This is a genomic window from Seonamhaeicola sp. NFXS20 (genome assembly GCF_049132085.1).
GTDB lineage: Bacteria > Bacteroidota > Bacteroidia > Flavobacteriales > Flavobacteriaceae > Seonamhaeicola.
On record NZ_JAFMPU010000009.1, the window covers coordinates 115,344 to 158,091 of the forward strand.

Genomic DNA, 42,748 nt, shown 5'->3' on the forward strand with positions numbered 1-42,748 from the left:
TACTAAAGTTGCGGCTACACATGTAATGCCATCAACCCAAAACAACCCTACGTAACCCAAACTAGTAATAATTAGACCTCCAATGGCAGGACCTGCCGAAAATCCTAAATTTATTGCTAACCTGATTAGTGTAACAGACCGAGTCTTGTTTTCTGGTTTGCTATAAGCGCTTAATGCTACAAACATGGCAGGCCTAAAAGTATCTGCCACCAGCATAACTAAAAATATTCCAATACAGAATGTTAAAAAGGTACTTAAAAATTGTAGAGCAACAAATAAAATGCCTGTGCTAATTAAGCTATAACACATTACTTTGTAGTAACCAATTTTATCGGTTAACTTACCACCTAACCATGATCCCACTACCGAACCTAAACCAAAAGCACTCATAATCCACGCCACATCAGTAACCGAAAACTTTAAACTTTTGGTTAGGTATAATGATAAGAATGGAATGACCATGGTACCAGCTCTATTAATTAATGTAATAAGTGCTAGCCACCATACTTCAGTTGAGAGTCCTTTAAATGTGTTTACGTAATTGTTCATTAGTGTTTTCATGAGTTCTAATTTTCTAAGTCATAAATAATAGGTTTAATTAAATAGCTGATAATCAACTAAAAATAAAAAGTCCGACTGAGAAGTCGGACTTTTTAATATTGTAATATTTTATGTCAATATCACCACAATATATAATAAGCCCAACATGATCTTCCGGTTAGGGAAGTCATCCACTGCTTCTTACAAATCATGACAATACGTCTCATTTTTTATTCTTTTGAAGCACCAAAGCTAAAAAAAATATTTGTAAGTTGTATTTTTGAATTAAAAATAATTTAAATTGATGAGAAACTTAGTCCTATTTTTGTTGTTAATTACTGCTGTTTGTTGTGCTCAAGATAAAAAGCCAATACAAGGTAAAACAGAATTTCAAAGAGAAATAAATTCACAGTTTAAAGATGCAACAGAATCTCCCTTAACAGAAGAAGATCGTAAACATTTCACAGGTTTAGATTTTTTTAAGTTTGATTCTGCGTATGTAGTAACAGCCCAATTTAAAAGAACTCCGAATGAAAAGCCTTTTAAAATGAAGACTACTACCAATAGAAGACCTATATATGTGAAATATGGAGAGGTTTACTTTACGTTGAAAGGAAAAGATTTAAAGCTAAATGTTTATCAAAACTTAGGTTTAATTGAAGAAGAAGGTTATGAAGATTATCTGTTTTTACCTTTTTTAGATGAAACAAATGGAGAGGAAAGTTACGGAGGGGGTAGGTATGTTGATGCTAGAATACCAACAGGTGATACCATGATAATTAATTTTAATGAAGCCTATAACCCTTACTGTGCTTATAATGCTAAATATTCTTGCCCTGTTGTACCTAGAGAAAACTATTTAAGAGTAAAGGTAGAGGCTGGTGTTAAAGCTTTTAAAAAGCACTAGTTTTTTTGTAAAGAAACTATTATTTACAAGTTTTGCGCAGTTTTTTTTCTATGGTTGAATTTTCTTTTAGTTTTTATTAATTGATATCTCAAATCGTCATAAAATAAACTTATTAGCAAAATTAAGGCTCCAAAAATCAAATTATTTAATTTAAAATCGAGCTCAGAATAAAAAAATCCGCCAATTAAACCACCAGAAAAAAAGAAGAGTATAATATAAATTCTCAGTTTTATATTAGCTTTTAGTTTTTCTCTGTTTGGATGTAATTTAGGAAAGAACATTTGAGAAATATCAATTCCTAAATCTGTAAAAAGTCCTGTTAGGTGTGTTGTCCTTACTACAGCATTTGAAATTTTAGTTACAAAAGAGTTTTGAAGCCCCATAGCAAAGAGTAATAAACAAATAATTAAGTTAGGAAAATCTACTTCTATAACTTTACTTAAGAGACCTATTGAGGTTAAAATAAAACATTCAATTAATGTGGGTATAACAAAAACATTAAGTTTTTTGTTCTCTTTAAACATTTCAATTAAAAGACTTGAAGTAAATGAACCAAGAAGAAATGAAAAAATATAAAGAAAATAAATTGTGCCTTTCCAAAACTCAAAATTAGCCACATCATTTATGAATTGAGCAAAATGACCTGTAACATTTGTGGTTAATTGTTTAAATGATAAAAATCCAGTAACATTTACAACTCCAGCAACAAAAGATAGAATAGTTGCAATTCGCAGATTATGTTTTAAAGTTCTGCTTTTACCTTGATGTCTAAACATTTATTTTCATTTGGTTAGTTTTTTCAATTTTACTTATAACCGAAGATAAACGGAGGTAATTGAAAATTTTTATATTAAAGTCTCTACTTCACTAAAAACATACCTAAAAATACTGCCAAAAAACCAATAACAAAGCTACCTATAGTATAAAGAGCAAAACTTGTAAAGTCGCCTGCTTTTAAAAATATATGGTTTTCATAAGCAAAAGTTGAAAAGGTTGTAAAACCACCACAAAACCCGGTGGCTAATAGTAATGTTTGACTTTGGCTTAATGAATTATTTTTAGCAGCTAAACTCAGAATAATACCAATAAGCAAACTGCCTAAAATGTTAGCAGCAAAAGTACCGTAAGGAATTCCTGTTTGGGAGCTATTTAAATATTTACCAATAACGTAACGTAGTACGCTACCAAATCCGCCGCCAACAAAAACTAATAACAAATGTTTCATAGGCTATTTAAGAGGGATGTAGATTTCTGTAACCCAATCAGCCGGATTTGGAAAATTTCCGGGGTCATTCATATAAATTTCAAAAGGTTTAATGTTAGACATTTCTAAACCATTTTCAGAGATATGTTTCATAGTTGCCTCCCAAGCTTTTGGTAGGTTGGTGTAATTTCCTTTTAAAGTCGTTTTTAAAGCTTTTGTTTTTGGTATGTAGCCACAAAGTATTTCACTACCGTTTTCAACAGTAACTTTACTCATAATGGGTATAGCGTTACTCATAATAATATTTCCGTTTTCGGTATTCATTTCATTATAAATAGTAAAAGGCATACCGTTGGCAACTATATTGTTTTTTGCCATATAACTTTTAATTTCACCATACTGTTTTCCCATTATTTGGCTAATATTAGTGCCTGTAGCAGATGTGGTTTTGTACATATAAAAACCACCACCATATTCTGTAATACCATCAATATTAATAGAAAAAGCTTTTAGGCGCAACTGTACAATACTGTCTAATTTTTCTAAACTACGTTCATAATGTGGACCTATTTGTTTGTCCATACCACCGGTAAAAGTCGCAAAAGCTTTAAAACCAAAAGGAAGGTCTTTTCCAGAAATTTTCCAAGTAACATTGGTAGCACCATCATTAGTACGTTTAAACTCCCAAGATACATCAGATTTTGGAAACTCTGCAAATTGCATTTCTTGTGTAATAGTTGTGTTGGGTATGGTTTCAATAGTGCTCATAGTACCAATTCCATCTTTGTCTTCCCAAGAATAAGAACCACCTACACCTCTAGTTTTTTCACCATAAGTGAGTTTCATTTCAGGATTTGCCTCAACCCAAGAAGACCATTTTTCCCAATTCTTAAAATCTATTACATTAGAGTAAATAACTGGTGCAGGAGCTTTAATAGTTCTAGTTCTACTAACTTCAAAAGAGTTTGGCTGTACTGCAATATATATAGCTGTTCCAATAATGATAATGAGCAAAAGGAATAAAATGTATTTAAAGGCTTTCATTCTTAAGGATTGTTTTGGTGAGTTTGATAAATCAAAGATAATCATTTTTCATTTCGGTTAATAAATTATTACATTTGCTAATCTTCAAATTAGGATTTTGCATTAAATTAAGATTTATCATTTTAAATAATAATCAAAATCTTGTGTTTAGTAGATTATTAAAAGAATTATAAAACAATTAAACTTTCAAAATGAAACTAAAATTTTTTCTAAGTGTAGTGTTAATTTCTGTTGTTTTATTTGGTTGTGTTGATGGCAAATCTGAAAAAACCAATGAAACCTCTGAAATTGTGGAAACTGAAAAGTTCAATTATAACGTTGAGCAATTTGCAGATTTAAAGATTTTAAGATATCAAATTCCGGGTTGGGATAAACTAACTTTAAAAGAGCAAAAGTTGGTGTATTATTTAACCCAAGCAGGATTATCTGGTAGAGATATTATTTGGGATCAAAACTATCGTCATAATTTAACTATTAGAAAAGCGCTTGAAAACATTTATACTAATTACAAAGGCGATAAAACTTCTGATAATTGGAAAGCTTTTGAGGTATATTTAAAACGTGTTTGGTTTAGTAATGGCATTCATCATCATTATTCAAATGATAAGATTAAACCAGAGTTTTCTGCAGATTATTTAAAAGAACTATTAACACAAACCAATACCGTTTTAGAAGGAGAGCCTTTTGATGTTATTTTTAATGATGCAGATTCTAAAAAAGTAAACAAGAAAAAAGGTATAGATAACATAGCAGAATCTGCGGTTAATTTTTACGGACCCAACGTTACTAATAAAGATGTTCAAAACTTTTATAAAACTAAAGTGTCTCCAGACCCAAATAAACCTTTGTCTTTTGGGTTAAACTCGCAGTTAGTAAAAGAAAATGGCGTGGTAAAAGAACGCGTTTATAAATCTGGAGGCCTTTATGGAAGTGCTATTGATGAAATAGTTAAATGGTTAGAACTAGCCAAAGGTGTTGCTGAAAATGAAGCGCAAGCTAATGCTCTAGGGGTATTAATTGAATATTATAAAACAGGTGATTTACAAACTTGGGATGATTATAATGTAGCTTGGACAAAAGCTACAGAAGGTAATATTGATTATATAAACAGTTTTATTGAAGTTTATAATGATCCATTAGGTTACAGAGGCTCTTATGAAACTATAGTGCAAATAAATGATTTTGATATGTCTCAAAAAATGAAGGTGTTATCAGATAATGCACAATGGTTTGAAGATAATTCATCTATCATGGATGAACATAAAAAAGAAAATGTTGTAGGGGTAACCTATAAAGTAGTTAATGTTGCAGGTGAAGCCGGTGATGCATCACCAAGTACACCAATAGGCGTTAATTTACCTAATGCCAACTGGATTCGTGCAAATGTTGGTAGTAAATCTGTTTCTTTAGGAAACATTGTTCATGCTTATAACAATTCAGGAAGTACAGGTCGTTTAAAAGAATTTGTTCATGATGAAGAAGAATTGCAGTTAGAAGAAAAGTATGGTGAATTAGCAGATAAGTTACATACAGCATTACATGAAGTAATAGGTCACGCTTCAGGAAAAATAAACCCAGGCGTTGGTACCGTAAATGAAACACTAAAAAATTATAGATCTACTTTAGAAGAAGGTAGAGCAGATTTAGTAGCATTATATTATTTATATGACAGTAAACTACAAGAACTAGGATTGGTTGATGATTGGAAATCTGTAGGAAAAGCAGCTTATGATGGTTATATAAGAAACGGTTTAATGATGCAATTAATTCGTTTAAATATAGGCGATGATGTTGAAGAAGCACACATGCGTAACAGGCAATGGGTTAGTGCTTGGGTTTATGAGAAAGGAAAAGCAGACAACGTTATTGAAAAAGTAACACGCAATGGTAAAACCTATTTTAATATAACCAATTATGAAAAACTGCATGAACTTTTTGGCGATTTATTACGTGAAACACAACGTATAAAATCTGAAGGAGATTATGCTGCTGTAGAAGCTTTAGTAGAAGGCTATGGAGTAAAAGTAGACCAAGCTATTCATGCCGAAGTTTTAGAACGTAATAAACAATTTACTTCGGCTCCATATTCTGGTTTTGTTAACCCTGTATTAGTTGCAGAAAAAAATGACCAAGGAGAAATAACAGAAATTAAGGTAACACAGCCAAATACATTTGCAGAACAAATGTTGTATTATAGTAAAAATTATAATTTTTTACCAGAGGTAAATTAAACACTAAAACACTTTTTTAAGTTAAAACAGAATCTTGTTTTCAAGGTTCTGTTTTTTTGTTTACACTAAAAATTAAAAGTAAAATGTTAATTACTAGTAAGATAGAGATAATTAATAGCGTCTTCATTATGTTCAGTTTTATTTAGTTATTAAATAGATGCTTGGGGTTAAAAAAGGTTGCGTTAATTAACACAATTTATTTATATAACAGTTTTAACTAAAAATTTCCTAGTGAGTTAAAGTAATTATTTAAAAAAGAATTTAATAGCTGCAATAAAAGCGATAAAAGCAATAAAGGCAATTAACACCCAAATGCTACCAGCATAAAACCGTTTATGAAGTTTTAAATCTTTACGGTAAGTAAAACCAATAATAATAGCGAAGACTATAAAAAATAAAACTCCAAAAATGATTTGACCTTTACTGAACATATAATTACTTTTATGCAAAAGTAAAAGAATTTTTTCTTTTAAAAATTCAGATTTACAGAAGAAATTAAATAAAATTAGATTAAAGAAAAACAATTTATGCAAGACAAAATAAACGCAGTTAAGGCATTTCATACAGCATTTAAAATAGGTCACAGAGAAACTCCAAAAGCAAACTTAGGCATTGATAAAAATACGTTACGCTACAAGTTAATGCGTGAAGAAAATGAAGAATATCTAGATGCCGCAAATGATGGTGATTTAGTTGAGGTGGCTGATGCCTTAGGCGATATGCTTTATATTTTATGCGGTACTATAATAGAACATGGTTTACAATATAAAATAGAAGAAGTGTTTGAAGAAATTCAGCGTAGTAATATGAGTAAGTTAGGAGCAGATGGAGAACCTATTTATAGAGAAGACGGGAAAGTGCTTAAAGGACCTAATTATTTTAAACCCAATATTCAATCAATTTTAGATAAATAAAAAAAGAGAAGCTATAAATTATAGCTTCTCTTTTTTTATTTGTGGTTTAGAATGTTTTTAATCAACTTTAAAACGCCATCCAAAAGGATCTTCAGATTTGTTTGTTTGAATATCTGTTATTTGTTTTTTAAAGAAATCTGCATAAGATTCATCTAATTTAGGTAGGTTATAATCTACATCTTTATACCCAAAAGCTGCAATAGGAGAAACAACAGCAGCTGTACCTGCTCCAAACATTTCTTTAAGCGTGCCATTTTTAGCAGCTTCTATCACTTCAGAAACCGATAGTTTTCTAACTTCAACATTAATTCTTTCAGCTTTAGCTAATTCAATAATGCTTTTTCTAGTTATACCATCTAAAATTCTATCACTTGTTGGTGCTGTAATTAATGTGTCGTTTATTCTAACAAAAATATTCATAGCACCAGCTTCTTCTATATACTCATGGGTATTATCATCAGTCCAAATAACTTGGTGATATCCTTTTTCTTTTGCTAATTGGGTAGGGTAAAATTGTCCTGCATAATTACCTCCAGCTTTTGCAAAACCAACACCTCCGTTGGCAGAACGAGAATATTTTTCTTCTATTAAAACTTTTACATCTCCAGAAAAATAAGAACCAGAAGGTGCCGTACAAATTATAAATTTATACTCATCGGCAGGAGAGGCATGAAACCCATTTCCCGAAGCAAATACAAACGGACGAATATATAAAGAGCTGCCTTCATTTTTAGGAATCCAGTCTTTATCAAGTTCTAATAAAGCCTTCAAACCTTCCATAAAATAAGCTTCAGGTAATTCTGGTATAGCTAATCGTTTAGATGAAATATTTAAACGTTTAAAATTATCTAAAGGACGAAATAACCAAACACTATCATTTTCATCCTTATAAGCTTTCATACCTTCAAAAACAGATTGGCCGTAATGAAAAATCTTTGCAGCAGGATCTAAAGTAATGGGTTGGTATGGTGTAATTTTTGGTTCCTGCCATTTACCATCTTTATAATCACACACTAGCATGTGGTCTGAAAATACACTTCCAAATTTCAAATCATCAAAGTCTACTTCATTAATTTTAGAAGACTTTGTTTTTATAATCTCAATATTATTGATTATTGTACTCATAATCTAGTAGTTTTACTTGACAAAGTTAAATAAAAAGGTTTTTAAAAAAGAGGTATATTTACATAAATAGTTTAAAATTGAAATTTTCAGAATATGAAACCAGTAATTATTGCTCTTATCTTTGTTTTAATGTTTAATGCTTGTAAAAATAAAGCAGATGAAACCCCAAAAGAACCTATTAAAATTGAGTATGCCTCTTTTGGTAAAGAAATTATTGCAGATGATGCTATAGCTTCATCATCAATGTTGTCTCATTACAAAGAAATGAATGTAGGAGACAGTATAAATTCAAAAATGACTGCCAAAGTACTTAAAGTTTGTCAAGCTAAAGGGTGTTGGATGACTTTAGATTTGGGTGATGGTAATGAGGCTATGGTAAAATTTAAAGATTACGGTTTTTTTGTACCCAAAGATATAGCAGGAAAAGACGTTGTTGTAAACGGAAAAGCTTATGTGAAGGAGGTTCCTGTAGATGAATTACAGCACTATGCTGAAGACGCAGGAAAATCGGCCGAAGAAATTGCAGCTATAACAAAACCTAAAAAAACCTTTTCTTTTGAAGCTGATGGGGTTTTGATTGCTCAATAAAAACAGCCAATTGAAAAGAGAAATCATCATTACAGCAGATGGTTCTGCAACTATTCATATTCCTGAATGGAATGAGCAGTACCACTCAAAACACGGAGCCATTCAAGAAGCATACCATGTGTTTATAAAACATGGATTACAGCATATATGTTTAAAACCCAATCAATCTTTATCTATATTAGAAATAGGTTTTGGTACAGGGTTAAATGCTTTAATCACGTTACTTGAGGCAGAGAAACTTCAAATTAAAATAAATTATGTTGGGGTAGAGGGATATCCTGTTAATTCTCAAGAAGTTGAAAAATTAAACTATGCTTCACAACTAAAATCTAATATTAATTTATTTAGGGAACTCCATAATATTGCTTGGGAAGAGGCGCATCAACTAACACCTTATTTCTCATTACAAAAACAGAATAAATTTTTTAAAGAAATAAAAGATAAAGATAGTTTTAATCTTATTTATTTTGATGCTTTTGGGGCACGTGTTCAACCAGAATTGTGGACAGAATCAATTTTTAAAAAAATGCACCATGCCTTAAAAAATGAAGGTGTTCTAGTAACCTATTCTGCAAAAGGTAGTGTGCGTAGAGCAATGCAAGCAGTAGGTTTTTCTGTAGAAAAATTGCCAGGGCCACCAGGTAAAAGAGAAATGCTTAGAGCCACAAAACTTTAATTATTTTAGTAATTGTTAAAGCTAATATAAAGTTTAGTAAATAGGAGCTTGATTTTGTATATTTAATATATGAGGATATTAATAACAGGAGCTACAGGACTTGTGGGACAACAAATTGTAAAAAGTTGCCATAGAGACAATATTGCTGTAAATTATCTTACCACTAGTAAATTAAAAATTAAAAATGAAGATAATTATAAAGGGTTTTATTGGAATATTAAAACCCAAGAAATTGATAGTAATTGTTTTAAAAACGTAGATGCCATTATTCACTTAGCTGGTGCTACAGTTTCTAAGCGGTGGACACCAGAGTATAAAGAAAAAATTATATCTAGCAGGGTAAAAAGCGCTCAGTTACTTATTAATGCTTTAAAAGGAGAGTCTCATAGCATTAAGCAAATAGTATCTGCAAGTGGTATTAGTATTTATCCGGATTCACTAGTTAATTATTATGGCGAAAGTTTTAAAGATTTAAACAAGTCATTTTTAGGAGATGTAGTTAAAGCTTGGGAGAATTCCGTTGAAGCATTTAAAACAGTGAATGTAGCTGTTTCTAAAATTAGAATAGGTTTGGTGTTAGCTAAAGATGGAGGTGCATTACCGCAAATGGTAAAACCCATTAAGTATGGTGTTGGGGCTGCTTTTGGTAGTGGTAAACAATGGCAATCATGGATTCATATTCAAGATTTAGCAGATATGTTTTTATATATTTTAAAAAACGGGTTAATTGGTGTGTATAATGGCGTTGCTCCCAACCCAGTAACTAATAAAGAGTTAACCAAAACCATTGCTAAAGTTGTAAAGAGACCTTTAATTTTGCCAAATATCCCAAAATTTTTAATGAAAATAATGATGGGAGAAATGCATGCACTTTTATTTGATAGTCAACGTGTTAGTTCAAAGAAAATTGAAGATAAAGGGTTTTATTTTAAATATCATCATTTAAAACCTACTTTAGAAGATATATTACTTAGCTAATTGCTTAAGGCCATCGTAAACCACAATACTCACGGCATTTGAAAGATTTAAGCTTCTAACATGTTTGTTGTAAATAGGTATTTTATAAAGTTGGTCTTGATGTTTTTTAGTAATTGATTTTGGTAGACCAACAGATTCTTTTCCAAAAATTAAAAATATATCATCCTCAAAAGGAATATCCTCATAAGTTTTATTGCCATGGCTAGAAAGAAAAGCCATTTTTTTGTTACTATTTTTTTTGAAAAAATCTTTTACATTATCATAATAAACAACGTCAAGATACTGCCAATAATCTAATCCTGCACGTTTTAATCTAGAGTCATTAATCTCAAAACCAAAAGGTTTTACTAAGTGTAATTTAGAGCCTGATGCTAAAGCTAATCGTCCAATATTACCAGTGTTGTTAGGTATTTCAGGCTCTATTAAAACAATATTTAAAGGCATTTAGTTTATTACAGATTTAACAAAATTACCAATAGAATTCACTCCCTCATTAGTAAGATGTTTTACAAAAGCACTGCCAATAATAGCCCCTTTAGCATACTTGGTAGCGGCCATAAACGTGTCGTTATTACTAATACCAAAACCAACTATTTGCGGATTTTTAAGGTTAAGACTATTAATACGCTCAAAATAATGCGTTTGTTCGTCGCCAAAACCAGATTTAGCACCAGTTGTACTAGCACTACTCACCATATAAATAAATCCGTTTGATACCGAATCAATAAATCGAATACGTTCATCGCTAGTTTGCGGTGTAATTAAAAACACGTTTATTAATCCGTATTTTTCAAAAGTAGTTTGGTATTCTTCATGATATACATCTACAGGTAAATCAGGAATAATCAACCCATCAATACCAATGTCTGCACATTTTTTACAAAATGCATCTACACCGTACTGCAACATTGGGTTAAAATACCCCATAATAATTAACGGAATATTTACAGTTTCTCTAATATCTTTTAATTGCTTAAAAAGTACCTCTGTAGTCATCCCGTTTTTAAGTGCTTGCGTAGAGCTTTCCTGTATAGTTGGGCCATCAGCAAGTGGGTCGCTAAACGGTAAACCAATTTCAATTAAATCTACACCATTCTTTTCTAAATCCTGAATAATTTTAACGGTGTCATCTAAATTAGGATACCCTGCGGTAAAATATATAGACAATAATTTTTTGTCTTCCTGTAGCTTTTCTTTAATTCGATTCATGTTATATCTTTTTGGGCGTTACCCACAAGGGGTCGGGCTTTCACGAGTCGCTCTCTACGAGGAGCTCCAACAATCGTTCAATCCCTAACGCGTCATATCGTCTTTAATTTATATTTTAAAATAATCAATATAATTCTGTAAATCTTTGTCGCCTCTACCCGATAAACTCATTACAATTACGTCATCTGGCTTAAACTGTTTTTGTTTAAAAATAGCAAGCGCATGAGAACTTTCAATGGCAGGAATAATACCTTCCAATTCACATAATTCTAAGCCCGCTTTCATAGCTTCATCATCTGTAATTGATAAAAATTCTGCTCTACCAGTTTTTGCTAAATGGGCATGCATAGGGCCAACACCAGGATAATCTAAACCAGCCGAAATAGAGTAGGGCTCCGTTATTTGTCCATCTGCGGTTTGCATCAACAAGGTTTTACAACCATGAATAATACCTTCTTTACCTAATACCGATGTAGCGGCACTTTCACCAGAATCTACACCTAAACCAGCAGCTTCAACCGCAATAATTTTTACATCATCTTCATGTAAATAGTGGTAATATGTTCCTGCGGCATTGCTTCCACCACCAATACAAGCAGCTACGTAATCTGGGTTTTCTCTACCTTCATGTTCTTTAAGTTGCCATTTTATTTCTTCTGAAATTACAGATTGAAATCGTGTTACCATATCTGGGTATGGGTGCGGACCAATAGCAGAACCAATAATGTAATGCGTGTTTACGGGGTTGTTAATCCAATCGCGAATGGCTTCGTTGGTGGCATCTTTTAAGGTACGACTTCCTGAGAGCGCAGGTACTACAGTAGCACCTAGCATTTTCATTCTAGCCACGTTTGGTGCTTGTCGTGCAATATCAATTTCGCCCATGTAAACAATACATTCTAACCCCATAAGCGCACAAACAGTTGCTGTAGCTACACCGTGTTGTCCGGCACCAGTTTCGGCAATTATTCGGGTTTTACCAAGACGTTTTGCCATTAAAATTTGCCCTATGGTATTGTTTATTTTATGAGCACCTGTATGGTTTAAATCTTCTCGTTTTAAGTAGATTTTAGTGTTATATTTTTTAGATAGGCGTTTGGCAAAATATAATGGCGAAGGACGTCCAACATAGTCTTTTAACAGTTGGTTAAACTCCTTTTGAAAGTCTGGCTCTGCCATAACCTTCAAATAATTTTGGCGTAATTCTTCTACATTAGGGTACAACATCTCGGGAATAAACGCCCCACCAAAATTACCATAATAACCTTTTTCATCTACATTATAATTCATTGTTTTTTTATCATTAAGTTTATTAATGAATTCTCTTAAGTTTGAAGTGCTTTTTAAGCCTGGTTCTAATTCAAACTTACTGTTTACATCAATTGCGTAACAATATTTTGAAACTTCATTTTCTTTGAATTTTTTAATATCGGTTACATTATTTAAACCAATGCCTCCACTTAAAAAAAATGGTTTTGTAGAAGGGTAATCTTTTAAAAGATTCCAATCAAATTTGTAACCATTTCCACCAGGAAGTTTTCCTTTTGTATCAAATAAAAAGTAATCGCATACCTTTTCATAAGGTTCTAAAACTTCAAAGTTAAATTCGTCTTTTATTGAAAATACTTTTATAATTTCAATGGGTTTAGCCAACATGGTTGTAGAGCGCAGTATACTGCAATAATATGATGTTTCTTCGCCATGTAGTTGTACGGCATCTAATTTAAACTCATTAACTTTTTCAATTACTGTAGTAACATTTTCATCTACAAATACACCTACTTTTTTAATGTTTTTAGAAATTTCTGGAATTTTGGTGTTAAAGTGTCTTGGTGTTTCTTCATAAAAAATAAATCCAAGATAATCAGGTTGCAATGCAGCAACTTGTTCTATATTATCTTGATATTTCATTCCGCATATTTTTAATTTCATCCTTCTAATGCTTTTATAAATTGTGTTGCGCTGGCGCCAGGGTTCTCAGTTTTCATAAAATTTTCACCAATTAAAAATCCTTGGTAGCCATAGGATTGAAGTTCATTTATAGCTTCAATATTACTAATACCACTTTCTGAAACTTTTACAAAATCATCGGGTATTAAGCTACTTAATGATTTGCTTGTTTCTAAACTAACGTTAAACGTTTTTAAATTTCTGTTGTTAACCCCTAGCATGTCTAAACTAGGCATGATGGATTTATGTAATTCTTCTTCATTATGAACTTCTAAAAGCACATTAAGATTTAAGCTTTTTGCAAACTCTGAAAACTGTTTAATTTCATCTCTAGTTAAAATGGCAGCAATGAGTAAAATAACATCAGCACCATAGGCTTTGGCTTCAAGTATTTGGTATTCATCTATTATGAACTCTTTTCTTAAAAGTGGTAAATTACAACTTGCTCTAGCTGTTAATAAATCGTCTAAAGAACCACCAAAATATTTACCATCTGTTAAAACTGACATGCCACAAACACCAGCGTTCTCATATCCTAAGGCTACATCATGCACGTTTAAATTGTTATTAATAACAGATTTTGAAGGTGAACGACGTTTATGTTCTGCAATAATGCCCGATTTGCTGTTACGTAAGTTGTTTGCTAATGAAACAGTTGCTCGTGTGAATAAAACCGATTGTTCTAGTTGTGAAGTTGGAATTAATACTTTTCTTAAACTAACTTCTTTATGTTTATCTATTACTATTTTATCTAAAATGTTCATTTGCCTAGTTCAATTAAAGCGTCTAAACTCTGTTTTGCTTTTCCAGAAAACAACGATTCTTTGGCTAATTCAAAACCTTCTTGGTGTGTTATGTGTTTGGTAGTAGCAATAGCTAAACCTGCATTTGCACAAACTACATTATTTTGCGCTTCGGTTCCGTTACCACTAATGATATCTACAAATATTTTTGCAGCTTCATCAATACTATTGCCACCAAAAATGTCTTCTTGTTTTACTGCAGATATACCTAAATCTTCTGGTGAAAATAATTTTTCTGAATAATTTGAAACAATTTTTGCTTTACCTGTTAGTGAAATTTCATCGTATCCGTCTAGTGCATAAATTATGTTATAATTTTTATCAGTATTTTGATATAAGAAACTGTAAAGACGTAATATTTCTAAATTGAAAACCCCAAGTATTTGGTTTTTGGGGAATGACGGATTTACCATTGGTCCTAGCATGTTAAAAAATGTTTTTACACCCAATTGTTTTCTAATGGGAGCCACATTTTTCATAGCTGGATGGAATAAAGGCGCGTGTAAAATACAGATGCCAGCTTTATCTAAACAACGTTTTAGAAAATCTTCATCATTTGAAAATTTTACACCTAAAGATTCCATAACATTTGATGACCCTGATGTTGAAGAAACCCCATAATTACCATGTTTAGTAACATGAACTCCTGCTCCTGCAGTAATAAAAGAGGATAGCGTAGAGATGTTAAAGGTGTTTTTACCATCACCACCTGTACCTACAATATCAATGGTATTAAAATCTTTTAAATTTATAGGAATACATAGCTCTAAAAGTGCATCTCTAAAGCCTTGTAATTCTTCTAGGGTTATGCTGCGCATCATGAAAACCGATAAGAAACAGGCTATTTGGCTTGGGTTGTACATATCTTTTGATATGTTTACTATAACCTGTTTTGCCTCTTCTGATGAGATGGTTTCATGGTTTATTAATCTGTTTAAAATATCTTTCATTTTTAGTGACTTTTGGCTGTTTGCTTTTATCTAAAAGCTAAAGGCAAAGAGCAAATTGCTAGTTGTTTACCCAATTTTCTAGTATTTGTTTTCCTTGAGGGGTTAAAACAGATTCTGGATGATATTGCACACCTTTTACATCATATTCTTTATGTCTTAAAGACATGACTTGTCCGTTAGCATCATAAGATGTTGCTTCTAAACTCTCTGGTAAATTAGCGTTAACTACCCAAGAGTGATATCTACCAACTTCAATTTCTTTATTTAAGCCTTTAAATATAGGTTCATCATTTACACAGATTTCAACTTTAGTAGCAACACCGTGATAAACTTCATCTAAATTTATTAGTGAGCCACCAAAAACTTCACCGATGGCTTGTTGCCCTAAACATACTCCTAAAATACTTTTCGTAGAGGCATATTTTTTAATGATTGCTTTTAACAAACCAGCTTCGTCTGGGATTCCTGGACCTGGTGATAGTACAATTTTATCAAAAGGCTCTACGTCTTCTAATGCTAATTTATCATTTCTATAAACTGTTACGTCACAGTTTAAATCTTCTAAATAATGAACTAGATTATAGGTAAAACTGTCGTAGTTGTCTATTACTAATACTTTTTTCATTTTAAACTTTCTAACTTCTAACTTGCGTTAGGGATTGAACGATTGTTGGAGCTCCTTGTAGAGAGCGACTCGTGAAAGCCCGCCCCTTTGGGGAACGCCCAAATAATACTAAATATCTTTAGCTAAGTGAATAGCTTTATTTAACGCTCCTAATTTATTGAACACTTCTTGTTTTTCGCTCTCTGGATTAGATTTTGAAACTATGCCTGCGCCTGCTTGCCAGTTCAGTTTATAATCTTTACTTAAAAATGTTCTAATCATTATGGCATGGTTAAAATTGCCATCAAAATCCATAAACCCAATGGCGCCTCCATAAAACCCTCTACTTGTTTTTTCATATTTTTCAATAAGTTGCATAGCCATGTGTTTTGGCGCACCGCTTAAGGTTCCTGCAGGAAATGTATCTGCAACTACTTGCATGGTAGAAGTGGTGTTGTGTTTATGCCCTGTAACTTTACTTACCAAATGAATGACGTGTGAGAAGAATTGAACTTCTCTGTAAGTTTCAACTTTTACATTGCTTCCGTGACGACTTAAATCGTTTCTAGCTAAATCTACTAGCATAACGTGTTCTGCATTTTCTTTATCGTCTGTTTTTAATTTTTGGGCAAGAATTTCGTCTTGTTCATCATTACCAGTTCTTTTAAAAGTTCCGGCAATGGGGTGTATTTCTGCTAATCCATCGGTTACAATTAATTGAGCTTCTGGTGAGCTACCAAATATTTTAAAATCACCATAATCAAAATAAAATAAATATGGAGAAGGATTTATGCTTCTTAAGGCTCTGTATACATTAAAATCATCGCCCGTGAATTCTTGCGAAAAACTTCTAGATAAAACTAATTGAAAAACATCGCCTCTGTGACAGTGTTTTTTTGCATAATCTACATGTTGCAAAAATTCATCATCGGTTAAATTAGATACAATATCTCCTTTTATGTTAAAATTGAATGATGCAAAATTTTGAACGTTAATAAGTTTGTCTATAGCATCAATATTGTTTTCAATGCCATCAGGACAATGCGCAAAAATATAAGCTTCGTTTTTAAAATGATTTATAGCTATAATGTTTTGGTACACCGCATAATAAACATCTGGTATTGAAACAGAGTTTTCTTTTTTGCTAATTTTTATATCTTCAAAATATCTTACTGCATCATAAGCTGTGTACCCAAAAATACCGTTGTTAATGAATTTGAAATCTTCTTTTGAAGCAATATTAAATCGTTTTGTGAAATTGTAAATTTCATCAACTACATTCACCTCGTTGGTAATGGGTAGGTTTTTTGTAGTTCCATCAGGAAATGTTTCAGTAACAATTTCATTTTCAACCTTAATAGAAGCTATAGGGTTAAAACAAATGTATGAGAAGTTTTTGTGGTTTCTGTGATAATCGCCACTTTCTAACAAAATACTGTTTGGGTATTTGTCTCTAATTTTATAATAAACGGTAACAGGTGTTATAGTGTCTGTTAATATACGCTTATGATGTGTTGTTAAATTAAATGTTTTCATTTATTTGAAATTGATATCATATAAAAAAAGCCTGTCGTGAATGACAAGCCTTATTGATATTTTAAAATTAAATATACTAAGTTTCTACTTCACGAACGTTGAGTTTCTGAAGCACCACCACCAAGTATTATTTAATTGTGTATTCATTTATTTTTTTTCTGTGAGTCAAATATAGAAATGAAAAAAGTATTTTACAAAAGAATAAACTTTTTTTTATTTAAAAGTTTGTTAAACTGCATATAATTTAAAGAGCCAATCTTTATTTTTACGTTTATGAAAACAAAACTATTATTTGTTGCTATTTTAATAATGGCAAGCTGTAACAATAACAATAAAGACAGTAAAACTAGTTTAACTGTAAAGGAAATTACAGAAAAAGAAGCTGTAAATAAAGGAGGAGACGATTTAGAAATTTATGATTTTAATGGTTTGCAACCGTTATTAAGCAAAACAGATGATACTGTTTATGTAATAAACTTTTGGGCTACTTGGTGTGCTCCATGTGTAAAAGAGTTGCCTTATTTTGAAGACTTGTATGCAAATTATAAAGATGAAAATGTAGAAGTTATATTGGTTAGTTTAGATTTTCCACATCAATTTGAAACTAAGTTAAAACCATTTATAAAAAAGAATAAGTTACAAGCCAAAGTAGTTGTTTTAGATGATGTAGATTCTAACAGCTGGATACCCAAAGTAAATAAAGATTGGTCTGGATCTATACCAGCAACTATTATTTACAAAAATGATAAACGAAGTTTCTTTGAAAAATCGTTTACATACAATGAATTAGAAAACGAACTTAAAAAATTTTTAAACTAAAAAAAAGATGAGCAAAACACTTAAATTTTTCACTGTAGCCTTTATGGCTTTAGTAGCATTAGCTTTTACTGTACCTAACAGAAATGTTGGTGATGGCTATAAAATTGGAGATATAGCCGAAGATTTTTCATTAAAAAATATTGATGGAAAAATGGTGTCTCTTTCAGATTACAAAGATGCTAAGGGCTTCATTATTACTTTTACTTGTAATACTTGCCCATATGCAGTTATGTATGAAGATCGTATTATTGAATTAGATAAAAAATATGCGCCACAGGGGTATCCGGTTATTGCAATTATGCCCAACAATACCGCTGTTAAACCAGGAGATGATATAGAAGCCATGAAAAAGCGAGCAGCAAGCAAGGGTTTTACATTCCCATATTTAATAGATGCTAAGCAAGAGGTTTTTCCAAAATTTGGGGCAACTAAAACACCACATATTTTTGTTTTAGATAAAAAAGAAAGTGGTTTAGTTGTTGAGTATATTGGAGCTATTGATGATAATTATAAAGATCCATCAGCAGTTAAAACGAAATATGTAGAAGATGCTGTAGATGCATTAATTAATGGTAAAGAAGTTCCTCAAAAAGAAACTAGAGCCATTGGTTGTTCTATAAAGGTTTAAAATAATATTCAATTAGATAAATGTAAAATCTGAGGTGTAATGCTTCAGATTTTTTTCGTCTATAATGATTAGAAGTACTAATTTTGCCAAATCAATAATAAAAAATAAAAAATGGAAGATTTAACACAAGAAGAATGGGCAGAACAATTAGCAAATGATGAGAACGCTGTTGTATTAGATGTAAGAACAAATGCCGAAGTAGCTGAAGGAATTATTCCTAATGCCATACATATAGATTTTTATTTAGGCGATGAGTTTGTAGATAAAGTAGATCAATTAGATAAAAGCAAAAACTACTACGTGTATTGTCGTTCAGGTAATAGAAGCGGACAAGCTTGTGCTATTATGGAAGAATTAGGTTTTGAGAATGCCTATAACCTTGAAGGCGGTATGTTAGATTGGACAGGAGATGTAGTTGATAAGGAATAAACAATGAGAAAGTTTATCATACTCAGTGGCACTATTTTTTTTATGTCTTTCTTTAGTTGTAAAGACAGTACAGATAAAAATAGTGCTATTAATATTTCTCCCAACGATTTGTTTGAAGCCCTTCAAAAAGATAGTATTCAACTGGTTGATGTTAGAACTCCTAAAGAATATCTAGCTGGTTTTATAAAAACAGCACAAAATATGGATTATAAATCATCAAATTTCAGTACTAATTTAAAGGCTTTAAATAGACAAAAACCGGTATATATTTATTGTAGGTCTGGTAAAAGAAGCGAAAAAAGTATTAAAATATTTCAGGAAGCTGGATTCGAAAAAATATATAATCTTGAAGGAGGAATTCTTAATTGGAAACAAAAAGGATTAGACACCTTTAAGTAATTACATTATTATGTAAATACCCTGTAACTTATCTAGGTTTTAACTTTCACCTTTTTTTTAAGTACTTCATCTTTTTAATTTTAAAGTACTTATCTCTTTTTTTATCTTTATATAAAGTTTAGCTTTTTCTTAAAAAATTAAGATTAAAGTAGGTTTAAATTTTGTTGAATTAATAGCACAAAAAAGTTATGGATAACGGTTATATTATTTTGGGGATAATAGCATTACTGTTTTTAAGTATGTATGGATTTGCTTATTTTTCTGTTGCAATGGAAAAAATTAAGCAAAGGAAAGCTCAGAAAAAACAGCTAGAATTAGAAGAAATTAGAAAAAAACAGCGCGCTGAGAACCAAAAAATTAGAGAAGAGAAACTTCGAAAGTTTAATGAGCGAAAAGAAGAAATTCAAAGAGAACTTATGCTTCTAGAAAAAATGAAGCTAAAACAAAAAGTTAGTTAACTAACTATTTTTGCTTAAAAAATATTGCCCATATATTATTATATGGGTTTTTTGTATAAAAATATAGTGATTTAAAAACTACTATTACTTAGTATATTTTATAATTTTATTGCCCCAAAATTCTATTAAATAAACTAACTAAAATACGTTTGAGAGCTATCAAATGGGTTTTATATTATGGTTAAAAATCTTTCCTTTTTTATAATTGTATTTGTTTTTTGCTCAAAACTATTTGCGCAACAGGTAAGTATTTCTACACGCTTTTCTCAAGACGGAACCTTATACAAAAACGTCAACAAGAGTATAAATGAACTCATTCAGCCCGTAATAAGTTTTAAAGAAGGTCAGAAATGTATTGTTCTAAGTTACCTAGGAAACGATAATTATAAGGTGCTATTTAAAGATAATATTGGTCTTGTAACTATAGAGGATCTTGTGGTAAATAATGAAATTGAAGATCTATATTTTGAGTTTCAAGAAAAAGAAAGAGAGTTAAGAAGAAAGGAGGAGGAAGCAAGGAAGAAAAGAATCTATGAGATAGTAAACAAAGAAAAGATTGAAAAAGAAAAGGCAGAACAACGAAGATTAGATTCTATAGCCAAAGCTGAAGAAGCAGCAAGATTAGAAAAGCAAAGATTAGAAGCAGAGGCACGCAAACGAGAAGCTGCTTTACGTGAACAGAGAAGATTAGATTCTATAGCCAAAGCTGAAGAAGCAGCAAGATTAGAAAAGCAAAGATTAGAAGCAGAGGCACGCAAACGAGAAGCTGCTTTACGTGAACAGAGAAGATTAGATTCCATAGCCAAAGCTGAAGAAGCAGCAAGATTAGAAAAGCAAAGATTAGAAGCAGAGGCACGCAAACGAGAAGCAGTTATACGCGAACAACGAAGATTAGATTCCATAGCCAAAGCTGAAGAATTAGCTAGATTAGAAAAGCAAAGATTAGAAGCAGAAGCTCGCCAACGGGAAGCTGCTTTACGTGAACAGAGAAGATTAGATTCTATAGCCAAAGCCGAAGAAGCAGCAAGATTAGAAAAGCAAAGATTAGAAGCAGAAGCAGAAGCTCGCCAACGGGAAGCGGCTATACGCGAACAACAAAAATTAGATTCCATAGCCCAAGCCGAAGAATTAGCTAGATTAGAAAAGCAAAGATTAGAAGCAGAAGCACGTAAACGAGAAGCTGCTATACGTGAACAGAGAAGATTAGATTCTATAGCACAAGTCGAAGAAACAGCGAGATTAGAAAAACAAAGATTAGAAGCAGAAGCTCGCCAACGGGAAGCGGCTATACGCGAACAACAAAAATTAGATTCCATAGCCCAAGCCGAAGAATTAGCTAGATTAGAAAAGCAAAGATTAGAAGCAGAGGCACGCCAACGGGAAGCAGCTTTACGTGAACAGAGAAGATTAGATTCCATAGCCAAAGCTGAAGAAGCAGCAAGATTAGAAAAGCAAAGATTAGAAGCAGAGGCACGCAAACGAGAAGCTGCTTTACGTGAACAGAGAAGGTTAGATTCTATAGCCAAAGCTGAAGAATTAGCTAGATTAGAAAAACAAAGATTAGAAGCAGAAGCGCGTAAACGAGAGGAGGTATTAAAAGAGCGACGTAGACTTGAGGCAGCAGCTAAAGCTAAAGAAGCGGAACAAAAGCGTATTGCGTTAGAAAAAAAGCAACCTGCAGAGAAGAAAAAGTTTGATATAAAGGCTTTAGAAAGACAAAAATTTAGAAGAACTTGTCATTATGCAATGAATGAGTTTGATTATATATCTCAAGAAAAAATCATTTTAACTAAAAAATATAACTTAAGTAAAAACTTATCGGTAGAGCTTTATAAAAAAGGAGGGAAGGTAGATGTGTTTTTCAGTTCTAGTTTAAATTTGGGATGCGTTAGTGGCTATTCAAGTAAAAAGTCTTACGTTAAAGTACAATTAACAAATAATAAGGTTGTTACTTTTTATCATACTTATGGTACAAATTGTAGTGATTTTGAGTTTAAAGGAAGTTTGTCTAAAGAGCAAATGACAGTTTTAAAAAGTGCTCCTATTAAATCTGTTCTTTTAAAAGGTACTGAGGGATCAAAAGAAATATTAGATATTGATTATAAAGAATTCTTTTTAGATAAATTAAAATGTGTGGAATAAAAAATCTACTTGTTTTTTTATGATTTTTCCATAGTAGTTTTGTGTGAGTTCAAAATAAAAAACTCTGGAAAATTTATTAAATCTTCCAGAGTGAATTTATAATAATTGTTAGTGTATTAAGTGTTAATTATAGAAAAAATGTTTAAGGATATATTAAATATTTTTTTCTTGTATTTTTAAACTTAGTTAAACCGTCTTCCCAAGTTGCTTTAATTTCTTCAAAGCTTAAGCCATTTTCAATTTGCTTTTTTAATTTATCTGTGCCAGCTAAAATATTAAAAGATCTTTCTCTAAAGAATTTGTCTTTGTTTGCAGTTGCATTATAAGCGTTAATAAGCCATTCAAAATTTAACGCGCTTAACCTGTTGGTTTTAGATAAATCTAATCCAAAACATTCTTGGTTTATATTTTTAGGGTTTTTAGATCCAAAATTTGGCTGAGGGGTAAAACTGAAGTTGTATTCATTGCTAGGTAAATCTGGTGATCCAAAAATTTGGAACTGCATATCTGTACCTCTACCGCAATTAACGTTAGTGCCTTCAAATAAACATAGGCTTGGATATAAATTGATAGATTTATCATTAGGAAGGTTAGGAGATGGTCTTAAAGTTAAGCTATAAGTAGAACTATGAGTGTAATTTTTTAAAGGAATAACTGTTAGGTTACATTTAACACCATTTTTTAGCCATTTTTCACCATTTATCATTTTAGCATATTCACCTATAGTCATACCGTATACAATAGGTACAGGGTGAAGGCCTACAAAACTTTTAAAATTTTCTTCCACTATTGGGCCATCTATATAATGTCCGTTAGGGTTAGGTCTATCTAATACAATTACGGGGATTTGTTTTTCAGCACAAGCTTCCATGATGTAGTGTAATGTAGATAAATAGGTGTAAAAACGAGCACCAACATCTTGAATGTCAAAAACAACTACATCTAAATCATTTAAATGCTTTTCAGAGGGTTTAAATTTCTCTTCAGAATTACTATTATCATTAGTTCCGTATAAAGAGACAACAGGAATTCCTGTCTGTTCATCAATTTCACTTTTTATAACTTCACCAGCATCTATTTTACCTCTTAAACCGTGTTCGGGAGCAAATATTTTTACAATATTTATATTTAGTGATTTTAGCGAATCTGCAAGGTGAGTGTATGTTTTATGGTCGTTACTTTTAAAAATAACTGAGGTGTTATTAGCAGCTAAAGCAATTCTTTTACCTTTTAATAAATCTAAATATTTTTCTGTTTGATTAGCTCCAACAATAATGTGTTTTGTTGTAGATTCTGCGGTCTCTTTTAATGGTACTTGCTTTTTACTTTTATTTTGACAATTAGTTAAACATAAAAATAAAACTAACAGTTGTAAAATAATTCTTGAAATTTGTTTTTGCATAATTTAAAATTTAAAAAGGAGCTATTAATTGTTGTATAATGGTTATTATAAAAGATTGATACCTGCAGATATGTAGCTTTTTAGCTTAGGGTTGTTTATTTCAAGATCTGTTACTACTGTGTCTATTTCTTTTAATTCGCATACATTATAATTATGTATTAAATTTAATTTATTTGTTGTGGCTAAATAAACAACTCGTTCTGAGGCTTTTATCATAGCTTTTTTTATTAATGAAACTTCATAACCTTCATCTGTAATACCTTGTTTAACATCTAAAGCACTAACACCCATAAAACAAATATTGGCTCTTAGGTTAGATAAATATTGTATAACATCAATACCTGTAGTAACCATTGAACTTCTATGAATTTTACCACCAATAAATATGGTTTCAATTAAAGGGTGTTCTGTTAATTGCATAGCAATTGGCAAACTATAAGTGTACACGGTGGCTTTTAGGTTTTTGGGGAGTAATTTGGCTAGCATTAGGTTTGTTGTTCCTCCACTAATTATAATTACCATGCCATCTTCTAATAAAGAAATTGCTTTTTGCGCAATACGAACTTTTCCTTCTCTATTGTATATAACATCTTCATTATAATGATAAAGTTTTTGTATGTTAGAAATAGCTCCGCCGTGTACTTTTGTAATCAAGCCCTTATCATGCAACTCTTTAATGTCTCTTCTAATGGTGTCTTCAGAAACCTTCAATCTCTCAGATAAAAAACTAGAACTTACTTTTCTGTTTATACTTACCTCATCTATTATTTTCTGTTGTCTCTCCTTTTTTTTCATTTAATTGGCTTTCTTCAAAAATAAGATATAATTATTTTAAAATGCAAATTTATATTTAAAAAACGCATTTTTTTGCATTTTTTAGCTTTAAAAAATGCATTTATTTGTTTTTTTATACATTTGAATATATCTAAAAATATAAAAATATGATTGTTTCAAAAAGATTAGTCTCGTTAGATGTTTTAAGAGGGATGACAATTTCTTTTATGATATTGGTAAATACTCCAGGTAGTTGGAAGTATGTGTATCCACCTTTAAGGCATGCTGAGTGGAATGGTTGTACACCAACAGATTTGGTGTTTCCTTTTTTTCTGTTTATAGTAGGTGTGTCTATATTTTTTTCTTTTAAAAAGTATCAGGTTAAAATTTCTAAAACGAGTCTTTTAAAAATTTTAAAACGAACTATTATAATTTTCTTTTTAGGTTTTTTATTAAATCTTTTTCCGCATTTTAATTTTGAAAATGTGCGTGTTATGGGAGTTTTACAAAGAATAGCAATTGCTTATGGTTTAGGTTCTGTACTTTGTTTAAGTTTAAAACAAAATCAATTACTGTTTGTTTTAATAGGTTTGTTATTGGGGTATTGGGCATTATTGTATTTTACATCTGGGGCTGAGTTGTATTCTTTAGAAAATAATATTGTTAGAAAGTTAGATTTGTTTTTACTGGGAGAAAAACATGTTTATAAAGGTTTTGGTATTCCTTTTGATCCTGAAGGGTTATTATCAACTATATTATCTGTAGGTACAGTAATTATTGGTTTTTTAACAGGTAAATTAGTAGGAACTAAAACATCGGTTGTAGATAAAATGAAAGTGTTGCTACTATATGGTGTTGCAATGGTTGTTTTGGGTGCTCTTTGGGGGATTGTTTTTCCTATCAATAAGGCTTTATGGACAAGTTCATATGTTTTGTACGCAGGTGGTTGGGCAATGTTATTTTTAGCTATCTTAATTTATACTATAGATTACAAAGGTTATTCAAAGTGGGCAAGACCTTTTGTTCATTTTGGAACCAATCCTTTATTTATTTTTGTTTTTTCAGGTGTGTATGTAAAAACAATTAGTTATTTAATAAAAATACCAATACAAGAAAGTGCAAATAAAATATCGGGTTATAAATATCTTTTTGATTATGTGTTTTCTCCTATTGCAGGTAATATGAATGGTTCTTTGTTATTTGCATTAAGTCATATTGTAATCTTCTGGTTAATTTGTTTTGTTCTTTTTAAAAATAAAATATTCATTAAAATTTAGCATTTTTCTTACTTTAAGATTAATATTCATTAATAAAATCCTGTTTAAATGTTAAAACACGCATTTTTTTGCATAAAAAATGCGTGTTTTAATTTTTTTTTATACTTTTAACCTATAACTTAAATTCTAACTAATATGAAAAATTATTGTTTTCAATTAACCCTTGTGGTATTATTGTTTTTTTCGCATAGTTCTTTTGCGCAAACCGCAACTATATCTGGTGTTGTTACGGAAAAAGGAACGGACATGCCATTAATAGGGGTAAATGTTGCTGTTGAAGGCACTTCTAAAGGAGCTGTAACAGATTTTGATGGGAGGTATTCTATTCAAGTAGATGCTGTTAAAGGCAAATCTCTTGTGTTTAGCTTTATTGGTTTTAAAACTGTTTCAGTTGCGTTGACTGGTGGTAGTCAAACCGTTGATGTTACTATGGAAGAAGATGCTACTAGTCTTGATGCTGTAGTAGTAACGGCTTTAGGTATTAAAAGAGAAGCTAAAGCGCTAGGGTATTCTTTAACAGAAGTTAAAGGAGATGATATGACACAGGTAAAAACAACAAGTGCTGTTAATTCTTTACAAGGTAGGGTTGCTGGTGTAAATATTTCAACAGGTAGTAGTGGTGCGTCTGGCTCAAGTAGGGTAATTATTCGTGGAGCTAGTTCATTAACAGGAAATAACCAGCCTCTGTATGTGGTTGATGGTATTCCTATTATTAACAATACCAACGGTTCGGTTGTTGGGGCAACAAATGATGGAACCGGTGACGGTGGAGATGATATATCTTCAATTAATCCAGATGACATCGAGTCTGTTTCTGTTTTAAAAGGTAGTTCGGCAGCGGCTCTTTATGGGTCTTTGGCTTCTAATGGAGTTATAATGATTACTACAAAATCAGGAAAAGGACAGCAAGGTTTAGGAGTAGAATACTCTTCTTCTTATACTTTTGAGAGAATTAATACAGATCTTTTAAGTCTCCAAACTACTTACGGACAAGGTAACCAAGGGTTAAAACCAGGTTATGAGTATGATATAAATAATAATCCCGTAGAGATTTCGGATACAGATTTAGCTATTGATGACGCATTTACTTATGCGCTATATTCTTGGGGGGCTAAAATGGATGGTTCTATGGTTTATAATTGGGATGGTGTTCAAAGACCATATTCTTATACTGGAAATAATTTAGATAAATTTTATCAAACAGGAACTACAGCGGTTAATACACTGGCTCTAACTAAAGGTGGTGAAGATTATAATTACCGTTTCTCTTTTTCTAACTTAGAAAATAAAGATATTTTTCCAAGTTCAACTTTAAACAGAAAATCACTTTCTTTTAATGGGTCTGCCAATATTAATCCAAAATTAACATCAACCGTTAGTGCTAAGTATGTTATGGAAAAAGTGCATAACCGTGTAAACCTTGGTGATACACCTGGTAATGCTAATACTGTGGCTTATGTGCTACCAAGTAGTTTAGATATTTACGATTTAAAACCTGGTTCTAACAGTGAAGGTACAGAGCTTTTGTTTCAGCCAAGTCAATTTATTACAAATCCATATTGGGTTGTTAATAATTTTAATAATGACGACAAGAAAAACAGATTAACAGCGTCTACAACTTTAAGGTATGACATAACAGATTGGTTGTACGCAACAGGTCGTGCTGGTATAGATACTTATGAGTTGTCTAGAAGTAGGGTAACGCCTTATGGAACGGCTTATAGGCCTACAGGAGAAATGACAGAATCTAAATCTACTTATGCCCTTTTTAATGCAGACTTTATGATTGGGGTTGAAAAACCAATAACAGAAAAGGTTTCAATCAACACAATTATTGGTGCCAATACAAGAACGTCAACTTTCGATGCGTTAAGTGCAACGGGTAGAGAGTTCATTGTAGTTGGTCTAGAAGATATTAATAATACTACCTTGCCAGAGCCAGAATACAGTTATTATAAAACCAAAACAAATTCATTATATGGGTCTTTTGAGGTAGATTACGATGAGTTTGCATATTTAACTTTTACAGGAAGAAATGATTGGTTCTCAACTTTATCATTCCCAGGAAAAACAAGTCCGAATAATGATTTTTATTGGTCATTAAGTGGAAGTTTATTACTCTCTGAAGCGTTAGAGTTGCCAGAAGCAATTAACTACGCTAAAGTTAGAGCAAGTTATGCACAGGTAGCAGGAGGAGCTACTGATGCTTATGCATTAAATTTAGATTATGCTATTACAGGTTCTTTCCAGGGGCAGTCATTTGGAGAACTAAACGGAAGCTATATTCCAAACCCTAATTTAGTGCCTTTTCAAAAAACAGAATATGAGTTAGGTTTTGAAGGCAGATTTTTTAATAATCGTTTAAACCTTGATGTAGCATATTATTCAAATAAAACAACTAATGATATTGTAGAGGCAGCAGCGTCGTTGTCTTCAGGTTTTAACTCTGCTGTTTTAAATATAGGTGAGTTACAGAATAGAGGTATTGAGTTATTAATAGGTGGTACCCCAATTAAAACAGATGATTTCTCATGGAACACATCATTTAATGTAGGATATAATGATAGTGAAATTTTACACACCGATGATGAAGACACTCCAATTAATGTAGATGGTAGTCAAACGAGGTCATATACAGCTATTATTTCTCATATAGTAGGAGAGCATTATGGTGTTATCTACGGTTCATCATACGAGCGAGATGATGATGGTAATATTATATATGATATGAGTGGTTCTATACCAACACCAGTTCAAGGAGAATATAAAGTGTTGGGGCAAGGTGTTGCACCGTATACCTTTGGTTTTTCAAACACGTTTAGATATAAAGATATTTCATTAGGTTTTTTAATTGATGCAAAATTTGGAGGAAGTGTACACTCTGGTACTAATAGAGAGTTAATGTTAAGAGGTTTGCATGAAAAAACATTAGAAGGAAGAGAAACTGGTCTTGAAGTATCTGGAATTGATAGCAGTACAGGAGAAGCATTTACTACCATTGTAGCTCCAGAAAATTTAAGAACTTATTATGGTTTAATAGGAGAGGAAAACTCTGGTATTTCAGAAGAGTTTGTTTACAGTACAGATTTTATAAAATTTAGAGAGTTAAGTTTGTCATATAACTTACCAAAGAGTCTGCTTAAGGATTTGTTTATTAGAGATGTAAGGTTCTCTCTAATTGGGAGAAATTTATTCTTTATTAAAAGAGATATAGAAAATGTAGATCCAGAAGCTTCTTTAAATAACTTAAACTCACAAGGTATAGAAAGATTTGGTGTGCCATCTACCAGAAGCTTAGGTTTTTCTGTAAATGTTAAATTTTAAAAACTATGAAAATGAAAAAAATATTAATATTATTAGCAGTAATTATAACCTTTGGGTCTTGTGATAAAGATTTTGAGGAAATTAACGTGAACCCAACTAAGGCTACGTCATTAGCACCAGCAACTCAATTTACATATGTGCAACTGTATACAGGAGGTAGTAGTTATGTGGCAAATTTATTTTGGAATGTTATTCATTTAATGCAAAACATACAACACCTTAATCTTACCTCTTATGTGTCTTTCTTATACAAAGAAGGTAGTACAAATTGGTTGTTTGAAGAGCAATATGATACTACGGTTAAGAATATAGTAGATTTAGAAGCTCAATTGGAAGCGAGTGATGAGCCTACAGCAGAGGCAGATTTAGCTATAACAAGAATACAAAAGGTTTTAATATTTAGTAGGTTAACAGATGCTTATGGCGATATCCCTTATAGTGAGGCTGGTAAAGGGTTTTTAGAAGGTATCCGCTTTCCAAAATATGATAAACAAAGTGATATTTATGCTGATATGTTGGCTACTTTAGAAGAATCGGTAGCAACATTAAGCACAAGTGGAGAAAGCTCTTATGGCTCTGCAGATTTGTTTTTTGCTGGAGATAAATCTAAATGGATAAAATTTGGTAACTCTCTAATGTTGCGTTTAGCAATGCGTATGGTTAATGTTGATGAAACAGCTGCGGAAGAATGGGCAACAAAAGCTATTGCAGGTGGTGTTATGGAAAGTAATGACGATATTGCTTATCTTCAATATGAAAACCATGCTAATGATGGAGGGCCTAATGTAAATCCTTTAACAAAAACGTTTACTTCAAGAGCATCAACTCAGGTTAAAATCTCTAAAACGTTTATGGATTTCATGAAAGATAGAAATGACCCACGTGTTTCTGTTTTATGTTCAACTATTGATGGAGATACCACATTCGATTTACAATTTGGTCAAGATATTAATGATCCAACAAGGGGTGAAGCAAATTCAAAACCCAATATCAATATTTTTGGAGGCTCGGGTGTAGTGGTATATGATGCACCGCTTTTCTTTCAAACTTATGCAGAAGTTGAGTTTATGATAGCCGAAGCAGCAGAGCGTTGGGGATTGGCTGGAGGCGATGTAGAAGCGCATTATAATGCAGGGGTAACAGCTGCAATGGAATATTTATCTATGTATGGAGATGGTGCTAGTATTTCGGCAGATCAAATTAGCGATTATTTGGCAGAAAATCCTTTTGTGCCCTCTGAAGCTCTAAAAATGATAAATGAACAATACTGGGTAGCTACATTTGGTAATGGGTTAGAAACGTTTTCAAACTGGAAACGCTCTGGTTACCCAGAATTAGTGGCAGCCGATGTGGCCGAAACACTTACTGGTGGCGAAATTCCTAGAAGATTTGTATATCCTTCTTCAGAAGAACTTAATAACCCAGAAAATGTTGCATTAGCCGCAGAGCAACAAGGTGGAGATGAATTATTAACTAGAATGTGGTGGGATACAAAATAAAGCTTTGAAATAAAAACTTTAATAGACTGTTTTAGAGTAATAGTTAAGTTTTTAGATAATAAGTTTTTAATTATGTTTTTTTTAGTTTTGAGTTAGTAATTGAGGTGAGAGAACTTTTAGTTTATCTCTCACCTTGATGCTTGCTCTCACCTTATTTCTTAATCATCATCTATTTAATTCATTATTTTGAAAAAAGTTAAAACAGGTCTTGATGCATTGGTAAATAGTGCAAACCTGCAAAATTCATTTAAAGGTAATGTGGCTTTATTATGTCATAATGCATCTGTAGATTCTACTTGTACTCATGCTTCAATAAGGTTTAAAGAATTGTTTGGTAATAGGTTTGTGAAATTGTTTGGGCCTCAACATGGTTTTAATACCGATGCACAAGACAATATGATTGAAACGAATCATTGTGTACATTCCTATTTTAATATACCTGTTTATTCTCTTTATTCGGAAACCCGCATTCCTACCGACGAAATGTTAGAAGGGATTAATTATTTGTTTGTTGATTTACAAGATGTTGGGTGTAGGATGTACACCTATATTTACACCTTAACGCTTTTACTTGAAAAGTGTAGTAAAAAAGATATTGAAATTGTAGTGTTAGATAGGCCTAATCCTATAAACGGACTTGATATTGAGGGGAATATATTGGATTTGGAATTTGAATCGTTTATAGGCAGACACCCCATTCCTGTAAGGCATGGGATGACTATTGGAGAAGTAGCCTTAATGCATCAAAAATTCTGGGCTAAAGAAAAAACTAAACTTAAAATAATAAAAATGCAGAATTGGGAGCGAGGCATGTATTTTGAAGATACCCAATTACCATGGCTGTTGCCTTCTCCTAACATCGCTAGAGCAGAAAGTGCCTTAACATTCCCCGCAATTGTTTTGTTTGAAGGAACTTTGTTGAGCGAAGGGCGTGGTACTACACAGCCTCTAGAAATTGTTGGACACCCCAAAATAGAACCATTTTCTCTAGCAAACAACTTAAAAAATAGCCTTAAAACTTCCAATTTAGAAGGTTTTGTGCTAAGACCCATAACATTTACGCCAACTTTTGATAAGCATCAAGAGAAAACCTGTGGAGGCATTCAAGTACACGTTACCAATAGAAAAACGTATAAACCTTGGCGTGTTGGTCAATTTCTTCTTCGTGAATTGTACCACTATTTAGGATGCGAATTTAAATGGAGGCAACCTCCCTTTGAATATAATTATATAAAACAACCAATAGATATTATTAATGGCACCGATAGGCTAAGACATTGGGTAGAAAACAAAGAACCAATAGAGGCTTTAAATGGTTTTGAAAACCTAGAAGAATACCAATGGCAGCTTAATGAAATTAAACTTTACTAAAAACAAATTAAACTAAAAAAACAACTATAAATATTGTTTTCTGGTTTAAGATAAATTAAACACATAGATGGGAGCAACACTTATTTTAATAATCATAGCATCGTATTTTGGGGTATTGATGTTAATATCGCATATAGTTTCAAAAAACACCAGCGACGAGTCTTTTTACACAGGCGATAGGAAATCGCCCTGGCAAGTTGTTGCTTTTGGAATGATTGGAGCTGTTTTGTCAGGAGTTACTTTTGTATCAATACCAGGAATGGTTGGTAATAACTATTTTTATTACTTGCAATTTGTTTTAGGTAATGTGGTGGGCTATGTGTTTATAACCTACGTGCTTCTCCCTATTTATTTCGATTTAAAACTAGTGTCTATATACACCTATTTAAAATCGCGCTTTGGAGCTAACACCTATAAAACAGGATCCTTATTTTTTTTAATATCCCAGTCGTTTGGAGCCGCATTGCGTTTGCTACTGGCTGCTAAAATATTGCAATATGCTGTTTTTGATGCGTTTAATGTGCCTTTTTATGTTACGGTTATTTTAATATTGGTCCTTATTTGGTTTTATACCAACAAATCTGGTATTAAAACCATTGTATGGACAGATACCCTTCAAACATTTTTCTTAATATCGGCAGCAATAGTGTCTATATACGTTATTAAAAATGCTCTGGGGCTTAGTTTCTCAAAAACTATTTCATCTATAACTACTCATGAGTATTTTAAAGTTTTTGATTGGAACTTTCATGCCGGAAGTAACTTCTTTAAGCAATTTATTTCTGGGATGTTAATTGCTATTGCTATGGTAGGATTAGACCAAAACATGATGCAAAAAACGCTTACTTGTAAAAACAAAAAAGAGGCGCAGCGTAATATTTTATCCTTTAGTTTAATTTTAGCGGTTACTCAATTCTTGTTTTTGGGTCTTGGTGTAATGCTGTATTTATACGCAACAAAATATGGCATTGATTTAGAATTTGAAAACGGTAAGTTTGTTAATACCGACAATTTATTTCCTATGCTTTCCCTAAATCATTTTGGAACCATAGCTAGTATAAGTTTTATATTAGGAATAACAGCAGCATCATTTTCTAGTGCAGACTCTGCATTAACGGCCTTAACAACGTCTTTTACACACGACTTCTTAGATATTCAACATAAAAATCCAAAAGAAAAAAAACGATTAAAAAATTACGTTTTGTTTGGTTTCTCTGTAGTGGTTTTTACTATTATAATGGCATTTTCACAAAGTAAAGGCGATGTAATTTCTACAATATTCAAAGTCGCCGGATACACTTACGGGCCTTTATTAGGCCTTTATATGTTTGGGATTTTCACAAAAATAAAAGTTAAAGATAAGGCGGTGCCTTTTATATGCATACTTATGCCAATACTTACCTATGCTTTAAACTACTATTTTATTATATGGCTAAATTTCGATTTTGGCTTTATGAACATATTTGTTAATGGACTTTTAACGGTTGTTTGTCTTGTTCTTTTTAAAGAAAAAAGCAATAAAACAAGCAATGCATTGTAATTAATCTTAAATAAATAACTAAGATGAAAATAAATAAAAAAATATTACATGCCATAGTGTACACTTATGTTTTGCTTTGCTGTTTAACTGGATGTAAGAATGCTGAAATAGAACAAGATGTTGTTCTACGAAACGGTAAAATAGAACTTGGTTTTAGTACAAAAACAGGTGGTTTTAAAACCTTTAAAAACATTAATAATTCATTTAGTTTTTTAGAGGCTAACCCATCAAAAAAATCGCTTTGGAAAATTAATTTTTTAAAACCATCTGGTATTGGAAGTATTGAAATGACTAATGCTTCCAACTTTCAATATTTAAAAGAAGATAACAATACGTTAACTTTGGTTTGGAGTAATTTTAATGTCTTGGAAAATAAAGACTTTAAAGTTGTGGCCAAGATTAAGCTTAAGGAAGATAAGCCTTTGTCTGATTGGAATATTGCTGTAGAAGGTATTGATGATGAAAAAATAAGTAGCGTTGTATTTCCTATAATTTCAGGAATAAAAGATTTGGGAAATGAAAATCTTGCGGTACCATATTGGCTTGGAGAAAAAATGAAAGACCCTCGTAGGCATCTTTCAAAAATTGAAGGAAAAGAAAAAAAATACCAATGGCAATATCCTGGTAGAATGTCATTACAATGTATTGCCCTGTATAACGATTCCGAAAAGTTTGGACTTTATACCGCTTGCAACGATTCGTTGGCTTACAGAAAAGATTTTTCTTACGAAATTGATAGTTTAAACTATCTTACATATAAGATAAGTAATTACCCTGCAATAAATTTAAAATCACATACCTATTCTCCAAAATACAATGCTGTAATAGGGACTTTTGAAGGCGATTGGATTAGTGCAGCACAACAGTATAGAGCATGGGGAACCAAACAAAAATGGGCTTATGAAAGTAGATTAAAAAAAGGAGTAACGCCTAAAAGTTTAGAACAAACAGCTTTGTGGGAATGGAATAGAGGAAAATCAAACAATGTATTAAAACCCGCAAAAGACCTTAAACAAAAATTAAAATTACCTGTAAATGTGTTTTGGCATTGGTGGCATGGGTGTTCTTATGATGATGGATTCCCAGAGTATTTCCCACCCAGAGAAGGTAAATCGTCTTTTATTAACACGGTTAAATCTTCACAGGAAGATAATATAAAATCCATTGTTTATATGAACCAAATGCAATGGGGAACAGATACAGAAAGTTGGAAAAAAGAAAATGCTTCGGTATATGCCGTTAAAGATATCAATGGAAACCTTAATACTCATACGTATAATGTGTTTACAGGCAAATCTTTAACAACCATGTGTATGGCAACGCAGTTTTGGAAAGATAAATATACTGCTCTATCAAACGAAGCTGTTAATACATATCATACCAATGGCGTTTACATGGATCAAGCATGTTTTAGTTTTTTGTGCTATGATGAAAACCATAATCATCCGCAAGGAGGAGGTAATTATTGGCTTAAAAATTTCGCAAAACTTACAGAGCAAATCCGCTCTACATTCCCAAAAAACAAAGATGTTTTTCTGGCAGGAGAAGGTGTAAGCGAAGCTTGGTTGCCTTATTTAGATGCGTTTCTTACCCTGCAGGTTAGTATGGAAAGATATGCCGGTGATAATGGTTGGGAACCCATTCCGTTTTTCCAAGCGGTTTATCATCAGTATGCCATTTCTTATGGAAATTACTCGTCTTTAATTGTACCGCCTTATGATGAGTTATGGCCTAAAAAATATGCGCCAAAAGAGCCGTTAGCACTTTTAGACGAAAAATACAGTAAACAATTTTTAATGGAACAAGCAAGGTCTTTTGTTTGGGGCTTGCAGCCAACAATATCTAATTATCAAAGTTTTTTGTCTTCCGAAAGAAAAAAAGAAATCGATTATTTGTTAAACTTGGCTAGGGTTAGGAATAATGGGTTAGAATACCTATTGTACGGAAAATTTTTACGCTCTCCTAAAATAAGTATACCAAAAGAAACCATAGAAATGTCCAGATTATCTATATATGCAGGCAAAACAGGTAATACCGTTACGGCATTTCAAAAAAAGGCCGATTTACTGTATTCAGGAACATGGAAATCTAATGATAATAAATTGGGTATAGCATTGGCCAGTATTAGCGATAGCCCTCTTCCTGTTAACATGAATTTCAATTCTAAAGATTATGGTATGGCACCCTCGGGTGGGGTTAGTATTATAGATGCCCAGGGTAAAAAGTCCATAACAACATACAGTAATGGTGAAATACAAATAAACCTAACACTTAAGCCTAGGCAAGTGTGTATTATAGAAATAAAAAATAATATTGAAAATGAAAAATAAACTCATAACCGAACAATCTTCAGCTTATAATGATTTAGACAAAATGAGCACATTCGATTTGCTGTCAAATATGAATGCCGAAGATAAAACAGTGCCTTTAGCTATAGAAAGGGCTATTCCTTCTATAGAAAAATTAATAGATGTAATTCATGAAAAAATGAGCAAAGGGGGGAGGTTGTTTTACATAGGAGCCGGAACTAGTGGTCGATTAGGTGTTCTTGATGCCTCAGAATGTCCACCAACCTATGGTGTTGATGATAATTTGGTTATCGGTTTGATAGCCGGAGGCGATGTGGCCCTTAGAAAAGCTGTTGAAAATGCCGAAGATGATACCGCTTTGGCATGGAAAGATCTAAAAAAATACAACATCAATGAAAAAGACGTGCTTATAGGTATTGCCGCATCTGGAACCACACCCTATGTTATTGGTGGCGTTAAAGCATGTAGGGAAAACAATATAGTTACGGGTTGTATTACTTGTAATGAAAGCTCGCCGTTATCTGCAGAAGTAGATTACCCAATAGAGCTAATTGTGGGGCCAGAATTTGTTACAGGTAGCACAAGAATGAAAGCAGGGACAGCTCAAAAACTTGCTTTAAACATGATATCTACTACGGTTATGATAAAGTTGGGCAGAGTAAAAGGAAATAAAATGGTAGACATGCAGCTCTCTAATAAAAAATTAGTAAACAGAGGGGTTAGGATGATAATGGCAGAATTACATGTAGATGAAGAAACGGCTAATAGTTTATTGCACAAACATAAAAATGTTAGAAAAGTAATAGAAGCACATAAGTAGTAGAAATATAATTTAATTAAGTAATGAAGAAGATTTTAATAGGAGGTGTTCTAGTTTTTTTTCTTATAGGAATTAGTTGTAAAAAACCAAACGAAAAAAACAATATCAATATTTATGATGCCAAAAAACATTGGGTAGATAGTGTATATAGTAGTTTGAGTACCAAAGAAAAGGTAGGGCAATTATTTATGGTTGCAACCTATTCCAATAGAGGTAAAAAGCATACAGATTCCATTCAAAAACTAATAAAAACCAATGGCATAGGAGGGTTGATATTTTTTCAAGGAGGACCTGTGCGTCAAGCTAAGTTAACAAACATATACCAATCTCTATCAAAGGTGCCATTATTAATTGGTATAGATGGTGAATGGGGCTTAAATATGAGATTAGATAGTACGCCTAGGTTTCCTTATAACATGACACTAGGCGCTATTAAAAATGATAGTTTAATTTATAAAATAGGTAGTCAAATAGGTAAACAGTGCAAGCGTTTGGGAATACACATAAACTTTGCTCCTGTAGTAGATATAAATACAAATCCCAAAAACCCAATTATAGGGGTGCGGTCTTTTGGAGAAGATAAAGAGAACGTTGCTAATAAAGCAATTGCCTTTACTCAAGGCATGCAGAGCGAAGGTGTTATGGCTTGTGCCAAACATTTTCCAGGACATGGCGATACAAGTCAAGATTCACATAAAACCTTGCCAACCGTATCGTTTAATAAGCAAAGAATAGACTCTGTAGAACTATACCCTTTTAAAAAACTTTTCGAAAAACATATAGCAGGGGTTATGGTAGCGCATTTAAATGTACCAAGTTTAGAGCCTACTGAGGGGGTGCCCTCTTCCTTATCTTACACTATTGTTACAGATATTTTAAAAGAACAGCTTAATTACAAAGGGTTAATTTTTACCGATGCTTTAAACATGAAAGGTGCTGCTAATTATAAAGAGCCAGGAGATATCGATTTAGCCGCTTTTAAGGCTGGTAACGATGTTTTATTGTTTACGGAAAATGCTCCAAAAGCCATTTCAAAAATTGTCGAGGCTTATAATAACCAAGACATAACAGAAGAAAGATTAGCTTATTCTGTTAAAAAAATTCTTAGAGCTAAGTATGATGCTAATTTACATCAGTTTAAACCTATAGATATAGTAAATTTAAAAGAAGATTTAAATAATAGTTCAAACATACTATTAAATGAAGAAGTATTTAGTAACGCCATCACTGCATTAAAAAATAGCAATCGTATTTTGCCCATAAAAGAGAATGAAAAAGAAAACATTGCTTATATAAAATTGGGTAATGGAACATACAAAACCTTCTTAACAGAGCTAAAAACAGGAATTAAAGTTCATGACCTTACGGGGCTTTCGGAGGAAAAGCTATTACAGGAACTAAAAAAATACGATAAAGTAATTATTGGGTATCATCGGTCAAATAGCAGATTAACCAAAGCAATATCTAAAAAAGATCAAGCAATTATAGAAGCCATAGCCCAAGATAAAAAGGTGGTTTTAAATGTATTTTCAAGTCAGTATGCATTAAAAAACCTTACTCTTAAAAATATTGAAGGCGTAATTGTTTCGTTTGAAAATTCAGAAATAGCACAAAAAATATCAGCCCAAATTATTTTAGGTAAAAAACAAGTTGTAGGTAAACTGCCTGCATCAATAAACAATGCATATCCTGTTAATTTTGGTATTTAATAAAATAAATTATTCTAACATGAAAAAAACATTACATTGTACAATATTATTAGCTTTAACATTTCTTTTTTCAAATATTATAATATCTCAAGAATTATACAGGAAAGGTGTTCATGAATTACAAAAAGAAGAGTTTGGAAAGCAAGTAAATATTTATAAAAATACAAAAACTAATAAGCAGCAAATTATTTCATTGCAAGAAAAACAAACAAATACATTGAATAAAACAGTATTTGGTTTTTTACCTTATTGGGAGCAAAGCAGTAATGCCCATAGCAATATACAATACAACTTGCTTTCACATATAGCTTGCTTTGATTTTTTAGTTCAGTTAGATGCGTCTATAACCCCTCCGGCCGGATGGCCTTGGACTACCGAAATAAATGCAGCACATACTGCAGGAACAAAAGTTATTATGACCGTAGTTAACTTTGGTGGTGCAGATGGTGCAGATGCCGTTGCTTGGGAGTTATTTACCAACACAACTAAACAAACCACATTTTTTGAGAACGTTAAAAGCTTAATTCAAACTTACAATTTAGATGGGGTTAACATAGATTTTGAAGGAATGACAAGTGCTCATAGAGGTGCAGAGTTAAATACTTTTATGGCTAATTTAACTACTTACATACACACTGAATTACCAGGAAAGGAAGTTTCTTTTGATGGGCCAGCGGTTAATTGGGGCGGATGGATAATTGATGACCTAGTGAATAGTGTTGATTATTTAATTGTTATGGCCTACGATTATATTGGAGCTAACGATGGGTATACTGGGCCTGTAGCACCTTTAACGCATCATACGTCATGGAAACGGTTTGTTACCAGAACTATTGAAACGGGTACCTATGCTGTACCTACCGCCAACAATCCAGAAAAATTAATTTTAGCGGTACCCTATTATGGGCAACACTGGAAAACAGATACAAATCTTTCAGAATCGGCAACAATTTCCTATGAAGGTTCTACCCGATATAGAGATACAGCTACTGAAGCAGATACCCATGGAGGCTTTATATGGAACTCAGATTTTCAATCGTCTTGGTATGTGTGGAATGATGGCACTAACTGGAATCAAGTTTGGGCAGATAATGAAACCAGTATATCAAAAAAGTTTGATTTAGCCATAGAAAACAACTTGGGAGGAGTTGGTATGTGGGCTTTAAATTATGACGGTGGCCGCCCAGAATTATGGGAGCTAATAAACACAAAATTTGGAATAACAGCAGGTTTAGACGAAGTTGTTGATAATAACTTGATTCAAATATTTCCAAATCCAGCAAAAAATGTGGTAGCAATTTCAAGTTTAAATAATTCTAAACTAAAAAAAATAGAGCTGTATAGCATTACAGGGAAATTAATAAAAGAAATACATCCTAGTAGTCAAAATATTAATGTAAGTTACCTAGAAAATGGAGTGTATTTTTTAAAAGTTGAAAATGAACAAGGACAAAAAGAATCATTTAAAATTTTAAAATCTAATTAAAAACAGATAATTAATTATTTATAACAAATGAAAATCACTAAAAATCAATCTTTAAATGAATTATCAAACATTTTAGATGGTGATGTTTTTCATGATAATTTACATAAAAGTATTTATGCAACTGACGCCTCTGTTTATAGAAAAATACCATTAGGAGTAGCCTATCCTAAACATAATCAAGATTTAAAAAAAATAATTCACTTTGCTTCAAAGAATAATATAACCCTTATTCCTAGAGCAGCAGGTACTTCTTTGGCAGGACAATGTGTAGGAGATGGGTTAGTGGTTGATATTTCTAAACACTTCAACAACATTTTAAATTTTGATGAAAAACTAAAAACGGTTACGGTTCAGCCAGGAGTAATACGAGACGAATTAAATAATTTTTTAAAACCTTACGGACTTTTTTTTGCGCCCAATACCTCTACCAGTAATAGGTGTACAATAGGCGGAATGGTTGGTAATAATTCATCGGGAACAACTTCTATTAAATATGGCGTTACTCGAGATAAAGTTATAGAGCTAAAAACCATTTTAAGCGATGGTACAGAGGCTGTTTTTAAAGAATTATCAATTGGTGATTTTCATAAAAAAAGAGAAGGAGATTTATTAGAAAATAAAATTTACAATTCAGTTTATAATGAGTTGTCTAATAAAGATATCCAACAAGAAATAAAAAAACAATTCCCCAAAAATAATATCCACCGAAGAAATAACGGTTATCCTATTGATGAGCTATTGAAGTTTAAAGAATTTGGGGGTTCAACTGAAACCATAAACTTAGCAAAACTTTTAACTGGTAGCGAAGGTACTTTAGCTTTTACGACAGAAATAACTTTACAATTAGACGAGTTGCCTCCACATAAAAATATTTTAGTAGCAGCCCATTTTAATAGTATAGAAGAAAGCATGAAAGCGGTGGTTGTAGCCATGCAACATGATTTGTACACCTGTGAGTTAATGGATAAAACTATTTTAGATTGTACCAAAAATAATAGAGAACAACTAAAAAACAGGTTTTTTGTTGAGGGTGACCCCAAGGCGATATTAATGCTTGAAATTTGTACGGATAGCGAAGAAGAAGCTGAGGCATTGGCAAACAATTTAATCTCAGATTTAAAAAACAATAACTTTGGCTATGCATTTCCTAAATTATTAGGAACCCAAATAAATCAAGCTATTGAATTAAGAAAAGCTGGTTTAGGGTTATTGGGGAATATAGTGGGTGATGATAAAGCTGTCGCCTGTATAGAAGATACAGCAGTTGATGTGAAAGATCTGCCAGATTACATTTCAGAATTTTCAAAAATGATGAAAGATTTTGGTCAAAATGCTGTTTATTATGCACATGCAGGGGCAGGAGAACTGCACCTAAGGCCAATCTTAAATTTAAAAAAGCAACAAGATGTTGTGCTATTTAGAAAGATTACCACTAAAACAGCAGAACTGGTAAAAAAATACGGCGGGTCTTTTAGTGGCGAACATGGCGATGGTATTGTAAGGGCAGAGTTTATTCCGTTAATGATTGGTGAAAAAAACTATGCGCTTGTTAAACGAATAAAAAAAACATTCGATCCCAATAATATCTTTAACCAAGGAAAAATTGTTGATGCCTTTCCTATGGATAAAAGTCTTAGGTATGAAGTGGATAGAAAAGAACCTACCATTGATACTATTCAAGATTTTTCCGATAGCTTAGGAATTCTTAGAGCAACCGAAAAATGTAACGGTTCTGGCGACTGCAGAAAGCTACCTAGTGCAGGAGGCACCATGTGTCCTAGCTACAGGGCAACACTAAATGAAAAAGATACAACACGGGCAAGGGCCAATGCCTTAAGGGAGTTTTTAACAAATTCAGAAAAGAAAAATAAGTTTAACCACAAAGAATTATATGATGTTTTTGATCTGTGTTTAAGTTGTAAAGCTTGTGCTAGTGAATGTCCTAGTAATGTAGATATTGCCACATTAAAAGCAGAGTTTTTATACCAATATTACAAAGAAAATACCATCCCTTTTAGAACAAGAATTTTTGCCAATAACGTTAAGCTAAATAAGTTGGGGAGTATGATGCCTTCTGTTTCCAATTGGGCTTTAAGTACTAAAATGGCTAAAAATATTCTAGGAGTTGCCACAGAAAGAAGCATTCCTAAATTAGCAAATACAACATGTTTAAATTGGTACAAAAAAAATAAAGACAAGCTATCTGCAAAACCTAAATCACAAGGAGAGATTTATCTGTTTGTAGATGAGTTTACCAATTACTACGACGTAAATATTGGTGTTGATTGTATAGAACTTTTAACAGATTTAGGGTATAAAGTCAATATAACAGAACATCAAGAAAGTGGCCGAGGCTTTATTTCAAAAGGAATTTTAGATAAAGCCAAAAAAATAGCAAACTTTAATATAAACTTTTTTAAAGATAAAGTTTCAAAAGAAACGCCATTAGTAGGTATAGAGCCATCGGCTATTTTAACATTTAGAGACGAGTATCCAAGGTTGGCAAACAATAAAGAAGCGGCCAATACAATAGCTAAAAACACATTCACTATTGAAGAGTTTATAAAACAAGAGTTTGATAAAAACCATATAGCTCCCGAACGTTTTACAAACCGTTCTAAAACTCTAAAAATCCATGGGCACTGTCAGCAAAAGTCATTAAGTAATATGGAGTCAACATTTAAAATGCTAACCATACCTAAAAATTATAAAGCAACCATCATTAATTCAGGATGTTGTGGTATGGCAGGTTCTTTTGGTTATGAAAAAGAGCATTATAAAATAAGCATGAAAGTAGGAGAGGATACTTTATTTCCAAAAATAAGGAATGCTAATGAAGAGGTTGTTATTGTGGCCTCAGGAACCAGTTGCAGACACCAAATTAAAGACGGAACCCAAAAACAGTCAAAACACCCAGTAAGTATATTGAGGGAAGCTCTTGTATAAAAACACAAATTATATAAAAACATGCTAAAAAGTAATATAGACAAAGCCACTGGTTTTGAAAAAAGATTTGAAAACGTAGGCACCATTGTTTTTGAAAACTCAACCGAAGCCTCAAAAGCAGTAGCCCAAGAAATAGCCGATTTAATCAAAGTAAAGC

Annotated in this window: 37 protein-coding genes and 1 pseudogene (1 of these 38 running past the window's edge); 22 read left to right on the forward strand and 16 right to left on the reverse strand. The window is 32.1% G+C overall.

Annotation, left to right across the window (positions count from 1 at the left end; all coding sequences use genetic code 11):
• Positions 1–561, reverse strand: the beginning of a protein-coding gene (locus J1D01_RS13070; protein WP_372937622.1) for an MDR family MFS transporter. 699 nt of this gene lie to the left of the window's left edge; the window shows 561 of its 1,260 coding nt (coding positions 1–561); its start codon is at positions 559–561; the stop codon falls past the left edge of the window.
• 283 nt (positions 562–844) lie between these two features.
• On the opposite strand from J1D01_RS13070, the gene J1D01_RS13075 reads away from it, so the two are divergent.
• Positions 845–1,447: a DUF1684 domain-containing protein gene (locus tag J1D01_RS13075; RefSeq protein ID WP_372937621.1), complete on the forward strand. Its 603-nt coding sequence runs from the start codon at positions 845–847 to the stop codon at positions 1,445–1,447.
• Positions 1,448–1,470: 23 nt separating this feature from the next.
• Here J1D01_RS13075 and J1D01_RS13080 read toward each other — a convergent pair whose 3' ends face one another.
• The 3 genes from J1D01_RS13080 to J1D01_RS13090 form a co-directional block, all read right to left on the reverse strand.
• Positions 1,471–2,223 (reverse strand): YoaK family protein, encoded by a 753-nt coding sequence (locus tag J1D01_RS13080; protein ID WP_372937620.1) that lies wholly within the window; start codon positions 2,221–2,223, stop codon positions 1,471–1,473.
• An 83-nt stretch (positions 2,224–2,306) separates the two neighbouring features.
• Positions 2,307–2,672 (reverse strand): fluoride efflux transporter CrcB, encoded by a 366-nt coding sequence (gene crcB, locus J1D01_RS13085; protein WP_372937619.1) that lies wholly within the window; start codon positions 2,670–2,672, stop codon positions 2,307–2,309.
• A 3-nt stretch (positions 2,673–2,675) separates the two neighbouring features.
• On the reverse strand, positions 2,676–3,740 hold the full coding sequence (locus J1D01_RS13090; protein ID WP_421151116.1) for an SRPBCC family protein: 1,065 nt from the start codon (positions 3,738–3,740) through the stop codon (positions 2,676–2,678).
• 146 nt (positions 3,741–3,886) lie between these two features.
• Here J1D01_RS13090 and J1D01_RS13095 point away from each other — a divergent pair, with 146 nt between their 5' ends.
• On the forward strand, positions 3,887–5,926 hold the full coding sequence (locus tag J1D01_RS13095) for a dipeptidyl-peptidase 3 family protein (protein ID WP_421151117.1): 2,040 nt from the start codon (positions 3,887–3,889) through the stop codon (positions 5,924–5,926).
• Between the two features lie 245 nt (positions 5,927–6,171).
• Here J1D01_RS13095 and J1D01_RS13100 read toward each other — a convergent pair whose 3' ends face one another.
• The gene (locus J1D01_RS13100; RefSeq protein ID WP_372938746.1) at positions 6,172–6,357 is read right to left on the reverse strand and encodes a hypothetical protein; all 186 of its coding nucleotides are present in this window, start codon (positions 6,355–6,357) and stop codon (positions 6,172–6,174) included.
• Positions 6,358–6,453: 96 nt separating this feature from the next.
• Here J1D01_RS13100 and J1D01_RS13105 point away from each other — a divergent pair, with 96 nt between their 5' ends.
• Positions 6,454–6,840 carry a hypothetical protein gene (locus tag J1D01_RS13105; protein WP_372938745.1) on the forward strand — a complete coding sequence of 129 codons (387 nt, stop codon included), beginning with the start codon at positions 6,454–6,456 and terminating at the stop codon, positions 6,838–6,840.
• 57 nt (positions 6,841–6,897) lie between these two features.
• On the opposite strand, the gene J1D01_RS13110 is transcribed toward J1D01_RS13105, so the two are convergent.
• Positions 6,898–7,965: a branched-chain amino acid aminotransferase gene (locus J1D01_RS13110; protein ID WP_421151118.1), complete on the reverse strand. Its 1,068-nt coding sequence runs from the start codon at positions 7,963–7,965 to the stop codon at positions 6,898–6,900.
• 93 nt (positions 7,966–8,058) lie between these two features.
• Here J1D01_RS13110 and J1D01_RS13115 point away from each other — a divergent pair, with 93 nt between their 5' ends.
• From J1D01_RS13115 to J1D01_RS13125, 3 genes are all read left to right on the forward strand, one after another.
• The gene (locus tag J1D01_RS13115; protein ID WP_421151119.1) at positions 8,059–8,553 is read left to right on the forward strand and encodes a DUF4920 domain-containing protein; all 495 of its coding nucleotides are present in this window, start codon (positions 8,059–8,061) and stop codon (positions 8,551–8,553) included.
• Between the two features lie 10 nt (positions 8,554–8,563).
• The gene (gene mnmD, locus J1D01_RS13120; protein ID WP_421151120.1) at positions 8,564–9,229 is read left to right on the forward strand and encodes a tRNA (5-methylaminomethyl-2-thiouridine)(34)-methyltransferase MnmD; all 666 of its coding nucleotides are present in this window, start codon (positions 8,564–8,566) and stop codon (positions 9,227–9,229) included.
• 69 nt (positions 9,230–9,298) lie between these two features.
• Entirely contained in the window at positions 9,299–10,207 is a 909-nt protein-coding gene (locus tag J1D01_RS13125; protein ID WP_421151121.1) for a TIGR01777 family oxidoreductase, read from the forward strand.
• On the opposite strand, the gene J1D01_RS13130 is transcribed toward J1D01_RS13125, so the two are convergent.
• The 8 genes and pseudogenes from J1D01_RS13130 to J1D01_RS13165 all read right to left on the reverse strand — a co-directional run bounded on the left by J1D01_RS13130 (position 10,196) and on the right by J1D01_RS13165 (position 17,259).
• Positions 10,196–10,651, reverse strand: coding sequence for a tRNA (cytidine(34)-2'-O)-methyltransferase (locus J1D01_RS13130; RefSeq protein WP_421151122.1), 456 nt, complete (start codon positions 10,649–10,651; stop codon positions 10,196–10,198). The two genes, J1D01_RS13125 and J1D01_RS13130, sit on opposite strands and share 12 nt — an antisense overlap.
• On the reverse strand, positions 10,652–11,416 hold the full coding sequence (gene trpA / locus J1D01_RS13135) for a tryptophan synthase subunit alpha (protein ID WP_421151123.1): 765 nt from the start codon (positions 11,414–11,416) through the stop codon (positions 10,652–10,654).
• Between the two features lie 108 nt (positions 11,417–11,524).
• A complete protein-coding gene (gene trpB / locus J1D01_RS13140; RefSeq protein WP_421151150.1) occupies positions 11,525–12,706 on the reverse strand; it encodes a tryptophan synthase subunit beta in 1,182 nt (393 codons plus the stop codon).
• A gap of 33 nt (positions 12,707–12,739) precedes the next feature.
• Positions 12,740–13,348, reverse strand: a pseudogene (locus J1D01_RS13145) (phosphoribosylanthranilate isomerase); the annotation flags it as partial.
• Positions 13,345–14,130 carry an indole-3-glycerol phosphate synthase TrpC gene (gene trpC / locus J1D01_RS13150; RefSeq protein ID WP_421151124.1) on the reverse strand — a complete coding sequence of 262 codons (786 nt, stop codon included), beginning with the start codon at positions 14,128–14,130 and terminating at the stop codon, positions 13,345–13,347. The pseudogene J1D01_RS13145 and the gene trpC, both read right to left, overlap by 4 nt.
• Entirely contained in the window at positions 14,127–15,119 is a 993-nt protein-coding gene (gene trpD / locus J1D01_RS13155; protein WP_421151125.1) for an anthranilate phosphoribosyltransferase, read from the reverse strand. Before trpD ends, trpC begins: the two co-directional genes overlap by 4 nt.
• A 58-nt stretch (positions 15,120–15,177) precedes the next feature.
• Complete coding sequence (locus J1D01_RS13160) at positions 15,178–15,744, reverse strand: anthranilate synthase component II (protein ID WP_421151126.1); 567 nt, start codon at positions 15,742–15,744, stop codon at positions 15,178–15,180.
• 108 nt (positions 15,745–15,852) lie between these two features.
• Positions 15,853–17,259, reverse strand: a complete 1,407-nt coding sequence (locus J1D01_RS13165; RefSeq protein WP_421151127.1) for an anthranilate synthase component I family protein — start codon at positions 17,257–17,259, stop codon at positions 15,853–15,855.
• Positions 17,260–17,532: 273 nt separating this feature from the next.
• Between J1D01_RS13165 and J1D01_RS13170 the strand changes: the two genes are divergently transcribed.
• The 6 genes from J1D01_RS13170 (at position 17,533) to J1D01_RS13195 (ending at position 22,134) form a co-directional block, all read left to right on the forward strand.
• A complete protein-coding gene (locus tag J1D01_RS13170) occupies positions 17,533–18,078 on the forward strand; it encodes a TlpA disulfide reductase family protein (RefSeq protein WP_421151128.1) in 546 nt (181 codons plus the stop codon).
• A 7-nt stretch (positions 18,079–18,085) separates the two neighbouring features.
• Positions 18,086–18,706 (forward strand): thioredoxin family protein, encoded by a 621-nt coding sequence (locus J1D01_RS13175; protein ID WP_421151129.1) that lies wholly within the window; start codon positions 18,086–18,088, stop codon positions 18,704–18,706.
• A gap of 111 nt (positions 18,707–18,817) precedes the next feature.
• Positions 18,818–19,135 (forward strand): rhodanese-like domain-containing protein, encoded by a 318-nt coding sequence (locus tag J1D01_RS13180; RefSeq protein WP_421151130.1) that lies wholly within the window; start codon positions 18,818–18,820, stop codon positions 19,133–19,135.
• A gap of 3 nt (positions 19,136–19,138) precedes the next feature.
• Positions 19,139–19,534: a rhodanese-like domain-containing protein gene (locus J1D01_RS13185; RefSeq protein WP_421151131.1), complete on the forward strand. Its 396-nt coding sequence runs from the start codon at positions 19,139–19,141 to the stop codon at positions 19,532–19,534.
• A gap of 188 nt (positions 19,535–19,722) precedes the next feature.
• Positions 19,723–19,992: a hypothetical protein gene (locus tag J1D01_RS13190; RefSeq protein WP_421151132.1), complete on the forward strand. Its 270-nt coding sequence runs from the start codon at positions 19,723–19,725 to the stop codon at positions 19,990–19,992.
• A gap of 177 nt (positions 19,993–20,169) precedes the next feature.
• Entirely contained in the window at positions 20,170–22,134 is a 1,965-nt protein-coding gene (locus tag J1D01_RS13195; RefSeq protein ID WP_421151133.1) for a hypothetical protein, read from the forward strand.
• A 142-nt stretch (positions 22,135–22,276) separates the two neighbouring features.
• On the opposite strand, the gene J1D01_RS13200 is transcribed toward J1D01_RS13195, so the two are convergent.
• Positions 22,277–23,536: an exo-beta-N-acetylmuramidase NamZ domain-containing protein gene (locus J1D01_RS13200; RefSeq protein ID WP_421151134.1), complete on the reverse strand. Its 1,260-nt coding sequence runs from the start codon at positions 23,534–23,536 to the stop codon at positions 22,277–22,279.
• 45 nt (positions 23,537–23,581) lie between these two features.
• Positions 23,582–24,331, reverse strand: coding sequence for a DeoR/GlpR family DNA-binding transcription regulator (locus tag J1D01_RS13205; protein WP_421151135.1), 750 nt, complete (start codon positions 24,329–24,331; stop codon positions 23,582–23,584).
• A gap of 146 nt (positions 24,332–24,477) precedes the next feature.
• On the opposite strand from J1D01_RS13205, the gene J1D01_RS13210 reads away from it, so the two are divergent.
• The 10 genes from J1D01_RS13210 to J1D01_RS13255 all read left to right on the forward strand — a co-directional run bounded on the left by J1D01_RS13210 (position 24,478) and on the right by J1D01_RS13255 (position 42,591).
• On the forward strand, positions 24,478–25,587 hold the full coding sequence (locus J1D01_RS13210) for an acyltransferase family protein (RefSeq protein WP_421151136.1): 1,110 nt from the start codon (positions 24,478–24,480) through the stop codon (positions 25,585–25,587).
• 135 nt (positions 25,588–25,722) lie between these two features.
• Positions 25,723–28,911 carry a SusC/RagA family TonB-linked outer membrane protein gene (locus J1D01_RS13215; RefSeq protein ID WP_421151137.1) on the forward strand — a complete coding sequence of 1,063 codons (3,189 nt, stop codon included), beginning with the start codon at positions 25,723–25,725 and terminating at the stop codon, positions 28,909–28,911.
• Between the two features lie 11 nt (positions 28,912–28,922).
• A complete protein-coding gene (locus J1D01_RS13220; protein WP_421151138.1) occupies positions 28,923–30,410 on the forward strand; it encodes a SusD/RagB family nutrient-binding outer membrane lipoprotein in 1,488 nt (495 codons plus the stop codon).
• Positions 30,411–30,596: 186 nt separating this feature from the next.
• The gene (locus J1D01_RS13225; RefSeq protein WP_421151139.1) at positions 30,597–31,781 is read left to right on the forward strand and encodes a DUF1343 domain-containing protein; all 1,185 of its coding nucleotides are present in this window, start codon (positions 30,597–30,599) and stop codon (positions 31,779–31,781) included.
• A gap of 67 nt (positions 31,782–31,848) precedes the next feature.
• Positions 31,849–33,321 carry a sodium:solute symporter gene (locus tag J1D01_RS13230; RefSeq protein WP_372936689.1) on the forward strand — a complete coding sequence of 491 codons (1,473 nt, stop codon included), beginning with the start codon at positions 31,849–31,851 and terminating at the stop codon, positions 33,319–33,321.
• 23 nt (positions 33,322–33,344) lie between these two features.
• Positions 33,345–35,651 (forward strand): DUF6259 domain-containing protein, encoded by a 2,307-nt coding sequence (locus J1D01_RS13235; protein ID WP_421151140.1) that lies wholly within the window; start codon positions 33,345–33,347, stop codon positions 35,649–35,651.
• Complete coding sequence (murQ, locus tag J1D01_RS13240) at positions 35,641–36,450, forward strand: N-acetylmuramic acid 6-phosphate etherase (RefSeq protein WP_421151141.1); 810 nt, start codon at positions 35,641–35,643, stop codon at positions 36,448–36,450. The genes J1D01_RS13235 and murQ overlap by 11 nt, the downstream gene beginning before the upstream one ends.
• Positions 36,451–36,473: 23 nt before the next feature.
• A complete protein-coding gene (locus J1D01_RS13245; RefSeq protein WP_421151142.1) occupies positions 36,474–38,159 on the forward strand; it encodes a glycoside hydrolase family 3 N-terminal domain-containing protein in 1,686 nt (561 codons plus the stop codon).
• A gap of 19 nt (positions 38,160–38,178) precedes the next feature.
• A complete protein-coding gene (locus tag J1D01_RS13250) occupies positions 38,179–39,645 on the forward strand; it encodes a glycosyl hydrolase family 18 protein (protein WP_421151143.1) in 1,467 nt (488 codons plus the stop codon).
• Between the two features lie 27 nt (positions 39,646–39,672).
• Positions 39,673–42,591 carry an FAD-binding and (Fe-S)-binding domain-containing protein gene (locus J1D01_RS13255; protein WP_421151144.1) on the forward strand — a complete coding sequence of 973 codons (2,919 nt, stop codon included), beginning with the start codon at positions 39,673–39,675 and terminating at the stop codon, positions 42,589–42,591.
• Positions 42,592–42,748: the final 157 nt, after the last annotated feature.

Excerpts from the sequence above, each read along its gene's own strand:
- J1D01_RS13075 (WP_372937621.1), top strand. The coding sequence starts at position 845 with ATGAGAAACTTAGTCCTATTTTTGTTGTTAATTACTGCTGTTTGTTGT.
- J1D01_RS13080 (WP_372937620.1), bottom strand. The coding sequence starts at position 2,223 with ATGTTTAGACATCAAGGTAAAAGCAGAACTTTAAAACATAATCTGCGA.
- crcB (WP_372937619.1), bottom strand. The coding sequence starts at position 2,672 with ATGAAACATTTGTTATTAGTTTTTGTTGGCGGCGGATTTGGTAGCGTA.
- J1D01_RS13090 (WP_421151116.1), bottom strand. The coding sequence starts at position 3,740 with ATGATTATCTTTGATTTATCAAACTCACCAAAACAATCCTTAAGAATG.
- J1D01_RS13095 (WP_421151117.1), top strand. The coding sequence starts at position 3,887 with ATGAAACTAAAATTTTTTCTAAGTGTAGTGTTAATTTCTGTTGTTTTA.
- J1D01_RS13100 (WP_372938746.1), bottom strand. The coding sequence starts at position 6,357 with ATGTTCAGTAAAGGTCAAATCATTTTTGGAGTTTTATTTTTTATAGTC.
- J1D01_RS13105 (WP_372938745.1), top strand. The coding sequence starts at position 6,454 with ATGCAAGACAAAATAAACGCAGTTAAGGCATTTCATACAGCATTTAAA.
- J1D01_RS13110 (WP_421151118.1), bottom strand. The coding sequence starts at position 7,965 with ATGAGTACAATAATCAATAATATTGAGATTATAAAAACAAAGTCTTCT.
- J1D01_RS13115 (WP_421151119.1), top strand. The coding sequence starts at position 8,059 with ATGAAACCAGTAATTATTGCTCTTATCTTTGTTTTAATGTTTAATGCT.
- J1D01_RS13125 (WP_421151121.1), top strand. The coding sequence starts at position 9,299 with ATGAGGATATTAATAACAGGAGCTACAGGACTTGTGGGACAACAAATT.
- J1D01_RS13130 (WP_421151122.1), bottom strand. The coding sequence starts at position 10,651 with ATGCCTTTAAATATTGTTTTAATAGAGCCTGAAATACCTAACAACACT.
- trpA (WP_421151123.1), bottom strand. The coding sequence starts at position 11,416 with ATGAATCGAATTAAAGAAAAGCTACAGGAAGACAAAAAATTATTGTCT.
- trpB (WP_421151150.1), bottom strand. The coding sequence starts at position 12,706 with ATGAATTATAATGTAGATGAAAAAGGTTATTATGGTAATTTTGGTGGG.
- trpC (WP_421151124.1), bottom strand. The coding sequence starts at position 14,130 with ATGAACATTTTAGATAAAATAGTAATAGATAAACATAAAGAAGTTAGT.
- trpD (WP_421151125.1), bottom strand. The coding sequence starts at position 15,119 with ATGAAAGATATTTTAAACAGATTAATAAACCATGAAACCATCTCATCA.
- J1D01_RS13160 (WP_421151126.1), bottom strand. The coding sequence starts at position 15,744 with ATGAAAAAAGTATTAGTAATAGACAACTACGACAGTTTTACCTATAAT.
- J1D01_RS13165 (WP_421151127.1), bottom strand. The coding sequence starts at position 17,259 with ATGAAAACATTTAATTTAACAACACATCATAAGCGTATATTAACAGAC.
- J1D01_RS13170 (WP_421151128.1), top strand. The coding sequence starts at position 17,533 with ATGAAAACAAAACTATTATTTGTTGCTATTTTAATAATGGCAAGCTGT.
- J1D01_RS13175 (WP_421151129.1), top strand. The coding sequence starts at position 18,086 with ATGAGCAAAACACTTAAATTTTTCACTGTAGCCTTTATGGCTTTAGTA.
- J1D01_RS13180 (WP_421151130.1), top strand. The coding sequence starts at position 18,818 with ATGGAAGATTTAACACAAGAAGAATGGGCAGAACAATTAGCAAATGAT.
- J1D01_RS13185 (WP_421151131.1), top strand. The coding sequence starts at position 19,139 with ATGAGAAAGTTTATCATACTCAGTGGCACTATTTTTTTTATGTCTTTC.
- J1D01_RS13190 (WP_421151132.1), top strand. The coding sequence starts at position 19,723 with ATGGATAACGGTTATATTATTTTGGGGATAATAGCATTACTGTTTTTA.
- J1D01_RS13195 (WP_421151133.1), top strand. The coding sequence starts at position 20,170 with ATGGTTAAAAATCTTTCCTTTTTTATAATTGTATTTGTTTTTTGCTCA.
- J1D01_RS13200 (WP_421151134.1), bottom strand. The coding sequence starts at position 23,536 with ATGCAAAAACAAATTTCAAGAATTATTTTACAACTGTTAGTTTTATTT.
- J1D01_RS13205 (WP_421151135.1), bottom strand. The coding sequence starts at position 24,331 with ATGAAAAAAAAGGAGAGACAACAGAAAATAATAGATGAGGTAAGTATA.
- J1D01_RS13210 (WP_421151136.1), top strand. The coding sequence starts at position 24,478 with ATGATTGTTTCAAAAAGATTAGTCTCGTTAGATGTTTTAAGAGGGATG.
- J1D01_RS13215 (WP_421151137.1), top strand. The coding sequence starts at position 25,723 with ATGAAAAATTATTGTTTTCAATTAACCCTTGTGGTATTATTGTTTTTT.
- J1D01_RS13220 (WP_421151138.1), top strand. The coding sequence starts at position 28,923 with ATGAAAAAAATATTAATATTATTAGCAGTAATTATAACCTTTGGGTCT.
- J1D01_RS13230 (WP_372936689.1), top strand. The coding sequence starts at position 31,849 with ATGGGAGCAACACTTATTTTAATAATCATAGCATCGTATTTTGGGGTA.
- J1D01_RS13235 (WP_421151140.1), top strand. The coding sequence starts at position 33,345 with ATGAAAATAAATAAAAAAATATTACATGCCATAGTGTACACTTATGTT.
- murQ (WP_421151141.1), top strand. The coding sequence starts at position 35,641 with ATGAAAAATAAACTCATAACCGAACAATCTTCAGCTTATAATGATTTA.
- J1D01_RS13245 (WP_421151142.1), top strand. The coding sequence starts at position 36,474 with ATGAAGAAGATTTTAATAGGAGGTGTTCTAGTTTTTTTTCTTATAGGA.
- J1D01_RS13250 (WP_421151143.1), top strand. The coding sequence starts at position 38,179 with ATGAAAAAAACATTACATTGTACAATATTATTAGCTTTAACATTTCTT.
- J1D01_RS13255 (WP_421151144.1), top strand. The coding sequence starts at position 39,673 with ATGAAAATCACTAAAAATCAATCTTTAAATGAATTATCAAACATTTTA.